Origin of the sequence: Gilliamella sp. wkB292 (assembly GCF_001690235.1) — a bacterium.
Lineage (GTDB): Bacteria > Pseudomonadota > Gammaproteobacteria > Enterobacterales > Orbaceae > Gilliamella > Gilliamella apicola_F.
Genome location: NZ_LZGO01000078.1, coordinates 57,672 through 115,342, shown reverse-complemented (window position 1 = coordinate 115,342; position 57,671 = coordinate 57,672). Strand labels below are relative to the sequence as shown.

44 protein-coding genes and 1 CRISPR repeat array (2 of these 45 cut by a window edge) are annotated in these 57,671 nt (G+C 35.8%); of the genes, 20 read left to right on the top strand and 24 right to left on the bottom strand.

Features of this window, described 5'->3' with window-relative positions; translation table 11 throughout:
- Together ligA and zipA are read right to left on the bottom strand one after the other, a co-directional pair.
- A protein-coding gene (gene ligA / locus A9G09_RS11070; RefSeq protein WP_065634897.1) for an NAD-dependent DNA ligase LigA crosses the window boundary here: on the bottom strand, positions 1–1,383 show its 5' portion. It extends 696 nt beyond the left edge of the window; 1,383 of the gene's 2,079 nt are visible here — the first part of the coding sequence; it begins with the start codon at positions 1,381–1,383; the stop codon falls past the left edge of the window.
- 188 nt (positions 1,384–1,571) lie between these two features.
- Positions 1,572–2,498, bottom strand: coding sequence for a cell division protein ZipA (gene zipA / locus A9G09_RS11065; protein ID WP_176700979.1), 927 nt, complete (start codon positions 2,496–2,498; stop codon positions 1,572–1,574).
- 420 nt (positions 2,499–2,918) lie between these two features.
- Between zipA and A9G09_RS11060 the strand changes: the two genes are divergently transcribed.
- Together A9G09_RS11060 and A9G09_RS11055 are read left to right on the top strand one after the other, a co-directional pair.
- Positions 2,919–4,115, top strand: a complete 1,197-nt coding sequence (locus A9G09_RS11060; RefSeq protein ID WP_065634896.1) for an efflux RND transporter periplasmic adaptor subunit — start codon at positions 2,919–2,921, stop codon at positions 4,113–4,115.
- A 19-nt stretch (positions 4,116–4,134) separates the two neighbouring features.
- Positions 4,135–7,353: an efflux RND transporter permease subunit gene (locus A9G09_RS11055; RefSeq protein WP_065634895.1), complete on the top strand. Its 3,219-nt coding sequence runs from the start codon at positions 4,135–4,137 to the stop codon at positions 7,351–7,353.
- Between the two features lie 479 nt (positions 7,354–7,832).
- Here the strand turns inward: A9G09_RS11055 and ruvC are convergent, their stop codons facing one another.
- Both ruvC and A9G09_RS11045 read right to left on the bottom strand, forming a co-directional pair.
- Positions 7,833–8,321 (bottom strand): crossover junction endodeoxyribonuclease RuvC, encoded by a 489-nt coding sequence (gene ruvC / locus A9G09_RS11050; RefSeq protein ID WP_065634894.1) that lies wholly within the window; start codon positions 8,319–8,321, stop codon positions 7,833–7,835.
- A complete protein-coding gene (locus A9G09_RS11045) occupies positions 8,321–9,064 on the bottom strand; it encodes a YebC/PmpR family DNA-binding transcriptional regulator (protein WP_065634893.1) in 744 nt (247 codons plus the stop codon). Before A9G09_RS11045 ends, ruvC begins: the two co-directional genes overlap by 1 nt.
- Before the next feature lie 340 nt (positions 9,065–9,404).
- Between A9G09_RS11045 and rbsD the strand changes: the two genes are divergently transcribed.
- From rbsD to rbsR, 6 genes are read left to right on the top strand one after another with little or no spacing between them, the layout of a single operon-like run.
- Positions 9,405–9,824: a D-ribose pyranase gene (rbsD, locus tag A9G09_RS11040; RefSeq protein ID WP_065634892.1), complete on the top strand. Its 420-nt coding sequence runs from the start codon at positions 9,405–9,407 to the stop codon at positions 9,822–9,824.
- A gap of 32 nt (positions 9,825–9,856) precedes the next feature.
- The gene (rbsA, locus tag A9G09_RS11035; RefSeq protein ID WP_065634891.1) at positions 9,857–11,371 is read left to right on the top strand and encodes a ribose ABC transporter ATP-binding protein RbsA; all 1,515 of its coding nucleotides are present in this window, start codon (positions 9,857–9,859) and stop codon (positions 11,369–11,371) included.
- A complete protein-coding gene (gene rbsC, locus A9G09_RS11030) occupies positions 11,358–12,308 on the top strand; it encodes a ribose ABC transporter permease (protein WP_065634890.1) in 951 nt (316 codons plus the stop codon). The genes rbsA and rbsC overlap by 14 nt, the downstream gene beginning before the upstream one ends.
- Positions 12,309–12,344: 36 nt before the next feature.
- Positions 12,345–13,232, top strand: coding sequence for a ribose ABC transporter substrate-binding protein RbsB (gene rbsB, locus A9G09_RS11025; RefSeq protein ID WP_065634889.1), 888 nt, complete (start codon positions 12,345–12,347; stop codon positions 13,230–13,232).
- Between the two features lie 56 nt (positions 13,233–13,288).
- Complete coding sequence (gene rbsK, locus A9G09_RS11020; protein ID WP_065634888.1) at positions 13,289–14,230, top strand: ribokinase; 942 nt, start codon at positions 13,289–13,291, stop codon at positions 14,228–14,230.
- A gap of 3 nt (positions 14,231–14,233) precedes the next feature.
- Complete coding sequence (gene rbsR, locus A9G09_RS11015) at positions 14,234–15,226, top strand: ribose operon transcriptional repressor RbsR (RefSeq protein WP_081297557.1); 993 nt, start codon at positions 14,234–14,236, stop codon at positions 15,224–15,226.
- 125 nt (positions 15,227–15,351) lie between these two features.
- Here rbsR and fis read toward each other — a convergent pair whose 3' ends face one another.
- The 5 genes from fis to A9G09_RS10990 are packed head-to-tail and all read right to left on the bottom strand — an operon-like array spanning position 15,352 to position 19,236.
- A complete protein-coding gene (gene fis / locus A9G09_RS11010) occupies positions 15,352–15,648 on the bottom strand; it encodes a DNA-binding transcriptional regulator Fis (protein ID WP_034883623.1) in 297 nt (98 codons plus the stop codon).
- A gap of 7 nt (positions 15,649–15,655) precedes the next feature.
- The gene (gene dusB / locus A9G09_RS11005; RefSeq protein WP_065634886.1) at positions 15,656–16,663 is read right to left on the bottom strand and encodes a tRNA dihydrouridine synthase DusB; all 1,008 of its coding nucleotides are present in this window, start codon (positions 16,661–16,663) and stop codon (positions 15,656–15,658) included.
- A 35-nt stretch (positions 16,664–16,698) separates the two neighbouring features.
- On the bottom strand, positions 16,699–17,565 hold the full coding sequence (gene prmA, locus A9G09_RS11000) for a 50S ribosomal protein L11 methyltransferase (protein ID WP_065634885.1): 867 nt from the start codon (positions 17,563–17,565) through the stop codon (positions 16,699–16,701).
- Positions 17,540–18,991, bottom strand: a complete 1,452-nt coding sequence (gene panF, locus A9G09_RS10995; protein ID WP_065634884.1) for a sodium/pantothenate symporter — start codon at positions 18,989–18,991, stop codon at positions 17,540–17,542. Before panF ends, prmA begins: the two co-directional genes overlap by 26 nt.
- An 8-nt stretch (positions 18,992–18,999) precedes the next feature.
- The gene (locus A9G09_RS10990; RefSeq protein ID WP_065634883.1) at positions 19,000–19,236 is read right to left on the bottom strand and encodes a YhdT family protein; all 237 of its coding nucleotides are present in this window, start codon (positions 19,234–19,236) and stop codon (positions 19,000–19,002) included.
- Positions 19,237–19,414: 178 nt separating this feature from the next.
- On the opposite strand from A9G09_RS10990, the gene ilvC reads away from it, so the two are divergent.
- On the top strand, positions 19,415–20,893 hold the full coding sequence (gene ilvC / locus A9G09_RS10985; protein ID WP_065634882.1) for a ketol-acid reductoisomerase: 1,479 nt from the start codon (positions 19,415–19,417) through the stop codon (positions 20,891–20,893).
- Positions 20,894–21,974: 1,081 nt separating this feature from the next.
- Positions 21,975–22,302: a CRISPR direct-repeat array (repeat unit 28 nt; unit sequence GTTCACTGCCGTGTAGGTAGTTTAGAAA).
- A 384-nt stretch (positions 22,303–22,686) separates the two neighbouring features.
- The gene (locus A9G09_RS10980) at positions 22,687–23,259 is read left to right on the top strand and encodes a cell division protein ZapC (RefSeq protein WP_065634881.1); all 573 of its coding nucleotides are present in this window, start codon (positions 22,687–22,689) and stop codon (positions 23,257–23,259) included.
- On the opposite strand, the gene A9G09_RS10975 is transcribed toward A9G09_RS10980, so the two are convergent.
- On the bottom strand, positions 23,249–24,349 hold the full coding sequence (locus tag A9G09_RS10975; protein ID WP_255307749.1) for a YcbX family protein: 1,101 nt from the start codon (positions 24,347–24,349) through the stop codon (positions 23,249–23,251). The genes A9G09_RS10980 and A9G09_RS10975 overlap by 11 nt on opposite strands.
- Before the next feature lie 153 nt (positions 24,350–24,502).
- On the bottom strand, positions 24,503–24,988 hold the full coding sequence (greB, locus tag A9G09_RS10970) for a transcription elongation factor GreB (RefSeq protein WP_065634879.1): 486 nt from the start codon (positions 24,986–24,988) through the stop codon (positions 24,503–24,505).
- Positions 24,989–25,030: 42 nt separating this feature from the next.
- Between greB and A9G09_RS10965 the strand changes: the two genes are divergently transcribed.
- The 3 genes from A9G09_RS10965 (at position 25,031) to A9G09_RS10955 (ending at position 29,875) form a co-directional block, all read left to right on the top strand.
- The gene (locus A9G09_RS10965) at positions 25,031–27,334 is read left to right on the top strand and encodes a Tex family protein (protein WP_065634878.1); all 2,304 of its coding nucleotides are present in this window, start codon (positions 25,031–25,033) and stop codon (positions 27,332–27,334) included.
- A gap of 544 nt (positions 27,335–27,878) precedes the next feature.
- Positions 27,879–29,324 carry a hypothetical protein gene (locus A9G09_RS10960; protein WP_141671576.1) on the top strand — a complete coding sequence of 482 codons (1,446 nt, stop codon included), beginning with the start codon at positions 27,879–27,881 and terminating at the stop codon, positions 29,322–29,324.
- Positions 29,325–29,386: 62 nt separating this feature from the next.
- The gene (locus A9G09_RS10955; RefSeq protein ID WP_065634876.1) at positions 29,387–29,875 is read left to right on the top strand and encodes a hypothetical protein; all 489 of its coding nucleotides are present in this window, start codon (positions 29,387–29,389) and stop codon (positions 29,873–29,875) included.
- A 399-nt stretch (positions 29,876–30,274) separates the two neighbouring features.
- Here A9G09_RS10955 and A9G09_RS10950 read toward each other — a convergent pair whose 3' ends face one another.
- The 10 genes from A9G09_RS10950 to A9G09_RS10905 form a co-directional block, all read right to left on the bottom strand.
- Positions 30,275–31,141: a YjjW family glycine radical enzyme activase gene (locus A9G09_RS10950; protein WP_065634875.1), complete on the bottom strand. Its 867-nt coding sequence runs from the start codon at positions 31,139–31,141 to the stop codon at positions 30,275–30,277.
- Positions 31,116–32,657 carry a YjjI family glycine radical enzyme gene (locus A9G09_RS10945; RefSeq protein ID WP_065634874.1) on the bottom strand — a complete coding sequence of 514 codons (1,542 nt, stop codon included), beginning with the start codon at positions 32,655–32,657 and terminating at the stop codon, positions 31,116–31,118. Before A9G09_RS10945 ends, A9G09_RS10950 begins: the two co-directional genes overlap by 26 nt.
- Before the next feature lie 150 nt (positions 32,658–32,807).
- On the bottom strand, positions 32,808–34,493 hold the full coding sequence (gene ushA / locus A9G09_RS10940; RefSeq protein WP_081297556.1) for a bifunctional UDP-sugar hydrolase/5'-nucleotidase UshA: 1,686 nt from the start codon (positions 34,491–34,493) through the stop codon (positions 32,808–32,810).
- A 29-nt stretch (positions 34,494–34,522) separates the two neighbouring features.
- Positions 34,523–35,824, bottom strand: coding sequence for a pyrimidine-nucleoside phosphorylase (locus A9G09_RS10935; protein WP_065634873.1), 1,302 nt, complete (start codon positions 35,822–35,824; stop codon positions 34,523–34,525).
- Positions 35,825–35,987: 163 nt separating this feature from the next.
- A complete protein-coding gene (locus A9G09_RS10930; protein ID WP_065634872.1) occupies positions 35,988–36,383 on the bottom strand; it encodes a cytidine deaminase in 396 nt (131 codons plus the stop codon).
- A 4-nt stretch (positions 36,384–36,387) separates the two neighbouring features.
- Complete coding sequence (locus A9G09_RS10925; protein WP_065634871.1) at positions 36,388–38,388, bottom strand: bifunctional 2',3'-cyclic-nucleotide 2'-phosphodiesterase/3'-nucleotidase; 2,001 nt, start codon at positions 38,386–38,388, stop codon at positions 36,388–36,390.
- Between the two features lie 33 nt (positions 38,389–38,421).
- Positions 38,422–39,585 carry an adenosine deaminase gene (gene add / locus A9G09_RS10920; RefSeq protein ID WP_081297555.1) on the bottom strand — a complete coding sequence of 388 codons (1,164 nt, stop codon included), beginning with the start codon at positions 39,583–39,585 and terminating at the stop codon, positions 38,422–38,424.
- 357 nt (positions 39,586–39,942) lie between these two features.
- Positions 39,943–41,196: a nucleoside permease gene (locus A9G09_RS10915; protein WP_065634869.1), complete on the bottom strand. Its 1,254-nt coding sequence runs from the start codon at positions 41,194–41,196 to the stop codon at positions 39,943–39,945.
- A gap of 224 nt (positions 41,197–41,420) precedes the next feature.
- Positions 41,421–42,137 carry a purine-nucleoside phosphorylase gene (deoD, locus tag A9G09_RS10910; protein ID WP_065634868.1) on the bottom strand — a complete coding sequence of 239 codons (717 nt, stop codon included), beginning with the start codon at positions 42,135–42,137 and terminating at the stop codon, positions 41,421–41,423.
- 54 nt (positions 42,138–42,191) lie between these two features.
- Positions 42,192–43,421: a phosphopentomutase gene (locus tag A9G09_RS10905; RefSeq protein ID WP_065634867.1), complete on the bottom strand. Its 1,230-nt coding sequence runs from the start codon at positions 43,419–43,421 to the stop codon at positions 42,192–42,194.
- Between the two features lie 594 nt (positions 43,422–44,015).
- On the opposite strand from A9G09_RS10905, the gene murB reads away from it, so the two are divergent.
- Genes murB through birA form a run of 3 tightly spaced genes read left to right on the top strand, consistent with a single transcriptional unit; the run spans position 44,016 to position 47,110 of the window.
- A complete protein-coding gene (murB, locus tag A9G09_RS10900; protein WP_065634866.1) occupies positions 44,016–45,026 on the top strand; it encodes a UDP-N-acetylmuramate dehydrogenase in 1,011 nt (336 codons plus the stop codon).
- A gap of 10 nt (positions 45,027–45,036) precedes the next feature.
- On the top strand, positions 45,037–46,161 hold the full coding sequence (locus A9G09_RS10895) for an MFS transporter (protein WP_065634865.1): 1,125 nt from the start codon (positions 45,037–45,039) through the stop codon (positions 46,159–46,161).
- The gene (gene birA / locus A9G09_RS10890) at positions 46,154–47,110 is read left to right on the top strand and encodes a bifunctional biotin--[acetyl-CoA-carboxylase] ligase/biotin operon repressor BirA (RefSeq protein ID WP_065634864.1); all 957 of its coding nucleotides are present in this window, start codon (positions 46,154–46,156) and stop codon (positions 47,108–47,110) included. Before A9G09_RS10895 ends, birA begins: the two co-directional genes overlap by 8 nt.
- Positions 47,111–47,183: 73 nt before the next feature.
- Here birA and A9G09_RS10885 read toward each other — a convergent pair whose 3' ends face one another.
- Positions 47,184–49,496, bottom strand: coding sequence for a zinc/cadmium/mercury/lead-transporting ATPase (locus A9G09_RS10885; protein WP_065634863.1), 2,313 nt, complete (start codon positions 49,494–49,496; stop codon positions 47,184–47,186).
- A 255-nt stretch (positions 49,497–49,751) separates the two neighbouring features.
- On the opposite strand from A9G09_RS10885, the gene A9G09_RS10880 reads away from it, so the two are divergent.
- Complete coding sequence (locus A9G09_RS10880) at positions 49,752–50,948, top strand: MFS transporter (protein WP_065634862.1); 1,197 nt, start codon at positions 49,752–49,754, stop codon at positions 50,946–50,948.
- A gap of 60 nt (positions 50,949–51,008) precedes the next feature.
- Here the strand turns inward: A9G09_RS10880 and surE are convergent, their stop codons facing one another.
- Positions 51,009–51,794: a 5'/3'-nucleotidase SurE gene (surE, locus tag A9G09_RS10875; RefSeq protein WP_065634861.1), complete on the bottom strand. Its 786-nt coding sequence runs from the start codon at positions 51,792–51,794 to the stop codon at positions 51,009–51,011.
- Between the two features lie 22 nt (positions 51,795–51,816).
- Positions 51,817–52,674, bottom strand: a complete 858-nt coding sequence (locus A9G09_RS10870) for a neutral zinc metallopeptidase (RefSeq protein ID WP_065634860.1) — start codon at positions 52,672–52,674, stop codon at positions 51,817–51,819.
- 846 nt (positions 52,675–53,520) lie between these two features.
- On the opposite strand from A9G09_RS10870, the gene proP reads away from it, so the two are divergent.
- The 3 genes from proP to A9G09_RS10860 form a co-directional block, all read left to right on the top strand.
- A complete protein-coding gene (gene proP / locus A9G09_RS10865) occupies positions 53,521–55,026 on the top strand; it encodes a glycine betaine/L-proline transporter ProP (protein ID WP_065634859.1) in 1,506 nt (501 codons plus the stop codon).
- A 1,174-nt stretch (positions 55,027–56,200) separates the two neighbouring features.
- Positions 56,201–56,350 carry a hypothetical protein gene (locus A9G09_RS12915; protein ID WP_176700976.1) on the top strand — a complete coding sequence of 50 codons (150 nt, stop codon included), beginning with the start codon at positions 56,201–56,203 and terminating at the stop codon, positions 56,348–56,350.
- A 215-nt stretch (positions 56,351–56,565) separates the two neighbouring features.
- Positions 56,566–57,671: the 5' portion of a hypothetical protein gene (locus A9G09_RS10860; RefSeq protein WP_141671575.1), read on the top strand. Its footprint extends 139 nt past the window's final position; 1,106 of the gene's 1,245 nt are visible here — the first part of the coding sequence; its start codon is at positions 56,566–56,568; its stop codon lies off the right edge, out of view.

The window sequence follows — 57,671 nt, the reverse complement described above, 5'->3', positions numbered from 1 at the left end:
AAAATGTTTAAGCGCTTCTTTTCGTTGAGCTGGACAAATTAATCCACCCGCACAGCGTGATATCGCTTGTCCTTCATCTCGAACAATTAACGAGCCACAAATTGGGCAATGAGTTGGAAAGGTGATGGCTTTACTATCAGTGGGTCTACGATCTAGTATTACCGAGACAATTTTGGGAATAACATCTCCGGCTCTACGTATTGTAACATAATCGCCTTCACGAATGCCTAATCTGATTATTTCATCGTTGTTGTGGAGGGTAGCATTACTGACAATAACGCCGGCAACTGAAACAGGTTCTAATCTTGCAACTGGTGTTATCGCGCCGGTTCTTCCAACTTGGAAGTCAACTTTTTTTAATTGCGTCACTTCTTCTTGCGCCGGAAACTTAAATGCTGTTGCCCAACGCGGTGCTCTGGCTACAAAGCCAAGCTCATTTTGTAATGAAATACTGTTAACCTTAATCACAACGCCGTCGATGTCAAACCCAAGTGACATTCTTTCTTGACCAACCTGATTAAAATAATTTAGCGCAGCTTGTGCGCCTTGGCGAATTTCAACTTTATTACTAACGGGTAATCCCCATGCCTTAAACTGCATCAAACGTTGATAATGGGTATCGGGTAACGTAGCACCTTCAACAATACCAACCCCATAACAAAAAAAGGTTAAAGGTCTTTTAGCGGTAATTTTAGGATCTAATTGTCGTAGTGATCCGGCTGCGGCATTACGAGGATTTGCAAATAGTTTTTCATTATGTTTTTGCGAATCGGCATTGAGTTTTTCAAATCCTTTATGTGTCATAAACACTTCGCCTCGAACTTCCAAACGTTCAGGGATATTGTCACCAATTAACACTAAAGGAATCGTTTTAATTGTTTTAACATTAGCTGTAATATCTTCCCCTGTTGTGCCATCACCGCGGGTTGCCGCTTGTACAAATTTACCCTTTTCATAGAGTAAACTTACCGCTAATCCATCAAGTTTTAATTCACAGCAATATTCAACAGAGTGGTTTTCCGGTAAATTCAATCGGTCTTTAATTCGTTTATTGAAAGCAAGAAAACTAGATTCATCAAATACATTATCCAACGATAACATTGGTATTTGATGCCTAATCGTTGAGAATTGCCCTAACGGACTACCGCCTACTCGTTGGGTGGGCGAGTCAGGTGTAATTAGCGACGGATATTGCTTTTCTAATGATTGAAGTTGTTTGAATAATTTATCATACTCCACATCCGGGATTTCAGGGGTATCAAGAACATAGTAACAGTATTCGTGATGTCTAATTAAAGCACGTAATGATACTATTTGTTGTTTGATATCTTCATTCGGTATAGTTTGGTGTGCAGTATTTTCGGGTTTATTTGATAATGGCATAGTGTTCGACTCTTAAATTAATACATGAGCGTTAAAAGATTATCACATTCCTATTACTCTGATTTTGTCAGATAAGACAATTATTATTTCCAAACAGCCAATTTTATAAGCTGTTCAAAGTTTTAATTACCACCCTCAAATTACATTGAAGGTGGTATTGAAGAATCATTACTGAAAAGACGTTGGGATTAAATTTCGTTACACGCTTTTTTGATACGCTCTTTGTAACTATCAATTTTTTGCGGTGTCAGCATATGATATTCATCATCTAACACAACACCATTAACATCGTCAGCAATACGTTGGGCAGTTTGTAGCATCAGTTTAAAGTTTTGTTGATTGTTACCTTGAGTCGGTGCAACCATAAAAATTGAAACCCCTGGCGTTGTAAATTCATGCATGGTTTCAGGATCGAGATAGCCTGGATTAACCATATTTGCCAAACTAAAGAGTATTGGACCATTACCAGCAGGGTCAACATGCCGATGGAAAATTCGCATATCGCCAAATTGAAACCCTGATTGCATAATACTGCCTAATAATACATCGCCTTGTAATAACTTACCGTTGATGCCTTTAATGTTCAAGATAATGATTTCGGTTTTATCTTCATCATTTTTATTGATGTTAAGTTTTTCTTGTTTTGTTTTTTGTGTAGCCGGTTGAATTTTATCTTCCCGTTTAGCATCAGCTTTTTCAATTGATACATCAGGTTGAGCTTCAACTTTTGACGGTTCATCGTCAAATAGATCATGATTCAAGTTTATATTTGGCTCTTTAGAAACTGGCGCTTGTGTTGTTGGCTCTTGATGATGATTATTAACAAATAGATCCTCTTGCTTAGGCATGGTTTCTTGAACGAGTTCATCCGGTGTGTTTTTATCTACACTTTCACTATTTTTTTTGTTTTTAGGTGTGATTAATATCACATCATCTTCTTCTATATCATCGATATAGCTATTTTCATACTGTTGAGTATTTTGCTGGTTTTTCTTCCTTTTATCAGAATTAAATAAAGAAGAGCGCTCCTTTTTATTGATCCAAAATCCGTGAATCAATAATGCAATAATGACCAAGGACGCAACAACAATTAGAACAATACGTAAATTATCCATAATAACCATCTCAGAATTAAATTAAATATAGACTCAAATTATTCAAAACTATTTTTGAATAAAAATGATTACGGAGTATAACACCTGTAAATTTTTTAGTTATTCTTAGTAAATACAAATTAATATCACTTGAAAAGCTAGGTTTACCGTTTTACTTATTAGTATAACATTTTATCTAAACTATTTTATAGCACAAAAAATCAATTAACACATAGTACTTTATTTATTTAAAAAAGCATAATAACCAATATCATTTTTTTACTATCATCCCTTAGTTTGGCATTTTTTAGAACTCTGTGCTATTAAGCTGTAAAGATACTTACAATTTATGCATATTTTTTGTAAAATCCTCGGTTACTTTTGAATTACATTCAATGTTATTAAAAAAATAATTATTAAGTTTACTGAGGTCATTTTGATATGAGATTTAACAAACTATTATTAACCGTACCAGTAGCATTAAGCAGTCTACTTTTATTAACTAGTTGTGATAATAGCAAATCACAGGGCGGTAATAATCAAATACCAAAAGTAACCGTTTTTAAAGTTGAACCTTTGGACTTCACCTTAAAAATCAGTTTACCTGGTCGCGTAGTTGCGTCTCAAATTGCTGAAATTAGACCTCAGGTTGGTGGTATTGTGTTAAAACGTGAATTTGAAGAAAGTTCGAATGTCAAAGCAGGCCAATCACTTTATCAAATCGATCCAGCAATTTATCAGGCTAATTACGATAGTGCCGTTGCCAGTGTTGCTAGTGCCAAAGCGAATGCTAATATTGCGCAACTGACTTTAAAACGTTATGCAGGATTATTAACAACCAAATCGATTAGCCAACAAGATTATGATAAGGCAGCCGCTGATGCAAAACAGGCGGAAGCAAGTGTATTAGTTGCTCAAGCAGCAGAACATACAGCCAAAGTTAATTTAGATTACACCAAAGTGTATTCTCCTATTGATGGTTACATTGGTAAATCAAGTGTGACTGAAGGCGCGTTAGTGTCGGCTGGGCAAGCAAACCCGTTAGCATTAGTTCAACAGCTTGATCCGATTTATGTTGACATGACCGAAGCTGCAACCCGATATAATAAATATCTTCAAGAAGAAAACGTTATTTATGAACCAGCAAAAGGGGATAATGTTGAATTATACTTTAATGATGGGTCTAAATATGCTTTACCTGGTAATATCAAGTTTTCTGATATGACTGTTAATGAAACGACTGGAACGGTTACATTGCGTTCTCAATTTGCCAATACTGAAGGCAAAATTTTACCTGGTATGTTTGTTAAACCGCAATTGACTCTTGGTTATATTAAAAATGCTGTACTTGTTCCACAACAAGGTATTACCAGTAATGTCAAAGGTGAATATACCGCTAAAATTTTAAAACCCGATAATTCAATTGAGTATCGCCAAGGTATCCAAATTTACACTGGTGTAAGTGGTTATTGGGTGGTAACTAAAGGCATTAATGTTGGGGAACAAGTGATTACAACAGGCTTACTTAACTTAACTGCTGTTGAAATGGGACAACCAATGAAAGGACAAATTGTGGGTGAGCCAGCTACTTTATCACAAGACCAGTTAGACAATATCATCAAAAACAGTGTGAAATAAAACAGGGGTAGATTTAATTATGGCTAAGTTTTTTATTGATAGACCTGTTTTTGCATGGGTTATTGCTATCATGATGATGTTAGGCGGTGCCTTATGTATAAAGTTGCTAGCTGTCGAACAATATCCCGATATTGCACCGCCTGCTGTTACAGTAACGGCAACTTATCCAGGTGCTGATGCGCAAACAATCGAAAATACAGTAACTCAGTTGATTGAACAAAATTTAACAGGTTTAGATAACTTGATTTATATGAAATCAACCAGTAGTGCGCAAGGTGTGGTTCAAACTACATTAACATTTGCACCTGGAACTAATCCTGATTTTGCGCAAGTACAAGTATTGAATAAAGTAGAAAGTATCAAGTCACGCTTACCTGATAGTGTGCAAAAAAATGGGGTGTCAGTTGCTAAAAATAACACTAACTTTTTAAAAGTTATTGGTTTTTATTCGACAAACCCACAGAAAACACAAGCAGATATTGCTGACTTTGTTTATTCTACCGTACAAGATCCTATTCGTCGTGTTCAAGGTGTAGGCGATACACAGCTGTTTGGTTCTGAATATGCTATGCGTATTTGGTTAGATCCAAATAAATTAAATTATTTTAATTTATCAATTGAAGAAGTTACTGCTGCAATTCAAGCACAAAATGCTCAGGTTACAGCAGGTCAGTTAGGTGCTTTACCTTCAACTGAAGGTCAAGAACTCAATGCTACAATTACAGCTCAATCTCGTTTAAAAACCCCTGAGCAATTTCAGAATATCTTAGTTCGTGTAAATACCGATGGTTCTAATGTCTTATTAAAAGATATTGCCAATGTTGAAATTGGTGCAGCCGATTATAATTTTATTTCTCGTTACAATGGTAATGCATCAGCAGGTCTGGGGATCTATTTAGCAACGGGTGCTAACCAATTAAATACTTCAGAACAAGTCGATAAAAAAATTCAGGAATTATCTAAAATTTTTCCCGAAGATATCAAATTTGCTTATCCTTACGATACAACACCATTTGTTAAATTGTCGATTAGTAATGTGGTTCATACATTAATTGAAGCAATCATCTTAGTTGTTATCGTAATGTATGTGTTTTTACAAAACCTTCGTTCAACTCTAATTCCAACAATCACTGTACCGGTTGTATTATTGGGTACCTTTGCGGTGTTATATATATGTGGATTTACTATCAATACGTTATCAATGTTCGCGATGGTATTAGCAATCGGTCTATTGGTCGACGATGCTATCGTGGTTATTGAAAATGTTGAGCGTATTATGCATGACGAAGGGTTGTCGCCTTATCAAGCAACAGTCAAGTCAATGGAACAAATAACCTCAGCATTAGTGGGGATTGCCGTAGTACTTTCGGCAGTATTTGTGCCAATGGCATTCTATGGCGGCGCAGCGGGTGGTATTTACCGTCAGTTCTCCATCACTATTGTTACGGCGATGTCTCTATCGGTTTTAATGGCGATCGTATTAACACCTGCTCTTTGTGCTCAAATTTTAAAAGCGCCAACTAAAGACGGTGTCGTAGTCAAACAATCAATCGCGGCGAAATTAGCTACTATTCCTCCATTTACTTGGTTTAGTGAAGTCACTCACCGATTTTTTGGTTGGTTTAACAACTTTTATAATAAAAGTTTGCATCTATACGAAAAAGGCGTAATTAAATTTATTCGTTACCCTTTAATCAGCTTTGTTTGTTATATTTTAATTGTTATTGGTCTTATTTTTGGTTTCCAGCGCTTACCAACAGGGTTCTTGCCTAATGAAGACCAAGGTGTGCTTATTGTTATGGTAGAACTACCACCCGGTGCGACATTAGAGCAAACCATGGCAGTATTAGATAAAACGACTAAGTTTTATACTACAAAAAAAGCAGACTCTGTTAAAGAGGTATTTACTGTTGCTGGCTTTAGTATGATCGGTCGTGGTCAAAATATGGGGCTTGGTTTTATTCGATTAAAAGATTGGGATGAGCGTAAACGTTCAGATCAAAAAGTCGATGCACTTGTTGCAAGTGGTTATGGATTTGCATCTACCGTTACTGATGGTCGAGTTATTATTACAAATTTACCAGCGGTACCTTCACTCGGTATGGCAAATGGTTTCTCTTATATGCTTAAAGATTCAGCTGGTCTAGGACATGAAGCATTAATGGCAACATTCTTCAAAGTGTTAGGTGCAGCCAGCCACAATCCTAGTTTGCAACAAGTTCGACCTGGTAGTATGTTAGATGTACCACAATACAAAATTAATGTTGATTTTGAAACAGCTCAAGCTTTAGGGGTATCAGTCAGTAGTGTAAATACCGTATTATCAACGGCTCTAGGTTCGGCTTATATTGATGACTTTGTCTACAATAACCGAGTTAAAAAAGTGTATTTGCAATCCGATGCACCTTATCGAATGCTACCTGATGACTTTAGTTATTGGCATGTAAAAAATCAAAAAGGTGAAATGGTACCTTATGATGCTTTTGCAACTACTTCAAAAAGTTATGGTTCGCCATCGCTTGTTCGATACGATGGGGTTGCTGCAATGGGGATCAGTGGTTCTGCGGCGCCAGGTTTAAGTTCTGGTCAAGCAATGGCTATTATGGAGCAAATATCTAACGAGATATTACCTAATGGTTATACTTTTGACTGGACAGATATTTCTTATCAAGAACGCCAAACTGGTTCACAAACAACCACACTTTATATTATCTCAATAATTGTTGTGTTCTTATCATTGGCTGCGCTATATGAAAGCTGGACAGTGCCAATATCTATCCTATTTGTTATACCGCTTGGTATATTAGGTACAGTTTATGCAACTATGTTTAGGGGGCTTGATAACGATATTTACTTTATCGTAGGTTTATTAACCACAATGGGCTTATCGGCTAAGAATGCTATTTTGATCGTAGAATTTGCCAAAGATGCACTTGATAAAGAAGGTAAATCATTAATTGATGCAACACTTGAAGCATGTCGATTACGTTTACGTCCGATTTTAATGACATCATTTGCGTTCATTTTAGGTGTTTTACCATTAGCTCTCAATAGTGGTGCTGGTTCTGCAAGCCAGAATGCAGTAGGTACGGGGGTAATTGGTGGTATGTTAACTGCAACATTTTTAGCAATATTTTATGTACCGTTATTCTTCTTGTTTGTGACAAAACTGTTTACAAAACATAAGAATAAACCTGTTTTATTAACTGAACAAAATATGAGCAATGATAACAAATAGCTGTAATTAAATTACCTATACCAAACTGTTGTTAGGTATAGGTTGAATGAAAAATTTAAAAAGTTATTAGGTTCTTTTAAAACCCTCTATTTTAAGTGAATAATAATGCGCTACTTTAGTTAGCGCATTTTTTATATTCTCTATGTTGCATTTATTTTGCTTAATAAAAAGGTTTGCTAACACATTAAATTTGTTAATTTAGTAATAGCATTTTTAGTTTATATACCCAAAATAGAACCAAAGGTCGAATAAACGATTTTGAAAGTCAGTAGGTTATTTTTATAGCCATTTTTTATATTTGCATTGTATGTATATTTTATTTGATAACGAAGCTTGCTTAAAAACTAATGAGTTAAGTTAGTAATAGTTAGAAGTAGAATTTTTAGAGAGAGGTAAAGGGCAATCTCAATTTAGATTATTAAAACATTAATGATGTTTTTGAGTAATAATTATTTGTTAAGTATGATTATTTAATCATTTTATTTACAGTTTTTTATCAGCTGTTGCCCAATGTGAGCATGCGTGATTGCAATAGCTAACGCATCGGCAGCATCAGCTTGCGGGCTGGCGGGTAACTTTAATAATAACTTCACCATATGTTGAACTTGCTTTTTGTCGGCTGCACCAGTACCAACTACACTTTGTTTAACTAAACGAGCAGCGTATTCAAACACGGGTAAATCATTATTAACAGCCGAAACAATAGCAGCACCTCTTGCTTGGCCTAATTTTAAAGCAGAATCGGCGTTACGAGCCATAAAAACCTGTTCTATTGCAAACATATCAGGTTGAAATTGCAATATGATTTCACTCACGCCAGCATAAATACGTTTTAGACGAGTAGGTAAATCTTCAACTGATGTTCGAATGCAACCGCTACCAAGATAGGTTAAATGGCGTCCCGTTTGTTGGATTACGCCGTAACCCGTCAAACGAGAACCAGGATCGATGCCAAGAATGATGGCCATTAGAGTGTTGCTGCAACCTCGTCAGAAACTTCACCATTATGATAAACTTCTTGCACATCGTCGCAATCTTCAAGCATATCGATAAGGCGTAATAATTTAGGTGCAGATTCAATATCAAGATCGATTTTGGTCGCTGGTATCATTGAAACTTCAGCGGATTCGGCAACTAAGCCAGCCGCATCAAGTGCATCTTTAACTTCACCAAATGATTCAGGTGTTGTAAATACATCAATTGCGCCATCATCATAAGTCACTACATCATCAGCACCTGCTTCAAGTGCGGCATCCATGACTTGATCTTCATCAGTTCCAGTAGGATATGAAATTACGCCTTTTTTGGTAAATAAGTAAGAAACTGAACCATCGGTACCTAGGTTGCCGCCAGTTTTAGTAAAAGCATGGCGAACTTCTGATACAGTACGGTTACGATTATCACTTAAGCATTCTACCATTACCGCAGTACCAGCAGGCCCATAACCTTCATAGATGATAGTTTCCATATTAGTATCATCTTCACCACCAACACCACGCGCAATCGCTCTGTTCATGGTATCACGTGTCATATTATTCGATAATGCTTTGTCCATAGCAGCACGTAGACGAGGGTTAGACGCTGGATCGCCACCACCAAGTTTTGCTGCTGTTACGAGTTCACGAATGATTTTGGTAAAGATTTTTCCGCGTTTCGCATCTTGCGCTGCTTTACGGTGTTTGGTATTGGCCCATTTACTATGACCTGCCATAAAATTCTCCAGATTAATAATTTAAAAATCGCACTATTCTAGCAAACTTTTATCGAAAATTCATTACCTATATATTGATAAGTTTTGCCCTGTGTTGCATTTATTATTGTAAGAGTGAAAAAGTTATTCCATGAAGTGCAACTCCCACTATTGTTAAAGTAGCCATATTCCGCCCTTTTTGATATCTATTTAAAAACTATGTTAAAAGCTGAATCATTTCACATTGATCAAGATCACAACTTTGCATTTTTGCTATTGCCAGCATTATTTATTAAGTAGATGATGCATTATCGAAACGTTTCGATAATCGTCATAATTAAACTAATACAGGGATTTAACTATGCGCAAAGGTCAATTATTGAATTCTGAAATTATTAAAATTTTAGCTAGAATGGGTCATACCGATCAAGTTGCAATAGGTGATGCGGGCTTGCCAATTGCTAATGAAATTCCACGCATTGATTTAGCATTGACTTATGGTGTGCCATCGTTTATGCAAGTTTTTCAAACCGTTTCACATGATATGCAAATCGAAAAGGTGATATTAGCTGAAGAAATCCTTACCCATAATCCACACATCCATCAACAAATCCTTGAACAAATAAAAAAAATAGAGCAGGTTCAACATAACTGTATCGACATTTTATATGTCACTCATGAGCAGTTAAAACAACAAACTCATCATTGTAAAGCTGTTATTCGAACAGGTGAATGTACACCTTTTGCCAATATCATTTTACAGTCAGGCGTGATTTTTTAACTTAGTTTGTAAAACAAACAAAAGAGTAATTTATGAATGAAAATCTTTTACAGCTTATCAACATCCATAAATCCTTTCCTGGTGTAAAAGCGCTTGCTGGCGTTAATTTAAATGTGCGTGCAGGGCAAGTGATGGCATTGATTGGAGAAAATGGTGCGGGTAAATCTACTTTAATGAAAGTGTTGACGGGTATATACCAGAAAGATGAAGGTGAAGTTATTTATTTAGGCAGCAAAGTAAACTTTCATGGACCAAAATCCTCACAAGAAGCGGGCATAGGAATTGTTCACCAAGAATTGAATTTAATACCACAACTGAGTATCGCCGAAAATATATTTTTAGGTCGTGAATTTACTAATAAATTGGGTTGCATAGATTGGCATAAAACGTATAGCGAAGCTGACAAGTTATTAGCCGAACTTCATCTTGATTATGATAGTCGACGGTTAATTAGTGATCTATCTATTGGTGAACAGCAAATGGTAGAGATTGCTAAAGTGCTGAGCTTTAATTCTAAAGTCATCATTATGGATGAACCAACCGATGCTTTAACCGATACCGAAACAACTTCACTCTTTACCGTAATCAAAAAACTTAAGCAACAAAATTGTGGTGTTGTCTATATTTCACATCGTTTACAAGAGATTTTTGAAATTTGTGATGAAGTAACCGTTTTACGTGATGGCCAATTTGTTGGCGAAAAAAAAATAGCTGAATTAAATGAAGATACACTTATTGAGATGATGGTCGGGCGTAAGCTTGAAGAGCAATATCCCAGAATTAATGTTGCTAAAGGTAATGTTACATTAGAAGTAAAAAACTTAGTTGGTCCAGGCGTTAATGATGTCAGCTTTTCTCTTCACGAAGGTGAAATACTGGGAATTTCAGGTTTAATGGGGGCAGGACGAACAGAATTAATGAAAATGATTTATGGTGCTAATCCGGCCGAATCAGGAAAAATACTATTGCAAGGAAAAGCGGTAAAAATTGCTTGCCCGCGTGATGGTTTAAATCAGGGAATTGTCTATATTTCGGAAGATCGCAAAAAAGATGGTCTTATTTTAGGCATGTCTGTTAAAGATAATATGTCACTGAACGCACTAAATTATTTTACCAATAAGTTCAAAAAGCTACGATTAGCCGAAGAACAACAGGCCGTTGAGGATTTTGTCGGCTTATTTAATATAAAAACGCCTTCTATCAATCAGATCATTGGTTTTTTATCGGGTGGTAATCAACAGAAAGTTGCCATAGCCAAAGGATTAATGACCAGACCAATGATATTAATTTTAGATGAACCCACTCGTGGCGTTGATGTTGGTGCTAAGAAAGAGATTTATCAACTTATTAATCAGTTTAAGCAACAGGGTTTAAGTGTCATTTTAGTCTCATCTGATATGCCAGAAGTACTCGGCATGAGTGATCGTATTTTAGTTATTTATGAAGGAAAAGTGACTGGGGATTTTGCAATTAACCAGGCAACACAAGAAAAACTTATGGCAGCAGCCGTTGGCAAAGCAGAGGAGAGCGCTGATGTTGCAAAATAAAAAACTTAAAAATTTATTAATTGAACAAAAATCCTTAATTACTTTATTGGTTTTAATCATTATTGTTTCTTGTTTAAGCGATAACTTTTTTACCTTAAACAACTTTTTTAACATCTTACAACAAACTTCAATCAATGCCATTATTGCAGTGGGCATGACCTTAGTCATTTTAACTTCTGGTATTGATCTGAGTGTGGGATCAATCTTTGCTTTAACTGGAGCCATTACAGCTTCGATGATTGGGGCGGATATATCGCCATTTATTGCGATTTTTGCTTCCTTAGTTTTAGGGTGGATATTGGGAACATTTTCAGGATTTATTATCGCCAAAGGTAAATTACAAGCATTTATTGCAACCTTAGTTATGATGCTTATTTTACGAGGTGTAACGCAAGTTTATACTAAAGGTAGCCCAATTTCGACAGGTACCAATGATAATTCGGAATTATTTGAATGGTTTGCATTTGGGCGTGTACTGGGGATTCCTGTACCAATCTTTATCATGGCAGTTGTTTTTATCGTAGCTTGGTACTTACTAAAATACACACGTCTGGGGCGTTACATTTATGCATTAGGTGGGAATGAAGCGGCAACCCGTCTATCAGGTATTAATGTTGATCGCGTTAAAATCCTTGTTTATGCCATTAGTGGTTTACTTTGTGCATTAGCTAGCACTATTGAGGTGGCTCGATTGTCTTCAGCACAACCTACAGCAGGTACAGGTTATGAAATGGATGCAATCGCAGCAGTGGTACTTGGCGGCACTAGTATGTCAGGTGGGCGAGGAAAAATTTTAGGTACTTTGGTGGGGGCATTAATTTTAGGGTTTTTAAATAATGGATTAAATATGCTAGGTGTCGATGCCTACTATCAAATGATCGTAAAAGGAGTGGTTATTTTATTAGCCGTATTAGTTGATAAAAAAACCAATAAATAAGGGTATTAAATCGAGATTTTATTTTGGGAGAAAGTTATGAAATTTAAAAAAATGATGGCGACTGTGATTGCTTCTGCACTAAGTGTTTGTATTGCTTTTCAAGCCTCAGCGAAAGAGCGCATCGCTTTAGTTGTTTCAACGCTGAATAATCCTTTTTTTGTTACCTTAAAAGACGGTGCTGTAAATAAAGCGAAAGAATTAGGTTACGACTTAGTGGTATTAGATTCACAAAATAACCCTGCTAAAGAACTAGCTAACGTTGAAGACACCATCGTTAAAGGCGCTAAAATCATTTTGATCAACCCTACTGATTCAGAAGCGGTTGGTAATGCCGTACTTGCTGCTAATAAAGCCGGTATTGCGGTTATTACACTTGATCGTGCTTCAGTCAAAGGTGATGTGGTGAGTCATGTTGCCTCTGACAATGTTGCTGGTGGCAAAATGGCCGGTGACTTTATTTTTGAAAAATTGGGTGCGAATGCCAAAGTGATACAACTACAAGGTATTGTTGGGACATCAGCTTCTCGTGAACGAGGTGAGGGTTTTGTCAAATCTGTGCAAGCAAATCACTTAACTATTTTAACCGCACAACCGGCAGACTTTGATCGCGCTAAAGGGATGAACGTAATGCAAAATCTTTTAACTGCTTATCCGGCTGTGCAAGCAGTATTTGCAGAAAATGACGAAATGGCATTAGGTGCTGTTCGCGCCATACAAACCGCAGGTCGTAATGATATTATCGTAGTTGGTTTTGACGGTACTGATGATGGTGTTAAATCAGTACAACGTGGAAAAATGGCTGCAACTGTCGCGCAGCAACCCGACAAAATCGGCTCAATAGGTATTGATATTGCTGATAAAGTGATAAAAGGTGAAAAGGTTGATACAAAAATTCCTGTAGAATTAAAACTGATAACTCAATAAAATTATCAAGGACGCATGACTGCGTCCAATTTCTAGTTGATTAGGAACAAAAATATATGAATAGTAAAAAATTAATTGTACTTGGTAGTGTCAATATCGATCATATCTTAAATGTCAATGAATTTCCCAAACCAGGTGAAACATTAACAGGTACACATTATAAGATCTCGTATGGCGGCAAAGGTGCCAATCAAGCTGTAGCAGCTGGACGCCTCGGTGCGAATGTGCAATTTATTGCAGCTGTTGGTAACGATGATTTAGGCAAAAACTTCAAACAACAGCTACAAAGCGATCATATTGATACCCATTCTGTTGCCGTAATCGACCAAGAAAATACTGGTGTTGCGCTTATTTTGGTCAATCAACAAGGTGAAAACCAAATTGCAATATATGCTGGAGCGAATGCTGCTGTCACACCTGAGTATTTAGATCAATTTGCTGACGATATCACAAAAGCTGATGCAGTCTTAATGCAACTTGAAACGCCCTTAGCAACCGTTGAGCAAGCCGCCAAGTTGGCTAAACAAAATAATACACAAGTCATTTTAAATCCTGCGCCCGCACAAAAATTATCTGATGAATTACTCGCTCATGTTGATATCATTACGCCAAATGAAACAGAAGCAGAATTTTTAACTGGTATAAAAATTATTACCGAGCAAGATGCACAGCAAGCAGCACAATTATTACATGATAAAGGGATCCATACTGTAATTATCACTTTGGGAAGTAAAGGCGCTTGGGTGAGTCATGCACAAAACGGCGTAATAGTGCCAGGGTTTCGTGTCAACGCTGTTGATACAATTGGTGCTGGTGATACCTTTAATGGAATGTTGATTACCGCGTTGCTAGAAGGCAAAGATCTAAAACAAGCGGTTCATTATGCACATGCAGCTGGGGCATTATCTGTGACCAAAGCAGGCGCACAAACATCCGTACCAACACGAAAAGAAGTCGATGATTTTATTCAATCACAACATTTATCAATGAGAAATTAACACTTGGCTACTATGAAAGATATCGCAAATTATGCGAAAGTATCTACTTCAACCGTTTCTCATGTTATTAATAACGATCGCTATGTTAGTCCGGCTATTCGCAGTAAGGTCGAGTCTGCAATAAAACAACTAAACTACACGCCATCAGCTATTGCACGTAGTTTAAAAAGTAATAAAACCTTTACTATTGGTATGTTAGTCACCACAAGTAATAACCCTTTTTACGCTGAGGTAGTGCAAGGTGTCGAGCGGAGTTGTTATGAACTCGGTTATAATTTAATTTTATGTAATACCGAAGGCGACCAGCAACGAATGCTCAACAATATTGAACATTTGTTACAAAAACGTGTTGATGGTCTATTAGCTATGTGCACGGAAACGTATTCTTTTCCGGAACAAATTTTTGACCGTTATCCTAAGTTACCCATGGTCATGATGGACTGGACGCCTTTCAAAGGCGTGTGTGATACGATTCAAGATAATTCATTTTATGGCGCAACATTAGCGACCCAGTATCTGATTGAACAAAATTATCAGCGTATTGCTTGTATTACCGGACCATTAAACAATACTCAGGCGCAATCGCGCCTTCAAGGGTATCGTCAAGCTATGCAGGATGCGCAATTAACCATTTTACAAGGTTACCAAGCGCAGGGCGATTTTCGATTTGCTTCCGGCATTGAGGCAATGCAGCATTTATTACAGTTGCCAATTCCGCCACAAGCTGTTTTTTGCTTTAATGATGCTATGGCTATTGGTGCTTATCAGGCTCTATATCGTAATGGTTTGAAGGCTGGAGAAGATATTGCTATTATGGGTTATGATGATATAGAAATTGCACAATATATTGCCCCACCGTTGACAACAATCCATCAACCCAAAGAAGAATTAGGACAATTAGCGGTTGAAACCTTATTAAATCGATTACATCATCCTGATGATAATCTGCATACCTTAACGTTAACACCAACGTTAGTTAAGCGTTTATCAGCCTAATTTTTATTTAAGCAAGTTGAACTAAAAACGTTAAGTTCAATTGAATAATGATTAATACATGATAGTAAAAAAGCGCCTGATTCGGCGCTTTTGGATTGTAAAACAAGATATCAATAAAGAGTTGATTAACTCATTCCATATTGTTTTAATTTTTTGCGTAAAGTGCCACGATTAATACCAAGCATATTGGCAGCTCTTGTTTGATTGCCACGGGTGTATTGCATAACCATATCAAGGAATGGGTGTTCAACTTCAGCTAACACTAATTCATATAAATCAGTAGGATCTTCACCATTTAGTTGTGATAAATAGTTTTTTAAAGCCTGCTTTACTGAATCTCGCAATGGTTTTTGTGTTATTTGGTCTTGTGAGTTTACAGTTGTAAATTTAAGTGCTGCAGCTGTAACGCGTTGTTCTGACATAGTATTTTTAACTCTTTTGGTTGTTTCTAATTTGAATAAAAAATGCTTTTAGTGTTTTAACTTGCTCACTTGTATTGCTAAGTACACTAAATAAGCGCCTAAATTGATCGCTATCAGCATAATAGTTGGTATACCAATTTACATGCTTTCTGGCAATCCGTAATCCTTTGTATTCTCCATAAAATTGATAAAGCTCATCAAGGTGTGTTAACACGATTTGCTCCACTTCATCAATTGTTTTTCTTTTTTTTAACTGTCCATGTGTTAAATAGAATGCAATTTCTTCAAATATCCAAGGTTGCCCTTGTGCCGCTCGGCCGATCATTATAGCATCAGCTTGCGTATATTGAAAAACATCTTTTGCTTGTTCCGGTGTACAAATATCGCCATTAGCAATGACAGGAATTGTCACATTTTGTTTTACCGCTCTAATCGACTCATATTCAGCCTCACCTTTGAATAAGCAAGCACGTGTTCTTCCGTGTATGGTTATTGCCTTAATACCACAATCCTGTGCAATTTGTGCGATTTCAATGCAATTTCTATGATTTTTATCCCATCCAGTCCGCGTTTTCAAAGTTACAGGTACGTCAACAGCACCAACAACTTTTTGCAAAATCTTTCTAATTAGCTCCGGATGCTGCATTAAAGCAGATCCTGCTAATTTTTTATTAACTTTTTTTGCTGGACAACCCATATTAATATCGATTAACTCAGCGCCATGTTTGACATTAAATTCTGCTGCTTTTGCCATTTCGTCGGGATCTGATCCAACAATTTGAACAGCTCGCACACCAATATCATCTGTTGACACCATACGTAATGCCGATTTATCTGTATGCCAAACATCTGAATTTGCTAAAAACATTTCTGATACAGTCATTCCAGCACCATATTTATGGCATAGGTGACGAAATGGTCTATCGCTAATTCCAGCCATTGGTGCAGCAATTAAATTATTTTTTAATTTTACCTCACCAATGCTAAGCAAATTGAGGCCGGCTATATTACGCATTTTTTCTCGAAGTTAAAAGGGGTAATGTTAAATTTTTACTTTTTTTTGCCGGTTATACGGCACCATTCGTCTTGCTCAATAACTGGATCTAACTCAAAATGCGCTTGATAAGCTAGGCAAACACTTTGTGCCTGCGATGCCAAAATGCCAGATAATCCTAATAGCCCACTTGGTTTAACCAGCTTATTTAGGTTTGGTTCGAGTTCTTTTAATGGACCGGCTAAAATATTGGCTACAATAACATCAGCTTGTAAATTATTGGGAATGTCGTTAGCAAGATAAAGCTGTAAATTATGGCTAACATTATTACGCTTAGCATTGTCACGACTAGCTTCGATAGCTTGTGGGTCGATATCGATACCAATAACTTGTTTTGCGCCTAATTTTAATGCGGCAATGGCCAAAATACCAGAACCACAACCGTAATCAATCACAATTTTATTGTTTAAATCTAGACCGTCTAACCAAGTTAAGCATAATGCTGTAGTTGGGTGGGTTCCTGTGCCAAATGCTAGACCGGGATCTAACATCACATTAACCGCATTAGGATCGGGCACATCTCGCCAACTTGGACAGATCCAAAGTCTCTTTCCAAACTGCATAGGATGAAAGTTATCCATCCATTCTCGTTCCCAATCTTTGTCTTCTAGTTGCTCAATTTTATAAGAATATTGGTCTAAATTAAGTATCGCTTTTAATTCATTAATATCTGTTTGAGCATCATACAGTCCGACTACATCGGTGTTTCCCCAAAGTTTAGTTTCACCCGGTAAAGGTTCAAAAACAGGATTATCATAAGTATCTTGAAAAGTGACTGATACAGCTCCCGATTCTTCTAGTTGTTCGCTGATTTGTTCAGCTAATTCATTAGTCGTATTAATTCTGAGTTGAATCCAAGGCATAATTTTTTCCTTTGTTGCCAAACATATTGGCTATAATAAAAACCACTAATCCAATAATTAAAGAAGGCACAATTGGGTGGAATGACAATAACTTAATATCATAACTGGCTAATAGTGTATAACTTATTGCACCAGCCAGCATTGAGCAGAGTGCTCCTGTCGCATTGGCTTTTTTCCAATATAATCCTAGTACTAAAGGCCATAAAAACACTGCTTCAAGCCCACCAAAAGCAAGTAAATTTAGCCAAATTATCATGTTAGGTGGATTCCAAGCGGCAAAAATCAGTAAAGCACCAAAAATGAAGGTAATGGTAACTGAAATACGCGTTAGAAACTTATCACTTAAATTGCTATTGGTTTTAATGCTTAAAAATAGATCTTTAATCAGAACGGATGATACTTGTAATAACTGCGCATTAATTGTTGACATGATCGCAGCTAGTGGCGCCGCTAAAAAGATCCCCGCAGCAAAAGGTGGTAATACATTAATAATTAATGTTGGTACAATTTGATCTGGTATTGTTAAATCATCAATGATTGCTCGTCCCAAGCTACCAGATAAATGCATCGTTAACATTATGATTGTGACAACAATTGTACCAATAATAATTCCCTGATGCACTGCTTTACTATCTTTATACGCCATGCAACGTACCGCGGTATGAGGTAACCCCACCACGCCAAAACAGACTAACACCCAAAATGAAGCCATAAACGGAAAATCCATAAAATGGTTTGGGCCTTGTGGTGTAAGCAGTGCTGGATCGATTTCTTGTAGTCGATGAATAATGGTTGTCATGCCGCCACCAGCATAGATAATCGCGCCAAGCAATAAAACGGCACCAATGATCATAACTAAACCTTGGAATGCATCATTTAATATACTCGCTCTAAAACCACCAAAAGCCGTATAAATAACGGTACCAATACCAAATATTAGTAATCCGCTATGGTAGGGAATACCTACTGATGATTCAAGCAGACGAGCGCCGCCAACAAATTGTACAGTCATAGCACCAATAAAGGCCACTATTAACGCGATACTTGCAAACCAAACAATGGTTTTACTTTTGTAATGCGCATAAAGCATATCGCTTAAGGTAATAGCATTATATTGACGTGCTAAAATAGCAAATTTTTTACCTAATATTCCTAATGATAACAATACGGTAGGGACTTGAATCATGGATAATAACACCCAACCTAAACCATATTTATAAGCAGCGCCAGGTCCACCAATAAACGAACTTGCGCTAATATAAGTTGCCGCAAGCGTCATGGCGAGTAAAAAGCCCCCCATCGTTCGATTACCAATAAAATAATCGGTAAATTGATTGACCTTTTTTCGCTTTATATAAGCATAAAGCGATAATGCAAATACAAAAATCAGGTAGATAACCAGTGGTAAAATAATATCGAAATGCATGGTTTGAATCACTTAGTCTGTTCTAAAGAGATATCTTTGAATTGAGATTTTACAACAATAATACATAACAAAATAAAAGCTAAAGGTGTCATTATGCAAGATAGTTCAAACCACAATGGTAAACCCCAAAAGCCTATTTTGTTGCCCACGCAATAAGCGCAAATAATCCAAGCAATGAGGTAAATAGCCGTTAACAGCAATGATAACTTAGCTTCTTTTTTAGCTTGCTTAAAGCGAGTATCCATCTTATACAAATTGCCGATAAATAAAAGGTGGCTTAGAGTAAAAGAAACCGTAAAACTTAGCAAGTATATTGCAATTTATGCAATATAATATTTTAAATATATCAATTTTAGCAATAAAAAATTTACTATATAGTGTAGTGCATATCAGTTATGAATTACTCAACTCATGGAGAGAACAATGTCAAATTACTTTAATACTCTAAATTTACGTGAAAAGTTACATCAAATTGGTCAATGCCGCTTTATGGCGCGTGACGAGTTTGCATCTGAAGCCAATTTTTTGAAAGGTAAAAAAATTGTCATAGTCGGTTGTGGTGCACAAGGTCTTAATCAAGGTCTTAATATGCGTGATTCTGGTTTAGATATTGCCTACGCTTTACGTAAAGAAGCGATTGCTGAAAAACGTGCATCGTGGAAAAAAGCGACCGAAAATGGTTTTAAAGTAGGAACTTATGAAGACTTAATTCCGACAGCTGATCTTGTTATCAATTTAACGCCAGACAAACAACATTCAGCTGTTGTCAAAGCTGTTCAACCACTGATGAAACAAGGTGCTGCACTGGGGTATTCTCATGGGTTTAACATTGTTGAGGTGGGCGAAAAGATTCGTTCGGATATTACTGTTGTTATGGTTGCCCCTAAATGCCCAGGTACCGAAGTACGTGAAGAGTATAAACGTGGCTTTGGTGTGCCAACGCTTATCGCTGTCCATCCTGAAAATGATCCTAAAGGTGAAGGTTTAGCCATTGCTAAAGCATGGGCCGCTGCAACTGGTGGTCATCGTGCGGGCGTTTTACAATCTTCATTTGTAGCCGAAGTTAAATCAGACTTAATGGGTGAACAGACTATTCTTTGTGGTATGTTACAAACGGGCTCACTACTTTGCTTTGATAAACTTGTTGCTGATGGTGTTGATCCTGCTTATGCATGTAAATTATTGCAATTTGGTTGGGAAACGATCACTGAAGCATTAAAACAAGGTGGTATAACGTTAATGATGGATCGCCTATCTAATCCTGCTAAATTACGAGCGAATGCTCTAGCTAAAGAGTTAAAAGTGATCATGACTGATCTTTATCGTAAACATATGGATGATATTATTTCAGGCGAATTCTCATCAACGATGATGAAAGATTGGGCAAATGATGATGCTAACTTATTAAAATGGCGTAAAGAAACTGGTGAAACAGCATTTGAAAAAGCTGCCGAATATCAAGGTAAGATCGACGAACAAGCTTACTTTGATCAAGGCGTTGTCATGATTGCGATGGTTAAGGCTGGTGTTGAACTTGCATTTGAAACTATGCTTGAATCTGGTATTTTAGCTGAATCAGCTTATTATGAATCACTACATGAGTTACCACTTATTGCTAATACAATAGCGCGTAAACGCCTGTATGAAATGAATGTGGTTATTTCGGATACAGCTGAATATGGTAACTATCTATTTGCTAATGCAGCAGTACCTTTATTAAAAGAAAAATTTATGCCAATGTTACAAGCGGGCGATCTTGGCAAAGCTATTCCAGAAGGTAGCGTTGACAATGCACAATTACGTGATGTAAACGAAGAAATTCGTAATCATCCAATTGAAATTATTGGTCGTAAATTACGTAGCTATATGACTGATATGAAACGCATAAATGTAGCAAGTTAATCAACTATCCTAACTAATAAAAGGTGTCAAATGACGCCTTTTATTATTTTAAAGTAAATATTCTCTATTGTTTGAATAAATGTTGACGTCATATCGACTAATATTAATCGTGTATATCAAAATCCTGTCATAGGATTGAGGATAACAGTACTACGATTTTTCACTTACAATTTACTTCAACTTTAAGAAATGCTAGTTAAAATGTAGTAACCTTTAATTGGATGATAGCGACTTAACTTATTTGGTTATATGGCATTTTTTTGTATTTTTTGGCAGCAAATAACGCTATGATATAGCCCATTTATTACTGAAATTTGAATCTTAATACTCTTTTTATTTAAAAAACTTTTAAGTTTTAGCAAGACGCTTTGGTGAGTTAGAAAGCTATTTAAAAATTTGTCGAACGCTATGCAAATAAAAAAGCATAATAATTTTATCAAAACCCACCATACAGCTAAACAATGCATTGATCGCGTTATCAATAACGGTCGATATTTAACAACCCACACTGCAGTGAATTCAAACTATTTTTCCCAACTGATCTATATTTATCTACACCATATACCTGACTGTGAACCGGTTACCTAAGGTTAGGTGATATTTACAAGATTTCTAAACTATTTATACGGCAGTGAACTTAACGAGTCGAGGAGGTCAATTATCTCGAATTTTCTAAACTACTTACAGAGTAGTGAATAAAAATACAGACTAATAGTAAAAATTACAGAGTGTTAATTAATTGTCCTATCTTGGGTAAAAATAAAATCAATGTTAAAACGTCGAACTTATTTATTACGTTAGTCACAGGTTATCAGCAATATATTATTGATTTTATTTTCTTACTGTAACCTGATTAATTGATTGATTTTTTGCTAAGAATTATAAGGCTATAAATAAATTTTAGCTTTATTACAGCTGAATAAATAAAACAAAAAATTCCCCTTTTTTTAACCCTTTTTTTTCGCCCATTTTAAAAGTTAATAAAATCAATAGATTAAAAATAGCTACAAAAAAAGGGTTTTTAAAAGCAAAAATATCATTTACCTTTATCTGAACAACGATTATAGTAGGTCGTACTCTAGTTCACTGCCGTGTAGGTAGTTTAGAAAAGCCATAAAAAAACCGCACTAGGCGGCTATTGGTTCACTGCCGTGTAGGTAGTTTAGAAAGTATTGAGTAAATTCTTTAGTGAACTGTGAATGTTCACTGCCGTGTAGGTAGTTTAGAAATTTTATTGTATTTGCAGATAACGCTAAAAAAGGTTCACTGCCGTGTAGGTAGTTTAGAAAATAGTCTGCCCACGTAGGGGGATTGCTAACAAGTTCACTGCCGTGTAGGTAGTTTAGAAAGTTTCGTCAAATATTTTTATTGTTCCGTCTTTGTTCACTGCCGTGTAGGCAGAGTTAAAAATTTTACAGAAATTTAGTTGTGATTAATATCTGGTTTACAATCATTTTATGCCTTGGATAAACCAAGGTAATCTTCTTCCTATGAATTATCTCATCATCATTTAAAATTATCTAAATCGATAATAGTCCTATCTCGCATTGATATTCTGTAAAGAAGTTTAATTAAAGCTATATGTTATGATATAAAAAAGTCGGATCGAATCGGATCAATGATCCTTAAAAAAGATCCAAGTTAGATCGTTTTGATTTTTACCCATTACTGATAAATTTTTTAAAAATTAAGCAATTAAAAAGTTTTTATTTTAATTTATTATTTATTTTTTATCTAAGTTATGTTATCTTTTTGTGCAAATTTAGTTCAACTTTAAAAAGGGTAATATCTCAATGAAATTAGCTTTTCGACCAACTGATAGTTGGCGTTGGTATTTTGATAGTGATTATGATAGCTTGATGCTTGAAGTATCGCCCGAAATGCTATTTCGTTCATGTTATCCTAGTAAAATGTTGATTCCCGATGTTTTTGGCGAGTTTCCTTTTTCTGTCAGTGATGCAACCGCTTATTATCAATTTTTTGATAGCTGTCAATTATTGAATCTTAACGATTCGCAAAAAATTGAATTGTCGATAAATGCAATTGTTGCTGCCAATTTTTTAAAGCCACAAATGCCAAAAAGTTGGTACTTTTCACAGCAAATAACGGCATATCGACCTAAAATGGCCGATATTGTTGTAGTAAATATGCAAGAAGGGGGGCAATCAGTGTTTTTAATGGTCGTTGAAGCTGGCGAAAACGCATCGCTGTGTATTATTGCTCAACCTACTTTTGGTGCTATGAATAAAACTTTCTATTTTTCAGAAGCGATTAAAGTCATGAACGATAGATTAATGCCAATTTCAACAAGTTCAATTGATGATATTCATAGTAAACATCCACTTGAGTTAGAAGCTATTTCTTAACTAATTCAATTTCAATATTACTTTTGGGGATACAGCTACAAGCTAAAATTCGATTTCCTCTTTTGATAGCAGCTTTAGTCATCGCTGTTACTTCACCACTTCTCAAAAGCACCTGACAACGTCCACAAACACCGGCACGACAAGAATAGGGCACAGCTATTTGATGTTGTTCTAATTGTTCTAAAATAGTTTGTTGATTATTGCCTTGAATTATTTGCTCATTGAGTGTGATTGTGCAAGGTTGTTGACTTTGATTAATTTGAGCTGGGAATGATTTAATATAATTTTTAGCCGGTTGTCGCTCCAGTACTTCTATCGGATCATCTAAACAGACGGTACCATGATTACGAGCAATCATATTCATACCAAAATCGATTTTACCCTCACTATCAGCTCTGAAATAGCGTAACGTTTTCAGCGGTTCATTATCGGTTGATAGTTTACTTGTTTCAACATTCATGGTTGTTACAACACATCGCGTACAGGGTTTAACAATATCAAATATAACTTGACCAATTTTAATGGTTTTCCAACCATCTTCTGCAAAGGGTAACGCATCTTTAATAATAATATTACCGCGAAATTGGCGAATATCGAGTTTTTCCGGGCATTGTTGTTGTAAATAATTAAAAGAGGATTGATTAAGTAACAGATAGGGATATCCATCAGCAAAGCTTACCGCTACATCAGAATAGTGTTTTGCACGTCGTGATAAATGGTTACCGACCCAACGTACTTGTACATCTTTTTGCAAGAACTGACTCATAAATTGATTGACACTAATTGGCGCAATATGCGAAGTAAAATGATTTCCCCATACTTGAGTAGGTTCAACATCTTGTGAAAAATCATCTAAATCAATAGCCATTGCTTGCTTAGAGGGTAATTGTAGATGAATCTTGTTATCTTCCAGTATGGTTTCGATTTTTAATAACTGTGGATATTGTCTTGCTGTAATAAAAGTCCCATCGGGTTCACTTATCATCAAAACACGATCGTATTGAAAGCCGCCTTCGGTTGTGGTGGCTTTTTTTACGGAAATACCTTTCATGGATTTGCAGGGATAAATGTATAACTGATCAACTAACATCATGATAATTGTACTTAAGATTCAATTGGTAAATTATAGCTTTATTTGCCTGCAAGTTATAGAAAATTATTCGTCAGACAACATTAGTAACATCTGATTGAGCATAATAAGTTGTTTGATTTTTTAAAGTGTCATTTTAATCAATTAAATAGATTAAAGGGTTAATTCTTGATAGCTAATAGCCATGATATAAAGGTAATTTGTGCCATTAGGGGTCATAACCGATATTTCATCATCGACCTTATGACCAATTAATGCACGGGCAACAGGGCTGTTTATTGAGATCCAATTTTTTTTCGGATCGAATTCATCGGTACCAACAATACGATAAACATGTATATCGCCGGACTCATCTTCAAGCTTTACCCAGGCCCCAAAAAATACTTTACCTTCCTGCTTAGGATCGGGATCAACAATTGTCAGTGTTTCTAAACGTTTAGTCAGAAAGCGTACGCGCCTATCAATTTCGCGTAATCTTCGCTTGCCATAAATATATTCTGCATTTTCACTGCGATCGCCAAGCGCTGCGGCATCAGAAACTGCTTGTGTCACTTGTGGTCTTTCTATTTTCCATAAATATTTCAGTTCACGATCGAGTGCCAAATAGCCCTCTCTTGTTATATAATTAGCTTTTTGCATAATAAAATTCTATTCCGTTAATCGATGATATACAGAGATACCATGATAAATAATCAAATTAGCCATATTATAGCCGGTGAACTCACGGTAAAACCAGAACAAGTTTTAGCGGCTATTCAATTATTAGATGAAGGAAGTACCGTCCCTTTTATTGCCCGTTATCGTAAAGAAGTAACGGGAGGATTAGACGATACCCAACTACGCACGCTAGACAGTCGTTTGAGTTATTTGCGAGAGCTTGAAGATCGTAAACAAACAATATTAAAATCAATCGAAGAGCAAGGTAAATTAACCACAGAATTAAGTGAAAAAATCACACAGACACTTAGCAAAACTGAGCTTGAGGACCTTTATTTACCTTATAAACCTAAGCGTCGTACCCGTGGGCAAATCGCCATTGAAGCAGGACTTGAGCCACTAGCTGATGATTTATGGCAAAGCCCACACCTTAATCCAGAAACCGAAGCGGAAAAATATATTAACAATGATAAAGGTATTGCTGATAGCAAATCAGCGCTAGATGGCGCACGCTATATTTTAATGGAACGATTTGCTGAAGATGCCGCTTTACTTGCTAAAGTTCGTCATTATTTATGGAACAATGCCCATTTAGTGTCGCAGGTTGTTGCCGGTAAAGAAGAAGACGGCGCTAAATTTCGTGATTATTTTGCGCAAAGTGAGCTTATCTCTAAAGTGCCTTCTCATCGCGCATTAGCAATGTTCCGTGGTCGTAATGAAGGTTTTTTACAACTATCATTAAATGCTGATCCTCAATTCGAAGAGCCGCCAAAAGAGAGCTATTGTGAACAGATTATTACCGAGCATTTGGGTGTTCATTTTAATGATCAACCTGCTGATAAGTGGCGAAAGGCAGTAATTAATTGGACATGGCGCATTAAAATTTTAATGCACATGGAAACTGAACTGATGACGACTTTACGTGAGCGAGCAGAAGAAGAAGCAATTAATGTTTTTGCAGCTAACTTGCATGATATGCTCATGGCTGCGCCTGCTGGTATGAAAGTCACGATGGGGATGGATCCGGGCTTACGTACTGGCGTTAAAATCGCGGTGGTTGATGCCACAGGAAAACTTGTTGCGACCGAAACAATCTATCCGCATACAGGACAGGCAGATAAAGCTGCTATGATAATTGCGGCCCTTTGTATTAAGTATCAAGTCGAATTAGTGGCGATTGGTAACGGCACGGCATCGCGTGAAACCGAACGTTTTTATCTTGATGTGCAAAAAAAATATCCCGAAGTGAAAGCGCAAAAAGTGATTGTTAGCGAAGCGGGGGCATCGGTGTATTCTGCCTCAGAATTGGCCGCGCAAGAGTTTCCGGACCTTGATGTATCATTACGCGGCGCGGTTTCGATTGCGCGTCGGTTACAAGATCCATTAGCTGAACTGGTGAAAATCGATCCTAAATCAATTGGTGTAGGACAATATCAGCATGATGTAAGTCAAACACAATTAGCCAAAAAGCTTGATGCTGTTGTCGAAGATGGGGTAAATGCGGTAGGGGTTAATTTAAATACGGCTTCTGTGATGTTACTCGCGCGCATTGCAGGGCTTAACAAAGTCATTGCCCAAAATATTGTTGATTGGCGTAATGACAATGGTCAATTTTCAGACCGCAAGCAATTGCTCAAAGTTGCAAGATTAGGGCCTAAAGCTTTTGAACAGTGTGCAGGTTTTTTACGTATCATGGATGGTAAAAATCCGCTCGATGCCTCTGCTGTGCATCCTGAAGCTTATCCGGTAGTTGAAAGGATTTTAGAAAAGAATCATAAATCCTTAAAAGAGATTCTAGGTGATAGCAGTTATCTTAAATCATTGAAAGCGGTTGATTATGTCGATGATCATTTTGGTGTGCCAACAGTCACAGATATCATCAAAGAGCTTGATAAACCCGGACGTGATCCAAGACCTGAATTTAAAACTGCCCAGTTTGCTGATAATATCGAAACAATGGAAGATTTAAAAATAGGCATGATTATGGAAGGTGCGGTAACAAATGTTACCAATTTTGGTGCATTTGTTGATATTGGTGTACATCAAGATGGTTTAGTGCATATTTCAGCTCTTTCAGATAAATTTGTAGAAGATCCGCGATCGATTGTCAAAGCTGGCGATATTGTAAAAGTTAAAGTGGTTGAAGTCGATATTCCACGTAAACGTATTGCATTAACCATGCGTTTAGATGATGCGGTGACCACTAAAGCCGAAGTAAATAAAAGCCAGCATCGTAGCAATCACGTGCAAAAAAATCACAATGCACCTTCAAGCACCAATAGTGCAATGGGTAATGCGTTTGCTGCTGCTTTTAAAAAAGGAAAATAATAACTTTTTTATCTGCTTTAATTTATTTTAGCGAATTAAAAGGGTGATGATTTGTCATCCTTTTATTCAATCTATTTGATATTATTTTCATTTTTATCGTTTGTAGAAATCACTTTGAAATCTATTTTTTTTGGTATAGAATTGCACAAATTATATTCTATTTTGGACGAATAAATTTAACAAGTTTACATTTTTTGCTCCAAATAGACGTTTAATTTTATACTCGGGTATAACCAACATATTCTTTTCTTTAATTAGCTTTTCTTTTGTATTTTTTTAATGTCATTATTTTAGTTTTAAATGCAACATAGGAATGGATTTTAAAAAAATAGTTACTATTTTTGCATCTAGCAATAATTTCAAAACGACATCTCTTTATATTTAGATGCATAAAGTTGGTATAAACATTAACAAAAAGTAATAATCGATAACTGCTAAAAAGTTCACAATTTTTTTATCAAATGATAATTAATTTGTTCGTTCAAACTTCAACTCAATAATCTTGCTCAGCACTTTGGATAAGTTAATGAATAGAGGCTTAGAAATGAATAACATTATATATTATATAAAGAAAGTGTGTTTTGTTCGATTTAAATTAAACATTATAGTTTTATTTATATTGTTATTTTACAGTCGTATAACAATAGCAAATTACTCTATTATAACGGTAAATTATATCCATGGTAATCCTCCTGATATTCTTGCAAGTGCGGATACTAAAGTTTTAAACGGAATTAAAATCAAATTAAAATTAGATGATCTCGATCCAGTCGTTATTTCGCCGGGTAGTGCAAATAAGATTTCTGTTGCTTACAATACTTCACCTAGCCTTTATTCATTTGATGTCGATATTTCGAGTTTAAATGATAGTGATATTATTGATGTGGACGGGGATAAATTGTCGAGTATTGATAGTTTCGTCATTCAATCGATTAATGCTCAATGGCTTGACCAAAACAATAACATTATTGCTTCTGATTCTACAGCCCCCCTTGGTCGTGATGTATGCACGTCATCTACGGCTAATGCAAATTTATCGGTGAAGGTGACCATTACATTTATTGCTAAAACCCAATACGGTATTCCTGACACTTCAAAACCAAGAGAAGTGTCTAAAACATTTAAAGTAAGTGCTGATGATGGTATCTGTTACATCAGACCTGGCGTACTGGCATTGATTACAAACAATGGTTGGAGTGAAGGGAATAACTATGCTTCTTATGGCGCGGATACAATAAGTGTTGATCCTTCTTATAACAGTGATCAATTTACCTTTCATCAAGGCTTCAAGGCAACAGCAACAGATTTAAATGGAAACCATTTTCCAACTTATGGTTTTCCAGAGGCTCGTTTCAGAATTGTACCAGTCAATCCCATATCGGATTATAGTTATACCTTGGTCAAAAATCCCAATAGTTCATTAGTAAATACTGCTCGATCTTCAAGCGCTGATTCTAAAAGTGAATTTAAATTTACCAATAATGCACCTAAAAAAGGTGATAAATTTATAATATTAGTCACGAATAATCGGACGTTAGCCCAATTTTATTATACTTTTTCTATCAATCATTGGTTATATTTCTTGAATAACATACCTGGTAATTGGTCAAACTCCAATAAATTATGTCAACAAAATAATGATAGATTGCCAACACGAGCTGAGATCTCGAATTCTCCTTTATCTTACATTCCAACAACTAACGATAGTTATTATATAAAAGGCAATGGGTACAGAAGAGCAATCGGTGAAGGGTTAACGCCAGAATGGGGTAAAGTCTACTTCTATGCACCTTTAGATATTATTGGTCGAGATATGATGTCTGGATTGCCAAATTTAAAAAATTTAATCTACTATAAATTCTATTTCACAAATGAACAATCATCAGTAAAAGATGTATTGGGTAATAACAGATATTATAGTGTAGGGATAGTTGAGGGTAATGTTATTGTTGAACCTGGTTTGGCATATACTGCATGTGTTAAATATTAATCTGATGAACGTCATAATTTATCAAATCAAAAAGTTTATATTAGACATTAGAAGGTATTTTTATGATAAAAAAGAGATCGATAATGTATGTGATTAATAATATGTTTAAGTTTGATTCCAATATTATCCCAAAAAAACAAATGTTTTTTACATTACTTTTTACGATAGTAGTTTTTAATCTTTTTTTTAATATGCAAGAGGTTAAAGCATTATCTTCAACCGAGGTGAATGTGATTAAAAAAAATATCACTTATTCCCAACAAGTGATGAAAATAGGTTGTTTTTATTCGGATATAATCTATTTGCCTTTATCCGAAAATCAAAAGACAACATTAAATCAAGTTGACCTTGATGAAAGTGATATCGTTAAAAATACTTGCTTTGATAATAAACACGATATTTGTTGTCATTTTTCTGAGCCAATTACATTTTTTACCTCATCAGCAGCAATAACTGAAGTAGGACAGAAGTATCAAACTAGGATGTTTGAACTTAATCATTTTGACCTCAACCGTATGTGCCGTTTACACACCACTGTAAACCTGCATTAAATACAATATTTGAGTTATATAAGAAAAGTTATCACAATTATCAGATACAATATTCAACCTTAAGTTGATAATTGTCACTGTATAAAATATAAGTATTTTTCTTAAAAAATATAAAAAGTTTGATTATTACTCAATTCATTGTTACTTAACGTTGAATTTATTGTGATAAGACAGGTAAAAGATATTGTAATCCAGTAGCGAATGGGCCTTGGCAATGTCGATGAATAATAACTTTATCTCAACGATTTGAGTTCTGCCAATATTCTGTACACATCCTCGATGTATAACGTAAAGTTGTTGGTACCGATTGAGCATTTTGTTTAGTGATGAATAATGGCGGAAACAGATTGGGGAGGTTTTAATTAAAGGAATTTTATCTTTTTTTGCCCATTATCAATCTTACAAATAGACGCTGGGAAGCGTAATATTATGTAAACCATTATTTTTTAATTGCATGGCAAAAAGTTCGACTTGATCTTGCGTGGCGGGTTTCCAAGTTTTGGCTATGCCGTGTACCCCATGATTATGAAAGGCATTTATTCTAATTTTGATATTCGGATCGATATCCATTAAAAATTGTGCAAGATGCGTGGCATTATGTTGTAAGTCAGTATGCTCAGGAATGATTAAAAATCTCACTTCGTAGAGTTTGTTGATTTTCGCCAGGTAGGCGATAGTTTGTTTTACTCGATGGTTATCTCGACCGGTTAGTTTTTTATGTATTTGGCTGTCCCAAGCTTTCAGATCAATCATTGCTCCATCAAGTACAGGTTGTACTTTTTGCCAGCCAGATTGTGACAAATAACCATTGCTGTCTATAAAACAGGTTAAGTGTTTTAAATTTTGGTCTTGTTTAATAGCACTAAAAAGTTTTGTAATGAAAGGGAGTTGCATAGTGGCTTCACCACCACTAACGGTAATTCCTGTTAAAAAAGGTTGGTATTTTCGAATTGTTTGCAAAATATCTTCAACACTGTAACGGTAAGTCATGGGTGTTGAACTATGGCTACAGGTGTTTATGCAGGTATCACATTGCTGGCAAGCTGATGTTTGCCAAATAACTTTATTATCAACTAGGCTCAAAGCTTGATGAGGGCAACTAGATACGCAACTACCACAATCACTACACAAGGATATGGTGTAAGGATTGTGGCAGTTTAAACACTTAAAATTACAGCCTTGTAAAAAGATGACCAAGCGATTGCCTGGTCCATCAACACAAGAAAAGGGTAACAGTTTATTAACGATTGCCCATGATTTGTTCATGACTAATCACCCGAGGTGTACGACATAGATAACTGTTATTAACAGTATCTTGTGCAGCTTCACTACCTAAAAAAGTAGTATTGATACGAGAACCTTCTTGTTTATACTTTTTGATATCTGATAATCTCACCATATAACCCGTTACACGAACTAAATCATTACCACTTATATTAGCGGTAAATTCTCTAAAACCAAATTTGAATGCCGCTTTGCAAATTTGTACTAAGGCTAATGGATTATTTTTAATCGTTTCATCAATCGTTAAAATATCGCTGATACCTGACGCATAATATTTATGGTGTTTAAACAGCGCCATAATGTGGGTGACCGGATCCGGTTCATGCCCATAAGGGATACGTAATCCCGGTGTTGCTCCTCTATCAGTACTAATACCGGACTGTGCATGTAACATGGCTTTACCATGCCATGCATGCTTAATTTCATGACTATCAACAAAGTCGGCTAGTTGTTTAGAAATGGTGGTAGCTAGCTCATTGGCATCTTCATCGACACCGTAGCGACCGGCTAAGTTAGATTTCTCTTGTAGAATATTCACCGCTTCAGCCATGGCATAGACCCCAAACATAGGCGCAAAACGATTGGCATCAATCAATCCTTCTTTTACCAAAAAGCTATTTTGAAAGAAGTTAGATTTTTCATATAAAAATGCGGAGCGGGCTTTGATTAAATTCAGCTGTAATTGACAGTAGAAAGGTAGGGTATTTTGCAAAAAGTCGACAATATTTTTACTGCGTAGTGCAACTTCCTTTAAATTGATTCTTGAAAGGGTACTACCGCCACCCGCAACAGGTAAAGAATTATAACAGCTTACAACTCCATAGCCTTTTTCATCAAAATCTTTTTTAATCATCATATTATTTGCAATATGTGGTTTGGCTGTTTGGCAAATATTTTCAATGGCTGTATTTAGTAAAGATTCGGGTGTGATACTTTCGTCATAAATAAACGTTAAATTAGGGGCGACTTGTTTAAGTTCGCGATCAACACGTAAAATAGTTCGACTAATAACATTGTCGGTCGGCCCAATGTTGGCATGCATAAACGCATCAGGTAAATTGCGATCCAGCATAATCCAAAAACGTTTTAATCGCGGGTAAAGATCGGCTTCTGTTAAATTGCCAACATAAGGAAGGAGCACTTGGTCTAAACAACCTAAATAAACGGGCATGCCGGTAACAGAAGGAACATGATGATAAGCAATTGTCAGCATATTTAATGCATCATCAAAACTTTTTGCCGGCTCAAGTTCTAAATATTCTGATCCTTGCTTAAGAAATTTTTCATAATCAGGTAATACATATCGCGGCTTGTATGGGGCATGACCTTCATACATATCACAAATTACACGTTCATCTAAAGCTTGTTTAGTCTCACTATCCAAATCAACATAAGGTAAATTATTTTCGGCGGCTAAAGCGAGTAAGTTAGATTTTTGTTTTGGTGACAAATTGGGATCTGTCACTATGTTATAACAATTTTGTTGAAATTCAGTCATGTCCATTATCACCTCGACACTTAAAGTAAGTAGAGCAATCTTATGTTAATATTGAATTTTGTTGCTAGCTAGCTAAAAATATTAATACTTTTATGCTTAATGGTTTTTGACTAAACTTAACAACAAAATTTTTACCGTATTAATTATTGTTTATTTATCCGTAATGAATGGTTTAGGTTCATAATCGGATGCATTAATAGGCGAATGTGCCTCAAAATATTGTTTTACTGCATCGGCATCTCGATATCCAGTATCAACATAAGTTGGTAAAGTATTTGTCACCGGATAGCCATCTCCACCCGCAGCTAAAAAGTCGAGTGTGGTAATTCGATAAGATTTTTGTAAATCTATTGGTTCATCTTTAATTTTTACATTATCGATACTGTCACCAGTGCGTGTTAAACTAATATTTTTTAAATGAGTAAAGCCACCTGAACCCGGTTTTTTACTTAATGCGACTTTCAAATAATCAAGTAATTGTTTGCCGGTTAATTCAAAATAAACAACGCTATTACCAAATGGCTCAACTTTTAAAATATCGCGATAAGTAATATCGCCTTCAATGAGTGAATCACGAATCATACCACCAGACATGATGCCTATATCAGCATTGGTTTTTTCAATAAATGCACTTAATAAGAGTTGCCCCATATTACTTTGTTGATATCTAACAACACTACGGTCACCTTCTAATCGGCCGGTGAGTTCACCTGTTTTAATCAATAATTGTTGTTTACCTTGTTCTTGATAAGGTTGTAAGGTTTCTAATAACTTTTTATCTTGTGGTATCTCTTTAGTGTAATATTCGAGTCGTTTAGTATCATTACCATTATCCACTTCTTTTTTTAGATTGATTGGGATTAATTGGTAATTTTGTAGGGTTATTTTGCCATTTAAAAAGATAAAATCTGCACGACCAACGTATTTGCCCCATTCATGAGCTTGAACAATCCAAGTACCATTTTGTTGATCTGGTGCACAAGGCGTGCCGGGTACATACTCAGTAATACGTTTATTTGGGCTGGCCATGCAAACAGGATTTTGAGAGTGCCCACCTACTATCATATTCAATTCACCAGTTGGTAAACCTCTGGCTAATTCAACATCGCCTGGTGCCATTGAACCATGTTCACCATTTTCGTAATGCCCCATGTGGGTGACGGCTATTATCATATCGGGGCGTTCAGTTTGTTTTATTTGAGTAATAACTTTTTGCGCTTCGGGTAGAGTTTTACGAAATTCGATACCATCAGTATTTTTAGGTGAAGCAAGCGTGATAGTATCGTCAGTTGTTAAGCCAAAAACCGCTATTTTAATACCGTTCAAATCAAACATTTTATAGGCATCAAAGACTCGATTATCTGTATCTTTGAAATAAGTATTAGCTGATAGAAAAGGGAAGTGCGCTAGTTTTTGCTGTTCACGAATAATCGTGAGTGGGTGATCAAATTCATGATTACCAACAGCCATTGCATCGTAACCAATCTCGTTCATACCAATAAAATCGGGCTTAGCTTGTTGTACATCAGATTCAGGAACACCTGTATTAATATCACCACCTGATAGTAGCAGTAATTTACCACCTTTATCTGCTACTTCTTTACGAATTTCATCAACCACCGTTTTTTGGGCGGCAAGTCCATATTCACCAATATCATTTTGCCAAAAGCGGCCATGATGATCGTTGGTATGTAAAATAGTAAATTGATAAGTTTTATTTTTTTCCCAATTAGGTCCAATTGGTTGTTTAGTTGCCACAACAGCAATTGCATTAACCGAAAATAAGCCTAAAACAATCAGCAGTGATAGTTTTTTATTTAATTTTAAATACTTCATGGTGTCTCCTAAATCCTGATGCAAAACGCCTATTCAGTTATTACTTTAAAAATAAGCTGAGGTTGCTTAGCGCTATCACTAATAGTGATATTGTCATAAAGCTTTTGCTTAATGGCATCTAACTTGTCTGTATTAGCATGAATAGTGAGTAGCGCTTCACCTTCGGCAACTTTATCACCTACTTTTTTATGTAATACAATGCCTACAGCTGGATCGATAATATCCTCTTTAGTTGCACGGCCTGCACCTAATTGCATAGCAATAATCCCAATTTGATCTGCAATAATTCTTGAAACATAACCCGATTTTAATGCAGGTAGGGCGATTTGATAAGGCGCGCTAGCGAGTTTTTCTGGGTGATCAACAACCGAACTATCGCCGCCTTGTGCTTCAATCAAATCTTTGAATTTTTGGATAGCTTTGCCATTTTCGATGACCTCTTGCAGTTTTTCTCGCGCTTCTTCTAATGTTTTAGCTTTATTAGCAAGAACAACCATTTGGCTACCAAGCGTTAAGACCAATTCGGTTAAATCAGCAGGACCATGCCCTTTTAAGGTATCAATGGCTTCTTTGACTTCAAGGGCATTACCAATAGCAAAACCTAGCGGCTGTGACATATCCGAGATAATTGCCATGGTTCTACGGCCAATTTGATTACCAATATTCACCATTTCGTGTGCTAATTTTTCAGAGTCTTCCATGGTTTTCATTAATGCACCATCACCCGTTTTGACATCAAGCACAATGGCATCGGCACCGGCGGCTAGTTTTTTACTCATAATTGAACTAGCAATCAACGGAATAGAACCGACTGTTCCTGTTACATCGCGTAGTGAATACAATTTTTTATCTGCTGGTGTTAGGTTGCCTGATTGCCCAATTACCGCAACGCCTTTTTGATTTACTTGGTCAATAAATTCTTGTTTACCTAATTCAATTTTAAATCCTGGAATGGATTCAAATTTGTCATTGGTTCCACCTGTGTGACCAAGGCCACGCCCTGACATTTTGGCAACAGGAATATCTAATGCCGCAACTAAAGGCGCTAAAACTAGAGTTGTCGTATCACCAACGCCGCCAGTTGAATGTTTATCGACTTTTATACCTTTAATCGAAGATAAATCAACCGTATCACCAGAGTGCATCATTGCGCTAGTTAAATCGGCACACTCTTTTGATGTCATTCCTTGAAAATAGATCGCCATTAATAGTGCGCTAACTTGATAGTCAGGAATGGTGCCATTAGTATAGTTGGTGATAAAAAATTGGATTTCTTCAGTTGTAAGGGGATGACCGTCACGCTTTTTTTCAATAATATCTACAAATCTCATTAAATTTCTCTCTTAATATCAATAAATCAAGTTAGTGTGTTTGAATTTATATAAAGTGAGTCACTTTATATTTGTCGAATAGTGTCGACCTAATTAACATAACTTTAATAATACCTAGATTATTAAAATTATTTTATTATCAATCTTATTAACTAAATAAGATTTAATCTAAATCACTCGGTGAAAAAGACCAAGGTAATAATTCACCTACTGTGGTTTCCTGAATTTTTCCATGCATATTAGTTAATATAACGGGCATATCTTTAGCACAAAATTCGCTAATCACTTGGCGACAAGCACCGCAAGGTGAAATAGGACCATCTGTATCACCAATAACCACTAATTTTTTAAATTTGCGTTTACCTTCCGACACAGCCTTAAAAATGGCGGTGCGTTCAGCGCAGTTAGCTAATCCATAAGAAGCGTTTTCAATATTACAACCTAAAATTGCTTCGTCATCTTCGGTGATAAGTACTGCACCGACCTGAAATTTAGAATAAGGAACATAGGCTTTTGAACGAGCGGTTTTAGCAAGTTCAATCAATTTTTCAATTTTCATGGTGTTAGTCCTTTTTAGTTTCAATTGTACTATTTATTTGGGAGTGATTTTTTGCCGGTGATTGTAAGTCTAGTTGATATACACCAAAGCCTAAATTGTCTTTATCGATAAATTTTATTGGATAAAGCGAATTGTGTTCAATATACGCTTTGGCTTCGTTACTTGGTGAAGACTCAAAGCGGATATCTAATTTTGTTTGACTCGATATTGGCGCTATTTGCCAATTATTATCGGTGGTAACATTTACCACGCCTTTTTCTTTTGTGGTATTCGTAATATATGCAGATAGAATGACTCTTAAATCGTCGGGCGAATTGAATTTAACATTCTTACCGCCGGTACCTGGAAAATTACCGGTATAAGCCCGATAATTATTAGTCGCTATTAAAAATGGCTGTTTAACATCAATTGGTTTTTGCTGATAAGTGAGATTTTTAATACGTTCAGCATTGGCATTGATCAATTGGCAATTGCCATCGTAACGTGCGGGTTGTGTTACATCTATTTCATAATTCACGCCATCAATGGTATCAAAATTATAAGTTCTAAAGTGCTCCCAATTGATTAAGTATTGCGGTTTATCAGACTGTATGTCAATTTGATTATAAACACCCGCTGAACATTCCAGCCACTCTTTGACATCTTGACCAGTAATTTTTACCGCAGATAAAATATTCGGATACAAGTAAATATCGGCTGCATTTCTAAACGTGAGATCACCTTGTTTTACATCCACATAAGCTGAAGGATCATTTTTTCGACCACCGGCTTTAAAGGGTGCAATTGCTGATAAAATTGGTAAGCCATCCAGATCAGGATCGCCTTGAACAAACTGTTTTACGTAAGCTATTTGCGCATCACTAATGATTTGTAATGCAGATGTATCTTCCACTAATGCTAAATAACTATTGATATCGGTTGATACTTTACCAATTGGTTTGCTGACAAATTCACGGGTAGCTTGGTGATCTTGTTTTAATACTTTAGTAATATTTTGGTCGGCCTCAACCAGTGCTTTTTTATTTTTGATGTCATAGATTGGCCTAGCTTCGGATTTTCCTGAAGTGACCTGCCAATGATCCTTATTGCCATCGAGTACTAAATCAACGACACCTAAATGACTCCCCCATTGACCAGGCATGACCGCTGGAACATGGTTGATATTGCCTGTTTTAATATCGGTATTAGGTAAGGATTTAAAATCGTCACCCGGGAAAACACCATGCGAATGACCAAACATAATGGCATTGATACCTTCGACTTGACTTAAATAATAAACAGAATTTTCGGCTAAGGCTTTATACGGGTCTGCTGACACACCAGAATGTGCAATAGCTATAATGACATTTGCTCCTTGCTGTTTCATCTCTGGCACTAAGTGTTTAGCGGTTTCGGTAATATCTTTTACAACCACCTTGCCTTCTAAATTCAGTTTGTCCCATTGCATGATTTGCGGTGGGACAAAGCCGATATAACCAATTTTGATTGTATGCTTATGACCATCAGTATCAATTACCGGGGTATCAACAATAATGTAGGGTTTGAAAAAAGGCTTATTGGTTTTTGCATCATATACATTCGCATTTACATAAGGAAATTTAGCACCCGATAGGCTTTTTTGCAAAAAGTCTAAACCAAAATTAAACTCGTGATTGCCGATATTACCAACTGTGTAGTTAAGGGTGTTTAATGCTTTATATACTGGGTGGATTTCACCTTGTTTGAGCCCTTTATTTTTAGCATAATCGGCCATTGGGCTACCTTGAATAAGATCACCATTGTCAACCAAAACACTATTTTTGACTTCTTGTCTTGCTTGATGAATTAAATTAGCGGTTTTTACTAACCCAAAAGTATCAATATATTGATCTTTGAAGTAATCGTAATTCATCATATTGCCGTGAAGATCACTTGTTTCGATAATTCTTAAATCAACTGTTGCTGCATGAAGTGAGCCAGAAATTAATAGAGTTAAAAGGGGGAGTGTTATTTTGTATTTTTTCATGTGAATCTCCTATTGCTCTGGCATTGTTATCCGTTAACTTGTTTTGAATAATAATTTTTGGTACTGAGTAAATCTTGCAACGATTGCAGGATGATATTTTGTATCCGCAATGGCCTGTTTCAGGTCCTGTTTATCGGCTAGTGTAAAGCAAGATAAAACATAATCGGTTAATTGTGTTTTAATTGAATCTTCAATAAAAGCGGCATCAATACCACATAGGGTGATATCGAGTAATTCTAATCTTGAAAAATGAAATATTGATTGGGCAAGTTGATATTCCTTCTCAATATCAGTGCCAAAAATGCCTGCATCATCGGTATTGAGTGTTATACGAACGCCATTTTCGTACAGTTGTCGTATTGGGTGATTGTGAAGGTCACCTTGTAATTCATTGACTAAAATGCGATTACTGGTTAATGCTATTTCTAACGTAACGTTTTTAGCCACTAATTGTTGTATTAAATTTTGATCTTCAATGGCGCGAATACCGTGCCCAATGCGGCTAGCTCCATGTTTAAGTGCATTAATGATACTTTCAGCCGATTCAATTTCGCCAGCGTGATAAGATTTTTTTAAGTTTAATTTTGATGCAAGCTGATGAGCTTCTTCAAAATCATCAAAATGTCCTGCTTTTTCATTACCAGCAATATTAAATCCCGTGATAAATGGATGAGGATTCCTTTCGATAAAACGCAACGTATCATAAACTAGTTTAGCGCCAAGATGTCTTACACCAATAACATGGTATCGTACCGTGATATTAAATTGTTTTTGTACATCAATAATGGCGTTATCCATTTGTTGTAATGTTTGATGAAATTTATCTTGATCCCAAATGATGTTACCCGCATTTTCTGTTGCGCAGATGTGATAAGGCGAAAGAAAGAGTTCGCAATAAATTAATCCCTGTTTAGCGTTTCGATAAAGAAAATCATAGGTAATCAGGTAATAATCTTCGGGCGTTTTTACAAAATTGGAAACAGTATCATAAGTCTGAATAAACTGAACAAAATCAGTTTCGTCATAGCGGTATCGTCCGTAAGGGTAAGCATCTTTATCATATTCGCCAGATGAATAACATAATGATGGGGAAAATGGCATATGATTTTTATCGGCTAACGTTTTAGCCATTAGAGGCGTTATGCTACCTTCTACGTGTTCATGTAATATTACTTTTGGAACTATTAGCTTATTCATCGAGTCTTTATCTTGTTAACTAAGCGTGTTGAGCGCTGAAATCATGATTAATAAGTGTTTTAAAACATTGTCGTGAATCTTAAGTTATCTACGTTGTTTGCTTTATTCTACCTTGATAAGGATCAACATTTCCATACATTTTATGTGACTTCTTGATAATTTTGTGAGGTAGTCAATCGTTTATGAGTCATTAATAGGCAACTAATTGATTTGTTGCCTTAATATAGTGTAGACCGAATGTTAACAATCAAGTTATCATTAAACTGTTTTTTATTTAATAAAGGTAATATTTAGCATTTCTACTTAATTTACCATCAATTATTAACAAAATGATAACTTAATTGTTAGTGTATTAATTTAACTTACTGTTTTAGCTGTTGTTAATTTACTTGTATCGTTTTTAAATATTAATAAAAAGATAATAGCAAGAATTAATGAGTAACCAGCAAAAATAAGCCAGATGGTACGCCAATCAATAATGCCACCTGTAGTGTAATGATCAACAACAATGCCGCTGATAGTTGAACCTAAATAAGCACCAAGACCATTAGTCATAATCATAAACAGACCTTGTGCACTATTACGAATCGTTGGTGAAACGGATTTTTCAACATACATTGATCCTGAAATATTATAAAAATCAAATGCACAACCATAAACAATCATTGATAATAGCAATAGTACAAAACCAGCTGGAGAAGGATCACCATAAGCAAATAAGCCAAAGCGTAGCACCCATGCCAACATACTGATTAACATCACATATTTAATACCTAAACGTTTCATAAAAAATGGGACAAATAGGATAAATACAACTTCCGAAATTTGCGAAATGGAAAGTAATACTGATGGGTATTGTACCACTAAGCTATCGGAATATTGTGGGATCTCGGCAAATGAACGTAAGAAAGGGTTACCAAACGTATTGGTGATTTGTAAAATACCACCAAGTAATACAGCAAATATGAAAAATATTGCCATTCTTGGTTGTTTAAATAGTACAAATGCATCTAATCCTAAAGAACTGACCAATGATTTTTCTTTACTGTCATTTTTAGTTGTTGCGCTGACAGGTAAACTTAGTGAATACAGGCTAAGTAAAATAGAGCTACCTGCTGCTATATAAAGTTGCATGTTGCTCAGTTCTAATTTTAAAAAGCTCACTAACCACATCGCCACAATAAAACCAATGGTACCGAATATTCGGATACTAGGGAATTGGCTGATAACATCAAGGTTTTTTGATTCTAAACAAGAGTACGAAATTGAGTTTGAGATTGCTATTGTAGGCATAAACGCTAGACAATGAATTAGCATGACTGCCACCATCATAAATGGAGATGTGATTGATGCAGCAATAAATAGTGTAATTGCACCAATTAAATGACAAAGCATAAATAGGCGATTAGCCGGTATCCATCTGTCTGCTACTACACCGAGTAAGCCAGGCATAAATAAAGAAGCGATCCCCATTGTGCCGTAAACTGAGCCTACAGTTGTGCCACTAAATTTTAGTGTCTCCATCATATAAGAACCTAGGGTAATAAGCCAGCTACCCCAGATGAAAAATTGTAAGAAAAATATAACTTTAAGTTGTACCTTGATATTCATTTCGATTCCTTATTAAACGAGATCTTTTATACCCTATTGTTAAAACTAATGAATAAATTTTAAATATTACGTCTGATAAGTATTCAACTTTCAGACAATTAACTTATGCAGTTTATTAACTTAAAACAGCTTGGTAATGAAGTTTTACTCAGTTAGTTCACTGCCAGCACTGTTTATTACATAAATTATTGATCAAAAAAAATGGCAGAAATTCTGCCATTAATTTAATTTGAATTCAGTAATACCGACTCTAAAGCAACAGTGATCATCTCTTTAAAGCCTAGCTGTCGTTGTTCTGCCGACATAGCTTCACCTTTACGGATATGATCTGATACTGTACAAATCGCTAAGGCTTTGGCGCCATATTCGGCTGCGACACCATAAATGCCTGCCGCTTCCATTTCAACACCTAAAATGTTGTATTTTTCCATTACATCAAACATTTCAGCATCAACGCTGTAAAATAAATCTGCTGAAAATAAGTTGCCGATTTTAACATTGACACCTAATTTTTTTGCTGCATTAACCGCATGGCAAGTCAGATCGAAATCAGCAATTGCCGCAAAATCATTGTCTTTAAAACGTTGACGATTTACTTTTGAATCAGTACACGCGCCCATGCCTACAATCACATCACCGACATTAACATCAGGGCTAATTGCACCGCATGAACCGATTCGGATAATATTTTTTACACCATAAAACTTAATGAGTTCTGTTGCGTAAATTGAACATGATGGAATACCCATTCCATGCCCCATAACCGAAACTTTTTTACCTTTATAGTAGCCGGTAAAACCTAGCATAGATCTGACATTCGTCACTTCTTTTGCATTTTCTAAAAATGTTTCTGCAATAAATTTTGCCCGAAGTGGATCGCCTGGCATTAAAACTGTTTCGGCAAAAGCATTATCATCAGCATTAATATGTGGGGTAGACATCAAAATCTCCTGAATATCTTTTTCTAAAAAATTGTCCTACTTTAAATAAAATGGTTACTTCTTAATAAATGATTGACCATAATCCATTGGTGACAAATCAAAATAGTCCGCAACACTTTGCCCGATGTCAGCAAAAGTTTTACGATGACCTAATGAACCAACCGGAACACTATCACCATAAACTAAAACAGGTATGTGCTCACGAGTATGATCTGTTCCGGCCCAAGTTGGATCGCAACCATGGTCGGCACTAATAATGAGTAGGTCGCCCGGTTGGATTAAGGCTAACATTTCAGGCAGTCTACTATCGAAATATTCAAGTGCTGCGGCGTAACCAGCAATATCTCGGCGATGACCGTATGACGAGTCAAAGTCAACAAAGTTTGTAAACACGATAGTGTTATCTTTGGCTTGTTTGATCTCTTCTAATGATGCATTAAATAATGCTTCAATGCCTGTTGCTTTAACTTTTTTAGTGATGCCAACCTCTGCATAAATATCGGCAATTTTACCGATAGATACTACAGTACCGTGTTTTTCATCAACCAGTTTTTTGATCATCGTTGGTGATGGTGGTTCAACCGCTAAGTCATGGCGATTACCTGTACGAACAAATTCACCCGCTTTTTTACCAATGAACGGGCGAGCTATAACACGTCCAATGTTGTAATCACCTTTATTAAGTTCATCACGTGCGATTTCGCATATTTCATAAAGTCTATCTAAACCAAAGGTCTCTTCATGACAAGCGATTTGAAAGACTGAATCAGCAGAGGTATAGAAAATCGGTTTTCCGCTAGTCATGTGTTCTTCACCTAGTTCATCAAGAATGACCGTACCTGATGAGTGACAGTTACCTAAATAACCCGGAAGTTTAGCTCGCGCGACAATTTTATCTAACAATTCTTGAGGAAAACTATTTGTAGTGTTAGTGAAATAGCCCCAATCAAATAATACAGGCACACCGGCAATTTCCCAATGTCCTGACGGAGTATCTTTACCGGAAGAAATTTCGCTAGCATAACCATAAGCACCAATGATGTTACCTTCAGTCTTCATGCCTTTTGGATAACTTCCAGTTGATTCGTATGCAGCTTCAATTAACCCTAATTTAGCTAAGTTTGGTAATTTTAGTGGACCTTTGCGACCGTGATCTGCTTTACCTAATGCACAAGCTTCGGCAATATGACCTAGTGTATTAGCACCTTCATCCCCATATTTTTTTGCATCCTCTGCACCACCGATTCCAAAGGAATCAAGGATCATAATAAAAACTCTTTTCATAATTTCCTCTGACTTCTAATAAACTTAACTATACTACAATATAAGGAATAACAGTCCCTAAAACCGTGATCATGTGCTCATTTATTAAGTATATAAATATGATTTAAATCATTATAGCTATGTTTCAATAGTTCAAGCTAGAATTTTACTACGATTTATAAAAAGATCGCTAGCTCGTTATAATACATGATAAATGAAAACAAAAAAGATCAAACCATCAGTTTAGTCGATTATTTATTCAAAATTGGTCTGTTATTTTTATTTTTTTTAGTCGGTAGGTAACTGAGCACAACTCGTTTTAATCGCACTATAACGTATTGAATATATTTTACTTTAATTCGCTTATTTATCAGCGTTTGAATAATTAATAAAACATCATTTATCGTTGTGGTAAAATAGCCATATTTATGCAAAATATAATGCATTACAGCATGCTTGCTGATATTTGAGTGCTGATCTTATTTCGAATAAAAGCGTAAATAGACTAAAAATCTTAAAGTTAATTAAATAAGAAAAACGCTTTTAATTCGATTATGATGCATGTTAATTTTAATTAGCACATCTCTTTTATAAAGAGATTAAAGGTAGTGAGTGATGAAACAAAAAATTCCTAATACCTTTGGGCTGGCGGTTTATGCTCGAAGTGTCGTTACCGTTTCAACCGTTGAGCAATTACAACAAGTTTGGGATCAAAATCAAGAAAAGCAGCCGATTATGATCATCGGTGAAGGGAGTAATACATTATTTACTGCTGATTTTGACGGTATTGTGGTCGTCAATCGTATTAAAGGCATCACGATTACTGAAACTCAAGAGTATTGGCTTTTAAACGTTGGTGCTGGTGAAATCTGGCATGATTTGGTGTCAACGACGGTAGAAAAACAGTTAGCAGGATTAGAAAATCTTGCTTTAATTCCTGGCTGTGTTGGATCGGCGCCAATCCAAAATATTGGCGCTTATGGCATTGAGTTTCAAAAAGTGGCTGATTATGTGCAGTTACTTGAACTTGCAACCGGTAAAATTATTACTGTTACTGATGGTCAATATGGTTATCGTGAAAGTATTTTTAAGAGCCGTTATAGCAATGGCTATGCTGTTATATATGTAGGCATTAAATTATCAAAACAGTGGCAACCAGTATTAACTTATGGTGAATTAAAAAACTTTGATCCACAAACGGTCACCTCCAAAATAATTTTTGATAAAGTTTGTGAAATTCGACGCAGCAAATTACCTGATCCTAAAATTTTAGGCAATGGCGGTAGTTTTTTTAAAAATCCGGTTGTCGATAAAATTGTTGCCGATAAATTACTTGAAATTTACCCAGCAATGCCTATATATCCTCAAGTTGACAATCAAGTCAAATTAGCCGCTGGATGGTTAATCGATCAATGTGGTCTAAAAGGCTTTCAAATTGGTGGAGCGGCTGTACACCAACAACAGGCATTAGTATTGGTCAATAAAAATAATGCAACAGCGCAAGATGTTGTAGCGTTGGCGCGTTATGTTAAAAATGCAGTATTGGAAAAATTTTCAGTGGTTTTATCACCTGAAATTCGTTTCATTGGCCGTACTGGTGAAATTAATGTAGATAACTTCTTATAATTAATTATTCATGAAACACTCTTATTCTTTTCCAATTTTATTAACAAGTTTGTTATTTGTGACTATTTCGTTGTCGGCGTTAAATACACAAGTGCCGCTGTGGTTAGTCGGGCACCAGTTTTCACTTGGTCAAATCGGCTTAGTCGGCTCAAGTTATTTTACTGGCAACTTAATTGGGACAATTATGGCGAATTGGTTTATTAACCGATTTAACGCTAGGTATACCTATACCTATAGTTGTATTATTTTTGCCATTGCAACTATAGGTTTAAGTTTTTCAATTGATTTTTATAGCTGGGCAATTTGGCGATTTTTAATTGGTATTGCTTGTGCCGTAACTTGGGTGGTCATTGAGAGTTGTATACTTGTCACAGGTACCGTTAGAACACGCGGTAAAATGCTAGCGGTTTATTTAACTACTTACTATTTAGGTACCGTTTTAGGGCAAGCGCTATTACAGTACTTTCCACAAAATGTGCTATATTTTGGTCTTGTGGTGGCAGTTTTAATGGGACTGGCGAGTTTATTTATATTACTCACTCACTATAAATTGCCTAAACGAAAAAACAGCAGTTTTAATATTGTACCTATGATTGTAAATAAACCCTCTCGACTCGGGTTAGTGGGGTGTGTGATTGCTGGTATGTTAATTGGTTCTTTGTATTCACTGATGCCAGCTTATTATTCCCATTTAGGTTACAGTGATAATCAAGTTGCCAACTGGATGATTCTTCTAATTTTATCTGGCGTTGTCGCGCAAATGCCGGCTAATTGGTGTGCTGATAAATATGGTCGCCGCCTTGTTTTACTGGTTGAATCGTTTCTAATGATAATAGCTTGCCTAATGTTGGTATTTAATTTATTTGATATCGTTGCCATTATTTTATTAGGTGCAACAATTTATACCATTTACCCGATTTCAATGGCATGGGCTTGCTCGTGTGTAAGAAAGCAAGACATTGTTGCTATGAATCAAGCTATGTTATTGACGAATACTTTAGGTAGTCTTGTTGCACCTGCTGTAATAGCATTTATTATGGATAAAACAAGTAATAGTTATCTATTTGTGAGTTTTACAGTAGTTTCAATCTATTTTTTTATTTTATTATTAATAAAGCGAGGCATTAATGCGTAATAACCAAAATCCGCTTAAATTGATCGAAATATTAGCTGATGGTGAGTTTCATTCGGGAGAAGAATTAGCTTCTTATTTTGGTATCACACGTGCAGGGATCAACAAATATATTAAAATTCTGCGCGAATGGGGGATTGAGCTATTTTCCGTTCAAGGAAAAGGTTATTGCTTGGCTGCGCCTATCGAGCTTTTGAAAAAAGAAAAAATCGATAATTATTATGGAGCAGATAGTGCTATTGAAGTTTTACCCATCATTGATTCAACTAATCAATATCTTCTTGATCGTATTACAACGTTAAAATCAGGTGATGGTTGTGTTGCTGAATTTCAAACTCAAGCAAGAGGGCGGCGGGGGCGTAAATGGTTTGCGCCTTTTGGAACAAATCTCTATTTTTCAATGTATTGGAGATTGGAGCAAGGTATCGCTGCTGCCATGGGATTAAGCTTAGTTGTTGGGATTGTTATTGCCGATACATTAAGAGCAATATCTGGGCAAGATGTGAGAGTAAAGTGGCCAAACGATCTTTATCTTAAAGATCAAAAACTAGCAGGTATTTTAGTTGAGCTTGCGAGTAAAACTGGCGATAGTGCGCATGTGGTTATTGGTGTGGGTGTTAATTTAAATATGACCAATCCCGATGCTAATATTGTTAATCAAAAATGGGCTAATTTAGGTAATTTTGATCGTAATTTATTGGTTGCTCAAATTGCGAAAACGTTAAAAACCAAATTGATTCATTTTGAGCAGCAAGGGTTAGCACCATTTATAAAAGATTGGGATCGGCTCGACAATTTTGCTAACCGTCCAGTAAAATTATTGATCGGTGATAATATTATACGCGGTATTGCTAAAGGAATTAATGATCAAGGCGCATTAAAGCTTGAACAAGATGGCAAAATCATGACTTACATCGGCGGCGAAATATCGCTAAGAAGTGATGAGATGTAACACAACATTAAAACCTATTGCATCTAAGTCAATAGGTTTTTAATTAATGTGATAAAGAATTGAATCCTAATCCTTATTTTTTAAATCTTAACACTCGTAATGCATTAGCGGTCACAATTGCCGTCGTACCTGAATCAGCTAATACCGCTAACCAAAGCCCAGTATAACCCAGTAAACTTGTTATCAAAAATATCAGTTTTATACCCAATGCAATGGTAATATTTTGTTTAATATTTTTGTTAGCAAAACGCGTTAAGCGAATTAATTTAGGTAAACTTAATAAACTATTTTTGGTTAATGCTGCATCTGCCGTTTCAAGTGCAACATCACTGCCACTGCCCATTGCAATGCCAACGGTTGCCGCTTTCATTGCTGGTGAATCGTTGATACCGTCGCCAACCATGGCAATTGTAGAATCTTGACCAATTTTTTCAATTTCAGTTAATTTATCGGCAGGTAATAATTCCGCAAGGTAATCCATATTAAGTTGCCCTGCAATGGCTTTAGCTGCTCGCTGGTTATCACCGGTGAGCATTAAAGTTTTTAATCCCAATTGTTGTAGTTCATTAATTGCAGCAGTGGCATCATTACGTAACACATCTTGTAATGCAATAATACCTAATAATTTATCACTTGTTATTACAACAACTACCGTTTTTCCTGCATTTTCTAATTGATTAATGATCTGCTTATTTTGATCAGTGATAGCATTTGAAACTGTTGTTATTTTATTGGGAGAAACAATATAAATCAGTTCTTGACCAATTTGACCTTGAATACCAACACCGGCTATCGCTTTACGGTTATCTGCTTCTTTGAATTGAATTTGCTGCTGTTGAGTGTAATCAACGATGGCTTTCGCCAGTGGGTGATGCGAACCGCTTTCAATGGCTGCGGCTATAGCGAGTAAATCGTTGGTAGATTTGTCACCATCAATAATATCTGTGACTTGCGGTTTGCCTTGGGTTAAGGTGCCGGTTTTATCAAAAGCAATCGTTTTAATTGATCCAATATGTTCAAGTGCTGCGCCGCCTTTGATCAAAACACCTTGTTTAGCCGAACAAGAAAGGGCCGAGGTAATAACGGCTGGGGTTGATATCACTAAGGCACAAGGACAACCAATAAGCAATAGTGTTAGTCCACGGTAGATCCAAGTATACCAGTCGGCGCCCATCATCAATGGTGGAATTAATATGACTAAAAATGCGAATAAGGCGATAGATGGCGTATAGTAACGACTAAATTTATCAATGAAGCGTTCGATGGATGCTTTGCGATCTTCAGCATCTTCTATCAATTGTAAAATACGATCGACAGCATTTTGTCCTGTTTCAGAAATAACTTTTAGTTGTACGGTATTATCGACGACCAATGATCCAGCTAAAATTTTATCGCCGCAAAGATAATTGACGGGTATTGATTCTCCGGTTAGTGCGCTTTCATCAATATTGGCTTGTTCGCTAATTAAAATAACATCAGCCGGTAGTCTTCCACCTGATGATATTTCAATAATATCATTCGGTTTTAGGGTATGACTTGCAACTGTTTTTCGTTTACCATCAATAATAATGATTGTCTCTTCTGGCATAAGTTGGACAAGTGATGAAATGCCTTTTTTAGCTTTATTGCTTGCGACACCTTCAAGCATTTCACCAATCATGAACAGAAATATGACCATGGTTGCTTCTTCAGCTGCGCCGATAAAAAGTGCACCAATGGCCGAAATACTCATTAATGATTCAATCGCAAATGGTGTTCCACTACGGGTTAAAACGATGGCTTCTTTTAGAATCGGTAGTAAACCAATAATGGCCGTTATAATAAATGCATATTGTCCGACTTGATGATTAACAAAAAGTAAAATATAGCTGACAACAATTAACGTCCCCAATAGTGCTAATGGGATTAACTCTTTTTTATTCAAAATACTTGAATGTTGATGTTGAACTGATTGTTCTGGTGAGGATTCAAAAATGGGTGTATAACCTAATTCAGTTACTTTATCTTCGATAAGTTTTACAATCTGCTCATTTTTTTGAGGTACAAATACAACAAGTTTTTCTGTGGAAAAGATAATTTTTGTTTGACTAACATTGGGTAACGTTTTAACACCATTTTCGATTTTTTGAGCACAATGTGCACAGTCCATTCCTTGAATTTTCCAAGTTAACTTGATGTGTCCGCCTTGCCGCTTGGGATCGTCTGTCGGTTCATCATATTCATTGGCTTCAGTGTTGCAATTGTCTTGATCTTCACAGCAGTCAATAGTTTGATGATTTTCATGTGAATGATGAGAATCATGGTTGTGCCCAATATTTTGACAATCATCATGGCAATCATTTTGATGAACTGGGTGGTTATTTTTCGATTTGTTATTATATAACATAACGTTACCTCATTTTATTGATGATTTTGATTGTACTCTCAATTGAATAAAAATAAATCATTTTTTATTTAATCAGATCGATATTAATAAGGTTTTTTATAAAATAATATTGAAAATGCGGTGTTACCATCTAACTTGAATATCAGAAAAACGCTAAAAGCCTATTTTAGGTAGCTAGACTAAAATTTGATTTTTTATACATTAGCAACAGTTTTGAGTATATAATCATGACCATTTCAATGATTGAGAGCATATATGACTAATTTTTACTCGCTTCGTCGACGTTCAAGTGTGATTTTTGCGGCTTTTTTATTCAATACCTTTATTATTGGTATTGCAGGAGCCTTACAGTCACCAACGTTAAGTCTATTTTTATCAAAGGAAGTTAATGTTGAACCTAGTTTAGTGGGGCTTTTTTTCTCGATCAATGCATTTGGATGTATTATTGGTAGCTTTTTATTAGCCAAATATTCAGATAAAAAAGGTGATAGACGTAATATTGTCATCTTTTGTTGTTTAATGGGTGTTGCCAATAGCTTAATTTTCGCTTTTTCACGTCACTATTATGTTCTCATCACATTGGGTGTTTTTTTTGCAGCGTTAGCGTCCGCAGCCATGCCACAAATTTTTGCTTTAGCACGGGAATATGCGGTAAAAACAGGGCGCAATGTTGTGGCATTTAATTCATTGATTCGTGCTCAGCTCTCTTTAGCGTGGGTGATTGGTCCACCGTTATCTTTTACTTTAGCCACTAGTTTTGGTTTTACCTCGATGTATTTATGTGCAGTAGGCATGTTTATGGTTGCGATCTTATTTGTTGCAATCTTTTTACCTTCTGTTGAAAAAAATCCTATTTCACATTCAGACAATACTATCGATTTAGCGGCTGCTAACCAACCTATATATAAAAATCGAAATGTGGTTTTCTTACTGCTTTCAACGATATTTATGTGGACCGCCAATATGATGTATATCATTGATATGCCTTTGTATGTCAATTCTGTATTACACTTATATGATTCCTTACCCGGTCATTTAATGGGCTTGGCGGCAGGCATCGAAATTCCAGTCATGTTGATAGCCGGATTTTTGGTTCCTACCATTGGTAAACGAAATTTATTTTTTATCGCTATAATTTGTGGTTTGCTGTTTTATATTGGGATGATTTTATGTACCAGCCAATTTGCGTTATTTGCTTTGCAGTTGTTCAATGCCCTTTTTATTGGCATTGTGGCTAATATTGGTATTATCTATTTTCAAGATTTATTACCGACTAGAATGGGTGTTGCGTCAACTTTATTTAATAACGGCATTATTTGCAGTATCATTTTAGCCGGCGTGATTCAAGGTTTCATTTCTGAATCTTACGGGCACGAAATAATTTATTGGATTGCATTCGCGATGGTTTTTGTTTCGTTAGTGTTTTGTGCATTGGTAAAAAAAGATAAATAAAGTCATTAATAATGGCTTATTAAAACAAGCGTCTTCCTAATTTTAGGAAGACGTAGCTATTTATTCATCGGTGTTGATTTGTTGTTTTAATTTCTCATAAATTGCATAATGGGTTCTTTCATAGCCCATAGGTGTAATGGTTATGTAATTGTTGTTAGCTGCATCAAGCTCTTTGTCTTTACCCAATATTTGTTGGTTACGTTTCGCTCTAAACCAATAATAATCATGTCCTTCAGGATCTTTAGTTGGCGTTAGGACTAATTGGCTGGCATCACTTTCCCCTTGTTTGGTAATTCTCATGCCTTTAGTTTGTTTGGCTGAGCAACATGGAAAGTTAACATTAAAGCAGATGTTGTCAGGTACATTTAATGTATAGAGTTTTTTTATAACCTCTTGCGCATGATGAGTTGCACAATCCCAATTGGTTGGTTGCATGTCTTCTGTGCTCACTTGACTAAAAGCCATGGCTGGAATACCAAGTGTCATTGCCATTATTGCCGCACCTACGGTTCCAGACAAAATGGTTTCAAAACCCACATTAGAACCGTTATTTATTCCAGATAAAACCAGATCAGGTAAGTTATCGACCATTAAATGTTTGATTGCAAATAACATACAATCAGCAGGGGTGCCATAGACAGCATATTTTTTTTCATCTCGCTGGGTTACGCGAAAAGGCGTTTTTAGACTGACCGAACACGAAACCCCACTCTGATCGATAATTGGTGCAACCACCCAAACTTCATGTGCAATTTTTTGGGCAACATTTTCTAATATTTTAATGCCGGGAGCATCGATGCCATCATCATTAACTAATAAAACGCGATTTACTAATTTATCAAACATATCACTTCCTTTTGCTATTTACTTATTGATCAAAGGTATTACATTGATTAATAGATCCACTGTCGAATCCTCTTTTAAACCAAGTATAACGTTGTTTGGATGTGCCGTGGGTAAAACTATCTGGCATAACATAACCATTACTTTCTCGTTGTAAGCGATCATCGCCTATGGCTTGTGTTGTGTTTAAGGCTTGTTCGATATCACCCACTTCAAGAATATTTTGTTTTTGCATAGCATTACCCCATAAACCGGCATAACAATCTGCTTGTAATTCTAATTTTACCGATAACTGGTTGCTACTCATATCTGGTTGAGTTTGTTTGAGCTGCTCAATTTTATTAAACGTACCTAATAAATTTTGTACATGATGACCTATTTCGTGAGCAATGACATAACCTTGGGCAAAGTCACCGCCGCCACCAAGGCGCTGCTTCATTTCTTGATAAAAGGAGGTGTCTAAATAGACGGTTTTATCTATGCTACAGTAAAAAGGCCCCATAAAAGTTTGGCCCGTTCCGCATGAAGTTTGAGTAGAGCCGGTATAAAGAACCAATTTGGGGGGGATATAGGTTTTACCTAAAGCCGTGAACTGTTGGCTCCAGTAATCCTCGGTACTGGCTAAAATAACCGAGGTAAATTTTGCTGCATCGGGATCTTCGTCATTATATTGAGTAATTGTTTGCTCAGTATTACTTGAATCAATCAAATTACTATTAAGTAAACTCGTTAGATCAATACCATAATAGCCAGCAATTAATACCACTAAAAATAGAATAACTTTTCCTTTGCCTTTAATTGGGATCCTTGTTCCCAATTCACTTCCTGATTGTGAGCGGCGATCTTCAATATTATCACTCTCTCTTTGGTCTCTCCAGCGCATAGGGGTACCTCATCAGTTATAGTTAGATTATTGTAATGGATAACTTACTGGGATGCTAGGTTCAGTGATGATTATCATCTTAACTTGATAACATCTAACATTGCCTGTTTATAAGCTAATGATTATTTTAATATTTAATCACTCTTTAATCTTTTGTCTATTTTTATCGTTGTTAGCATATTAGATTATGGTGACTCAATTCACCACTCAACTCTATCAGCAAGCTTTTATTTAGATCACTGACAACAGTTATTATCTTTATTAAAAGATGGTAGTGTGATGATTGAATTATTGACTATTTTAGTCTCTCAACTTGTGAGTTATCGCAACGGGTTAGAATTAAAAATATTCTAAGATAATTAGTTGGTTAATTAGCTTAACACAACACTATTACGCCATAATGGTAATTTATGTAACAGTTTTAGATTATCATTTCACTATCAAAAATGGCACCTTTTTTGTTTTATGGCAGTGGTCGAGATCATTTGGTTGAGTGATTATTAATTATATACAGTATAAATAATTTGTAAGACAACCATACTGGTTAAAAATCGAATTTGATTGATAGTGGATTTTGCAAAAATTAACGATGTTGTTATAATTAGCTAACAATTTCCACTAGATAGATGGATGTTGTTGTCAGTGAATAAGCTTTAGCGTAATCAATAAAATATTCGTTTTATAATTATTATCAAGTACCTTCTTTTATCTTTACAAGATTTTGTTCTACATTTAAGTCAATACATATTTTGAACTCGAGTTTAATTGGTCATTAAATCGATATTAATTACTTTGCTTAATTGCATTGTCCAATATCATTTTATTAGTATTCAATAGGTGTATTTTATGAAACAAATATCAAAATCGACAAGTAAACCTTTAGATATTAATGATATTACTATCATCGATGATAGTAAGTTAAAAAAAGCAATAATTGCAGCAGCACTCGGTAATGCGATGGAATGGTTTGATTTTGGCGTTTATGGCTTTTTAGCTTATGTTTTAGGTCAAGTATTTTTTCCTGATGCATCACCGAGTATTCAAGTTGTTGCTGCCTTGGCAACTTTTTCGGTGCCGTTTTTAGTTCGTCCATTAGGTGGATTAGTATTTGGTGTTTTAGGTGATAAATTGGGGCGACAAAAAATCCTTTCTGTTACCATTATTATCATGTCTTTAAGTACCTTTTGTATTGGTTTAATTCCTTCTTATGCCTCTATCGGTATAGCTGCACCCATTTTATTATTAGTGGCCAAACTAGCCCAAGGATTTTCTATCGGGGGAGAGTATTCAGGTGCAGCTATTTTTGTTGCTGAATATTCACCGGACCGTAAACGTGGATTTATGGGGAGCTGGCTTGATTTTGGCTCGATTGCCGGCTTTTTAGTTGGGGCAGGGCTAGTTGTGCTCCTCTCTACATTACTTGGCGAATCAACATTTCATCAATGGGGATGGCGCATTCCATTCATCTTTGCTTTACCCTTAGGTATAATCGGTCTTTATTTACGGCATGCATTAGAAGAAACCCCAGCCTTTCAACAGCATACAGATTCAACCAATAGTCAGCAAAATAGCGATAGTGATACCTCAGCAACAATGTCATTTAAACAAATTTTCAGCAAATATTGGAAAAGTTTATTGGTTTGTGTTGGCTTAGTGATTGTCACCAATGTCACTTATTACATGTTACTCACTTATATGCCGAGTTATTTATCACATAATCTAAATTATCCTACTGATCATGGCGTTTTAATTATTATTGCTATCATGATTGGTATGTTATTTGTGCAGCCTGTGATTGGTCTAATTAGTGATAAAATTGGTCGAAAACCCTTTATTGTTGGTGGTAGTTTAGGATTACTGGTTCTTTCTTATCCCGCTTTTACGATGATCAATAGCGATGTTATTGGTCTTATCTTCTTAGGATTATTAATTTTAGCCGTACTGCTTAACTGCTTTACTGGTGTTATGGCATCAATTTTACCTGCTATTTTTCCAACGAGTATTCGCTATAGTGCCCTTGCTATTTCATTTAACATTTCGGTACTGATCGCTGGTGCGACACCAACTGCTGCCGCTTGGCTCGTTGAAGAGAGTGGCAATTTATATATGCCAGCTTACTATTTAATGGTGGTCGCATTAATAGGGTTAATCACTGGTTTTAAAATGAATGAAACAGCCAACCAACCCTTAAGAGGTGCAACCCCAGCGGCATCAGACAAGTCTGAAGCAAACGAAATTCTAACAGAACATTTTGATTCAATTGAACAAAAAGTCGAAGATATTGATGAGCAAATTGAATCATTACAAGAACAACGACAAGATTTAGTCGATCAACATCCAAAGCTTGATTAATATTATTGAGTTATCATAAAACAAGCCAATATTTGTTAATCAATTGATTTTTTATAATGAGTCGTAAACGTAGCTAATTTGGTAATGTTGATTATGCTGTTAGCCGTCTAATTAAGGGAATCCGATGATTCCCTTATCTAAACTTAGGCAGTGATAAAACTATTTTCACAGTAACATATGAGTAATATTTAATTTTGTTATATTAAGATCTATCTCAGTATTAACCATTATCCAGAGGATTTGAGATCATATCTGTTTTTATAAAAAGCACATACACAATTCCAATAACTAACTTGAAATCACCGATAAAAATGAACCAATTATTGGTATTTTTTGACTAAGTTAACATGCAAAAACATCGTTATGTTTAACCCTTTTTTTTACCTTAAATTTAAATTAAATAAAATCAATGTATTAAAAACAAGCTCAAAAAAAGGGTTTTCAGCAAGAAAAATGTATTTTGTCTTTTATCTGACAGGCGTTATAGTATGTCTGGTTCTAGATTAACGCCGTATAGGTGGTTTAGAAAGGCGAACAATTCGAGTTAGTTTTTCAAGTTGAGATTAACGCCGTATAGGTGGTTTATAAAATCCAGCATCGAACTCTAAACACTAACGTCTGGATTAAGGCTGTATAAACATCAGATAATTTAATCTATCTTTCTTTATACTATGATCAGCAATTCATAGTATAAAGAGAGTTTCTTACTCAGAAATAGTGGGCAACATTGTACTTTTTCTGATACTTATCAATTTGGTTGCAAAAATAATTACAACTCACGTGTCCTCTTAAAAATAATCAATTAATTAGAATATATTACGCAACAGATTAAGGTAGCATATGACCTTTTCACTGGTGGATAATCATCGCGGTAACCATAAAATACTATGATAATTATGCAAAAGATTCATTGATTAAGTTAATGGTTAATTCTAGTAGGTATTCGTCATTAAATTGTAGACTTAAGATGCATTTATAACGTTGCTATTGATGATTATTGACAAAAATTTACATAAATACACATTACAATTTTTATATTCTATTTTACGATTGAACCGCATTATTGACATTATCACGCACAAAAAAGCTGCATTAGATGATATACATAAAAGCTAATACATTGTATTTTTTTGAAAAAAAGTTAATAAAATTAGCTACAAGGAGTAGTAAAAATATGTTAAAATATGGTCTTAATCGGGCATCGGGCATCGGGCATCGGGCATCGGGCATCGGGCATCGGGCATCGGGCATCGGGCATCGGGCATCGGGCATCGGGCATCGGGCATCGGGCATCGCAATTTTTTGTTCAAAAATCCATCTTTAAATTTATTTCTACATTTTCCAAATATTAATCAAAGTAAACAATCGTTTGTCAAAATTTGTTTCAGAAAGGGCATAATAAATTTAGGATTATCAAACCTCTTTTTGTTATTAATATTGACAGCGTTATCGATAAAGCAGGTGTATGGCTTAAACTCACAAACAGCTCAGGTAATTAATGGCACAGGGCCTTATTTAACCTTTGACAATGGAAAGACAGTGTCAACAACAATATTACCACTCTTATCGTTAACGTTGCCGGATAATAAGGTGATAAGCGCGTTGGAAGACAAATCATCAGTAGTCGAGCCCATTGTGATAGAAAAAGTGCCGACAACTTTTAATGATATCAAAACCCATTTACCTTTCAACAATTATCCATCAATGCCGTTAGCCAATGCGATAGTGGCAAATAATTATTGGCGTGATGCAGATGGAGATAAACTTTTTACCGTAACGGGTTATATGAGAGTGAAATGGGAAACGTACGATGGTGAAGATGTGACCGATTATGTGAAATCGAATCCGAATAGTGAGTTAGATGCGTGTAAATCTCCCTATAAATTAACACTTAGTGCCGATGATGGTGCTTTAGCAACCCGTTATGGTATACCGGATATAGGTCAATTTACGGGGGCAAGCCACAGTTATTATATTTTATCTAAACGCGAAGTATGTTATCTCAAACCTAACGCAACAATTGTGCTACCCGCTAAGCAATGGTTAACTAATAATCAAAAAGGCGATTTTAACTTTGATTCAGATTCAGATAATTGGTGGAATATACCAGACAGCACAAAACCTGATCCTCTTAATGGCGGTGGTTATACTTCAGATTATGTGCCTAATTTGGGTTTTAAAGCGGTGCCATCAGTATCGTCAAATAAGTTTCCTTCTACTGGCTTTCCTGGTGCACAGTTTCAGCTAATATTAACTGGTGCGCAAACAGATTATAACTATTCTGTTCCTAACAATCCTGGCGGAAAAGTCTCGATTGATAAATTAGGCAACGTACTACTTAATGATAAGCCTTCTGGACCTGTTACTGTTCGGGCAACGTTAAAAAACAATCCATTGTTAAAGTATGATTATACTTTTGATCCACGAGGTATTTGGGTTGTACCTTATGAATTTGCATATAATTGGCAGAATGCGTCTAATTTTTGTAGTTTGATAACTCGTAAAGAATTAACTAATTCCCCTCGTAGTGCTGCGCCAATGAATTGGATTTATCAATATAGTGCTTATACAAGGTCTATTGGCGAAAGCATTTTGGGTGAATGGGGACATTTAGATAAAAATACCTATCCAAAATCACACTGGCT

Bases quoted from the DNA above. Each gene is read 5' to 3' on its own strand.
- A9G09_RS10930 (WP_065634872.1), bottom strand. From the start codon at position 36,383: ATGAAAATTGAAAAATTGATTGAACTTGCTAAAACCGCTCGTTCAAAA.
- surE (WP_065634861.1), bottom strand. From the start codon at position 51,794: ATGTTTGATAAATTAGTAAATCGCGTTTTATTAGTTAATGATGATGGC.
- zipA (WP_176700979.1), bottom strand. From the start codon at position 2,498: ATGGATAATTTACGTATTGTTCTAATTGTTGTTGCGTCCTTGGTCATT.
- A9G09_RS10870 (WP_065634860.1), bottom strand. From the start codon at position 52,674: ATGCGCTGGAGAGACCAAAGAGAGAGTGATAATATTGAAGATCGCCGC.
- dusB (WP_065634886.1), bottom strand. From the start codon at position 16,663: ATGCGTAATATAGCCGGCCTCAATTTGCTTAGCATTGGTGAGGTAAAA.
- fis (WP_034883623.1), bottom strand. From the start codon at position 15,648: ATGTCAGAACAACGCGTTACAGCTGCAGCACTTAAATTTACAACTGTA.
- A9G09_RS10945 (WP_065634874.1), bottom strand. From the start codon at position 32,657: ATGACTGAATTTCAACAAAATTGTTATAACATAGTGACAGATCCCAAT.
- A9G09_RS11060 (WP_065634896.1), top strand. From the start codon at position 2,919: ATGAGATTTAACAAACTATTATTAACCGTACCAGTAGCATTAAGCAGT.
- A9G09_RS11055 (WP_065634895.1), top strand. From the start codon at position 4,135: ATGGCTAAGTTTTTTATTGATAGACCTGTTTTTGCATGGGTTATTGCT.
- rbsA (WP_065634891.1), top strand. From the start codon at position 9,857: ATGAATGAAAATCTTTTACAGCTTATCAACATCCATAAATCCTTTCCT.
- birA (WP_065634864.1), top strand. From the start codon at position 46,154: ATGCGTAATAACCAAAATCCGCTTAAATTGATCGAAATATTAGCTGAT.
- add (WP_081297555.1), bottom strand. From the start codon at position 39,585: ATGAATAAGCTAATAGTTCCAAAAGTAATATTACATGAACACGTAGAA.
- A9G09_RS10990 (WP_065634883.1), bottom strand. From the start codon at position 19,236: ATGGATACTCGCTTTAAGCAAGCTAAAAAAGAAGCTAAGTTATCATTG.
- murB (WP_065634866.1), top strand. From the start codon at position 44,016: ATGAAACAAAAAATTCCTAATACCTTTGGGCTGGCGGTTTATGCTCGA.
- A9G09_RS10955 (WP_065634876.1), top strand. From the start codon at position 29,387: ATGATAAAAAAGAGATCGATAATGTATGTGATTAATAATATGTTTAAG.
- A9G09_RS10960 (WP_141671576.1), top strand. From the start codon at position 27,879: ATGAATAACATTATATATTATATAAAGAAAGTGTGTTTTGTTCGATTT.
- greB (WP_065634879.1), bottom strand. From the start codon at position 24,988: ATGCAAAAAGCTAATTATATAACAAGAGAGGGCTATTTGGCACTCGAT.
- prmA (WP_065634885.1), bottom strand. From the start codon at position 17,565: ATGCCTTGGATTCAACTCAGAATTAATACGACTAATGAATTAGCTGAA.
- A9G09_RS10950 (WP_065634875.1), bottom strand. From the start codon at position 31,141: ATGAACAAATCATGGGCAATCGTTAATAAACTGTTACCCTTTTCTTGT.
- ilvC (WP_065634882.1), top strand. From the start codon at position 19,415: ATGTCAAATTACTTTAATACTCTAAATTTACGTGAAAAGTTACATCAA.
- proP (WP_065634859.1), top strand. From the start codon at position 53,521: ATGAAACAAATATCAAAATCGACAAGTAAACCTTTAGATATTAATGAT.
- A9G09_RS10925 (WP_065634871.1), bottom strand. From the start codon at position 38,388: ATGAAAAAATACAAAATAACACTCCCCCTTTTAACTCTATTAATTTCT.
- A9G09_RS10905 (WP_065634867.1), bottom strand. From the start codon at position 43,421: ATGAAAAGAGTTTTTATTATGATCCTTGATTCCTTTGGAATCGGTGGT.
- deoD (WP_065634868.1), bottom strand. From the start codon at position 42,137: ATGTCTACCCCACATATTAATGCTGATGATAATGCTTTTGCCGAAACA.
- A9G09_RS12915 (WP_176700976.1), top strand. From the start codon at position 56,201: ATGTTAAAATATGGTCTTAATCGGGCATCGGGCATCGGGCATCGGGCA.
- A9G09_RS10915 (WP_065634869.1), bottom strand. From the start codon at position 41,196: ATGAATATCAAGGTACAACTTAAAGTTATATTTTTCTTACAATTTTTC.
- panF (WP_065634884.1), bottom strand. From the start codon at position 18,991: ATGCATTTCGATATTATTTTACCACTGGTTATCTACCTGATTTTTGTA.
- ushA (WP_081297556.1), bottom strand. From the start codon at position 34,493: ATGAAGTATTTAAAATTAAATAAAAAACTATCACTGCTGATTGTTTTA.
- A9G09_RS11045 (WP_065634893.1), bottom strand. From the start codon at position 9,064: ATGGCAGGTCATAGTAAATGGGCCAATACCAAACACCGTAAAGCAGCG.
- rbsK (WP_065634888.1), top strand. From the start codon at position 13,289: ATGAATAGTAAAAAATTAATTGTACTTGGTAGTGTCAATATCGATCAT.
- A9G09_RS10935 (WP_065634873.1), bottom strand. From the start codon at position 35,824: ATGAGATTTGTAGATATTATTGAAAAAAAGCGTGACGGTCATCCCCTT.
- A9G09_RS10980 (WP_065634881.1), top strand. From the start codon at position 22,687: ATGAAATTAGCTTTTCGACCAACTGATAGTTGGCGTTGGTATTTTGAT.
- A9G09_RS10885 (WP_065634863.1), bottom strand. From the start codon at position 49,496: ATGTTATATAATAACAAATCGAAAAATAACCACCCAGTTCATCAAAAT.
- A9G09_RS10975 (WP_255307749.1), bottom strand. From the start codon at position 24,349: ATGTTAGTTGATCAGTTATACATTTATCCCTGCAAATCCATGAAAGGT.
- A9G09_RS10880 (WP_065634862.1), top strand. From the start codon at position 49,752: ATGACTAATTTTTACTCGCTTCGTCGACGTTCAAGTGTGATTTTTGCG.
- rbsC (WP_065634890.1), top strand. From the start codon at position 11,358: ATGTTGCAAAATAAAAAACTTAAAAATTTATTAATTGAACAAAAATCC.
- rbsD (WP_065634892.1), top strand. From the start codon at position 9,405: ATGCGCAAAGGTCAATTATTGAATTCTGAAATTATTAAAATTTTAGCT.
- ruvC (WP_065634894.1), bottom strand. From the start codon at position 8,321: ATGGCCATCATTCTTGGCATCGATCCTGGTTCTCGTTTGACGGGTTAC.
- A9G09_RS10895 (WP_065634865.1), top strand. From the start codon at position 45,037: ATGAAACACTCTTATTCTTTTCCAATTTTATTAACAAGTTTGTTATTT.
- A9G09_RS10965 (WP_065634878.1), top strand. From the start codon at position 25,031: ATGATAAATAATCAAATTAGCCATATTATAGCCGGTGAACTCACGGTA.
- rbsB (WP_065634889.1), top strand. From the start codon at position 12,345: ATGAAATTTAAAAAAATGATGGCGACTGTGATTGCTTCTGCACTAAGT.